Here is a 57620-nt window from a genome sequence, read left to right on the forward strand (position 1 = left end):
CCCCGCGGGACCCTTACTGCGGTGTGGCAGAAGAAAACTCCGTCTCAGCGCCGGCACGCAGGCGGTGACCGCGCCAGTCCCGCGGGGACAGTCCGTATGCGGCGCGGAAGGCGCGGCTGAAACTCGACATGTCGGAGAATCCGTGCCGGCGCTGAGACGGAGTTTTCTTCTGCCACACCGCAGTAAGGGTCCCGCGGGGCACAGCTGCACCACGCCAGCTGCGACGTCGGTCTGCGCGGCAACCGCCTCGCCCCTCCGGGCGGCGTGAGTTGGAGCGCTCTGCGCGGCGCACCACTGCTGCCCCGGGTTCGGCGCCATCACCCTTCGGCAAGGTCCGCCCCGGCCGTCTGCAGCGGAGGCACAACGTCGTGCAGCCCCGGCACACACTGAGACGGTTTCGCGCGCAAACATAAGCCATCAGAGCCTCCGCGTTGCAGGGCCGCGACGACGTGACCGGGTGGGCGGGGAGCGCGATCGGTGAAGGTACGAGGGACACAGCTGGGCCTGGGGAGGAACCACGGGGACCACGGTGAGACGCAACTCGAACGCGGGATACATCACCACCCACGACTTGCCGGCGAGACCAACAAACCGGCCGCACTCAAACACGTTGCAGCGCAACCAAAGTGACCGGACACATGCTATGGAATTCACTCTAGACCGAATCGAGCGGAGTTCCCCGCCCACCGCCCCGCCGCGGCCGGGCAATCGCAGTCGACATCCGGCTGCGCTGACCTCCGCGCATCCGACGTCACGGCCACTATTCACCACACCGGTAACGCATCAACTCCCGACGCGGCGTGAGGACAGCGTTGGGATCGCGCGCGATGCGGGCGGCATTAATTCGACCGGTGCTCGCCGCGTGGGCGGAGGCCGAAGCCTGCGCACCATCGCCGTGCTGATGTTCAACGGGGCGTCGATGTTCGAGACATCGGTGCCGATGAGCGTGTTCGGCATGAATCCTGCCGGGGCTCCCGCATTCACCGTGCTACCGGTTGCCGGCGAAACCGGTCGGATGCGCACCAGCGACGGTGTTGGATTCGATCCACCGCATGGGCTAGAGGCCCTGGACCGCGCCGGGATTGTGGTCTTACCCGGCTGGCGCAGTCCTCATGACGCCCCACCCCCAGGGTCACTGGAAGCAGTCCGCACAGCACACGCCGACGGCGCCTTGATCGTGAGCCTGTGTATGGGCGCGTTCGTCCTCGCAGCCACCGGTCTGCTCGACGGCCGGCGGGCCGCCGCACACTGGTTCCATGCACCCACGCTGGCAGCGCGGTATCCATCGGTGCGCGTTGACCCCTCGGTCCTCTTCATCGACGACGGCGACATTGTCACCAGCGCCGGGACGGCAGCTGGTCTGGATGCCTGCCTTCATGTCGTGCGACGCCACTGGGGCGCCGCCGCGGCCACGGCGATAGCCCGTCATCTCGTCCTGTCGCCCGCACGATGCGGCAGCCAAGCACAGTTTGTCGATCGCCCGGTCCCCCTCCGGTCCGAAGACGTCGAATTGGGAAGGGTGATGGAATACGCCATCGCTCATCTGCAGCATGTGGACATTGACGCGCTCGCCGCACGAGCCGGCCTGAGTCGGCGGACCTTCGATCGCCGCTTCCGGGTCCAAACAGGGGTCTCGCCGCTGCAATGGCTACTGCACCAACGGATCCTGCGCGCCCAGAATCTTTTGGAGCGCACCGAGCTGACCGTCGACGCCATTGCGCGACAGGTAGGTCTGGCCACCGCGGTGTCGCTCCGTCCCGCATTCCGGCGCATCGTCGGCGTCAGCCCCCAGGCGTACCGGCAAGCTTTCCGGACCGTCGACACACATGCCGGTACTGACCGACAATGCGGGCTGACCAACTAGGTGGCGTCTCGCTGCGACTGCGAGCAGGCACCGCGGACCGCGTCCCTTCCGGCGGCTGACGAGCGTCCCGGCGGGCAAAATGAGTCAGAAGGCGATCGATTCCAGCCAGCTGGCGATCTGACCTCGGGCCAGCTTTTACGATCACTACGGAGAGCCCCGAACCGGCTCCGGGTAAACCCTTTTCGGAGCAGCACCGTCGCGGATCGCGAGGCGCTGGTGCGCCGACAGGAAGGATTGGTTCCGTGCCCTACTCGAGCGAACACGACGGTTTCAAGCTCTACTACGAGCGCTCCGGGCAAGGTGTCCCGGTCGTCCTGATTCACGGCAACCCCGGCGACCACCGGGAGTACTCCAGGGTCATGCCGCAACTGGTGGAGCACGCCGATGTCACCGTGATCGACTTGCGCGGTTACGGCAAGTCGGACAAACACCTGAGCGATCCAACGGCCTACGCACTCAGTCGCCAGGTGGGCAGCGTCATTGCCCTGCTCGAAGAATTGGGTATCAGCAATGCCGTGCTGGGCGGATACGACATCGGCAGCTTCACCGCCCAGACGGTCGCATCGACCCGGCCCGATCTGGTGCGATCGCTGGTAGTCGCACCGCCCACCCTGGGCGTCGGGCGGCGGATTCTCGAAGAGGACGCGGTGAACGCGTTCGTGCACGCCATCTTCTACAAGTCGGAACTCGTCGAAGAAATCATCGACGGCAAGCCCGGCGCCGTCCGCGCTGCACTCAAGGAAAACCTGGTGAACTGGTCGGCGCCCGGATCGACCGTTGTCGACGACCTCCTTGACCACCTAACCGAGAACCACTGCGCACCAGGGGCATTCCTGGCCGGCGTCCTGTGGTTCCGCAACCCTGAGGGCAATCCGATCACCTTCTACGCAAACGAGACGACGCCGGCACGGGAAGACAGGTTCGCCAAGCCCATCACCATCTTGTGGCCGGACCAGGACCCCCTGTTCCCACAGGCATGGAGCGACACCCTGGATGACTTCTACGAAGACTTCACCCTCGAGTACCTTGACAACTGCGGCCATTTCAGCCCACTGGAGTCACCTGACATGTGGTCCAAGCACCTCCTGGAACACATCAGCCGGTGACCATCGGCCACACCGGAGTTCCGGTTTCGCACCTCGCATCACTCACGAAAGGGCCATTGTCATGAGATCGTCGGGTGCACCCGCCGAGCCGCACTGAACATGATCGACAACGCCCAACCCGGCGACCGCCCAAACCCAAAACAGACTGTCGCACAAGCGGACTCGCGCTGGTTCCCCGGATTCGACGCCGGTACCTTCGATATCGACGGAACGGCTATCTACGCCCGGTGGGGCGGCAACCCTGGCGGACCCGCACTACTGCTCGTGCACGGCTACCCCGAGACCCACTTGATGTGGCGCCACATCGCCGGCCGGCTGCGGGACCGCTACTTCCTGGTCATACCCGACCTCCGCGGCTACGGGGCCTCCGCCAAACCGGTCGGGTTACCCGATCACAGCAATTACAGCAAGCGGACCATGGCCAACGACCTCGTCGCGGTCGTGGATCAGCTCGGACGAGACTCGTTCTACCTCTGTGGGCACGACCGCGGGGCGCGCGTTGCGGCCCGCCTGGCGCTGGATCACCCACACCGAGTCAGGAAGCTGTCTCTGATCGACATAGCCCCCACCCTCGACATGTACAGGGCCACCAACCAAGAGTTCGCGACCGCCTACTTTCACTGGTTCCTGCTCATTCAGGCCGCCCCACTGCCCGAACTTCTCATCGGAGGCAACCCGGCCGCTTACCTGGCCATCGTGCTACGACAACTATCAGGCGGGAACGACGACTACCTTGAACGCGAGGTGATTGCCGAGTACGAACGCGCTTTCTGCACTCCCGAGACGCTGCACAGCACCGCCGAGGACTACCGGGCCAGCGCCGGCATCGACCTCGAACACGATCAACACAGTCGCGATCGCGGACATCGGATCGCCTGCGACACACAGGTTCTGACCGCCGAGAACGGAGCAGTGCATCGCCTGTTCGACGCTCACGCCCTCTGGCAAGCCCAATGTGCTGCAACTGTCACCGCGACGACGCTGCCATCGGGGCACTTCATCCCCGAAACGCTGCCCGACGAGACCGCCGCCGCGCTATCGAGCTTCTTTCCCACCTGACGCGGTTCTGCCGCTCCGAATCGGTTGAATCAAAGAAAAGCGAGGGTCGTAGTGAGTGCGGTCGCCTTCATCGGTCTCGGAATCATGGGCAGTCCCATGGCGGTCAACCTCGTCCGCGCGGGTCATCAGGTGACCGGATACAACCGATCGCGTCACCGAGTTTCCGACCTCGTCGCCGCCGGCGGTGTTGCCGCCGACTCCATCGCCGACGCGGTCCAGCACGCCGACATCGTCGCCCTCATGCTGCCCGACTCCCCCGACGCCGAAGCCGTGCTAACCGCCGACGGTGGAGTTTTCGAGACGGCCCAACCGGGTGCGCTGATCATCGACTTCTCCAGCATCCGGCCCGAGGTCACACGCACGCTGTCCAGCCGGGCGCGCCAGCGCGGTCTCCGGATGATCGACGCCCCCGTTTCGGGCGGCCAGGTTGGCGCCATCAACGCCGAACTCTCGGTCATGGTGGGCGGCAGCCCTGAGGACTTCGCGGCGGCGCAACCAGTGCTGCAAGCGGTCAGCGCCCACGCCGCACTCGTCGGACCCTGCGGCTCAGGGCAGACGTTGAAGGCCGCCAACCAGCTCATCGTCGCGGGCAACATACAACTCCTTGCCGAGGCGCTCGTCTTCCTCGAAGCGCATGGTGTGGACACTCACGCGGCGATCAGTGTCCTCAGCGCGGGCCTCGCCGGATCAGCGGTACTTGATCAGAAAGCCCACAACATGCTGAGCAGGTCTTTCACGCCCGGCTTCCGCATCGACCTGCACCACAAAGACCTCGGCATCTTCGCCGAAGCAGCCCGCAAGGTCGGCGCCATCAGCCCTGTCGGTTCCCTCGTCGCGCAACTCATGGCCGCCGCCCGGGCCAACGGCGACGGAAGCCTCGACCACTCCGCACTCCTGCGGGGAGTTGAACGGCTCTGCGGTCGCGAAGTAAGGGATAGCGCCTGAGTTCGCAATCCACGGGCATCTCGGCAGTCGCCGCTGACTCGCCCGACCCGGGCAGCCCCGCCCATATTGTCTACTGTAAGAATTACAGTACGATCTTACGCGAGGCCTGCCCCGTTTCTGCTGGAGATGCTGGAGTGCTACGTGACGACCGACGTTCGCAGCAGTGACGAGACCGTCAGCCTGCGCGATCCCTACCCGTTCTTCGCCCGCAAGCGTCTCGAGTCCGGGGTGTTCCGCGGGACGGTGATGGACTATTCCAAGACGCCCGAGTCGCTGATGCCCAAGCGGGAGTACTCCGCGGTGTCCTTCGATGCGGTGAACACGGTGTTCCGCGACGGCCGGACTTTCAGCTCCGCGCCATACGACAAGACGATCGGGCTCTTCATGGGGCCGACCATCCTGGCGATGGAAGGCAAGAAGCATCGCGACCATCGCAACCTCGTCTCCGCCGCTTTCAAATCCAAGGCGCTGGCCCGCTGGGAGAACACCATCGTCCGGCCCATCTGCAACGCGCTGATCGACGAGTTCATCCACACCGGCAAAGCCGACTTGGTCCGGAACTTCACCTTCGAATTTCCCACTCGCGTCATCGCCCGATTGCTCGGGTTGCCCGCCGACGATCTGCCGACCTTCCGCAAGCGCGCCGTGCAATTGATCAGCTACCACGTCGACTACGAACGCGCCTTCGAGGCGTCGGCGGCGCTCAAGGACTACTTCGTCGAGCAGATCGAACGGCGCAAGTCCGAACCCACCGAGGACATCATCGGCGACCTGGTGACGGCGGAGATCGACGGCGAAAGGCTAAGCGACGAAAGCATTTACTCCTTCCTGCGGCTGCTGTTGCCGGCCGGGTTGGAGACCACGTACCGCTCGTCGGGCAACCTGCTCTACCTGCTGCTCGCCCATCCGGACCAGTTCGCCGCGGTGCGGGACCACCCCGGGCTGCTGCCGCAGGCGATCGAGGAGGGGTTGCGTTACGAGACACCGCTCACCACCGTGCAGCGCTTCACCACCGAAGACACCGAGCTGGAGGGGGTCGAGATCCCGGCGCGGTCTGTGATCGGCGTGTGCATCGGGTCCGCGAACCGCGACGAGCGGCGCTGGGAGCGTGCGGAGGAATTCGACATCTTCCGCAAGCCCCTGCCGCACATCTCGTTCGCCGCCGGTGAGCACACCTGTCTGGGCCTGCACCTCGCGCGGTTGGAAACCCGCGTCGCGGTCGAGTGCCTGCTGGATCGAGTGACCAACGTCAGCCTGCTGACCGAGGACGACCCCCACATCCACGGCCAGCCGTTCCGTTCGCCGACTTCGCTTCCCGTGACGTTCGACGCAAAGTAGGGTCTGAGAAAATGGTCAAAGTTATGTCGGGCTTCCGGGTCCTGGAACTCGCGCAATTCACGTTCGTCCCGGCGGCGGGGGCGATCCTCGCGGACTGGGGCGCGGACGTCATCAAGGTCGAACACCCGCTGCGCGGCGACACCCAACGCGGCTTCATCAACATGGGTGGCATCCAACTCGATCCGGAGCGGCATCCGCTGATGGAACATCCCAACCGGGGCAAGCGCAGTGTCGGGATCGACGTCTCGACGCCGGGCGGCCAGGAGGTGATCTACGAGCTGGCCAAGACCGCTGACGTGTTCCTCACCAACTACATGCCGGCGCAGCGGCAGAAGCACAAGTTCGACGTGGAGCACATTCGCGCGGTGAACCCGAACATCATATACGCGCGAGGTTCGGCGTACGGCGACAAGGGCGCCGAGCGTGACGTGGGTGGTTACGACGGGACGGCGTTCTGGACGCGCAGCGGCATCGGGTACGCACTAACCCCCGAGGAGCTGGGCGGCGCACTGGGGCAGGGTATTCCAGCGTTCGGTGACTCCATCGGCGGCATGTTCATCGCCGGTGGCATCTCCGCGGCGCTGCTGCATCGCGAGCGCACCGGCGAAGCCGTCGAGCTCGACGTGTCATTGCTGAGCACCGCCTGGTGGGCGGCGGGAGCGAGCGTGACGCAGGGCATGGAGACCGGACAGGTGATGCGCACCCCGATGCCGGGCGCCGCGGGCGCGATGTCGGTGAACCCCTTCATGGGCAACTACGCAACCTCCGACGGCGGCACCATCAACCTGTGCATCATCAGTCCGACCGGCTTGATCCGAGACACATTCGAGCATCTCGGCATCCCCGAGGCGGCCGACGATCCCCGCTTCTCCGATGTGCTGCCGCTGATTCAGAATGCCGGCGCGGCGGCCGAGCTGATCGCAAAGGCCTTCGCCGGCAAGCCCTTCGACTATTGGCGGCAACACCTGAAGACGATGAAGGGCCAGTGGGCGCCGTTCCAGAGCCTGCTCGACCTGGTCGAAGACGAGCAGGCCCTGGCCAACGACATGGTCAGCGAGGTCGAGCTCGCCAGCGGCGGAAAGCCTTTCCGCGTCGTGCGCGGTCCGGTGCAGTTCAACCACGAGCCGCTGGTGACCACGCGCGCGCCACAGGCGTCCGAGCACACCGAGCTGGTGTTGATGGAGCTCGGCATGGATTGGGACCGCATCGAGGAACTGAAGGACTCGGGTGCTATCGCATGAAGAACGCCGGCGACCGCCGCGGTGACGACCTGAAACTTCGCCGAACGTGCACTCAGGGCGAAGAATTGGCCGATTTCTCGCCCTGAGTGCACGTTCGGCGCGCTATCAACCGACCTTCTTGGCCGGCGGCCCGTACGCCGGCTTACCCAGACCCAGCATGTACTGCGCGATCATGTTGCGGAACACCTCCAGCGTGCCGCCGTAGATGCCGACCAGCGGGGCGAATCGGTAGGCGTATTCGGCGCTGCCGTCGTCGGCGGCCCCTTGCGTCCCGAAGGGCAGCGCCGAGGACGCGCCGAGGAGGTCCATGAGTTCCGGGGAGATGTCGCGCATGGTTTGCGCGATGGCGACCCGGCCGAAGATGCTCGGGGTGGCTAGCGCCGTCTCCAGTCGGGCGACGCACCGGCCCAGGCGGTACGCGACCGACTTGTCGTCGACGAGCCGGCGCCCGTCGTCGTCGGGCCGCGTGACGCTCGCCGCCGCCTTGTCCACCGCCTGAGACAGAAATCCGGCCTGGTGCATCATGATTGACGTGTCCTGCAGCCCGTCGGGGGCGGCGGCGACTGCGCCGTGCTCGACGTTGAGCGGTTCTCGCAGCACCGTCCAGCCGCCGTTCACCTCACCCAGCCGGTACTTGTCGTCCACGCGGACATCGCTGTAGTAAACGATGTTGGTCCGGTCGCCGTCCACGGTGCGGATGCCCTGGATGTCGATGCCCGGCGACTTCAGCGGCACCAGGAACATGGTCAGGCTCTTGTGCTTCGGCGCCTCCGGGGCGGTGTTGGTGATCAGGAAGACGTACTGGCAGTTATGGGCCCCGGTCGTGAACATCTTGGAGCCGTTGATGATCCACCCGTCGCCGTCGCGGACCGCGCGGGTCTTGCAGGTCGCGATGTCGGAGCCGCCCTCGGGCTCGGTGTAGCCGAGGCACAGCCTCACCTCGCCGCTGAAGACCTTCGGTAACACCTCGTCGCGCAGCTGCGCCGACCCGAACTTGTCCACCGAACGAGCCACCATCGCGGTGGTCCCCCAGGTCACCCAGGGAACGTGTGCGCGCCGCTTCTCCAACTCCCAGATGCGGCGCCGCACCCGGCTGAAACCGCCGTCGGATTCCGGTTTCCACTCCGCCGCCAAATAGCCTGCGGCGCCGAACTTCAGGTGCAGGCCCTCGTCGAAATTGTCGCCCGTTTCCCGGTCCCGGCGCCTGATCTCTTCGGTCATGTGCGTGCCCAGAAAGTTCCGCGCTTCGTCGCGGAACGCCTCGTCCTCGTCGGACAGTTCGACGCGCGAGAAATCCACAGTGCCGCTCCTTCCTATGCCGGCTGCGCCGCGCCCTCGCGGGCGGCCACGATCTGCGCCACCCGTTGTGCCGTCGCGCCCGGATCGCCGCCGGCCAGCGGCCAGCCCCGGGCCCGCACCAGATACGCCGTCGCCGCGGCTTCGGCGGAAACGCCCAGCCCGCCTTGAATGTGGACCGCCATCGTCGCCGCCCTGGCGGCCTCCTCTGCCATGAATACGAATGCGGAAGGCGCCAATTCGGGCCGTTCGTCGGGTTCGTTGTCCAGGAACCAGGCGGCGCGTCGGGCCAGATTCCGGCCGCCTTGCACGGTGATGGCCATGTTCGCGAGCGGGTGCGAAATCCCCTGCAGCGTGGAGATGGGCACCCCCAACGTGTACCGGGTCTTGGCGAATTCGGCCGCGATGGTCATGGTCTCCTCCACCAGCCCGACGAGCGCCGCCGCGGTCAGCAGCCGCCACTCGTCCAGGGCCAGCCGGTAAGCGGCTAGTGCCTCGGGCCCCTCGGCGACGACCTCACGGGCGTCCGCCGCAGCTGGGTCCACCCAGGCCATCGGCAGCCGGCCGATGTTGTCTACCTTCGCCGGACGGGTGCCAAAGGTCAGGCGCACGACTTGGTCGCCGTCGCGGACGACGATGTGATCGGCGATCGACCCCGAGGGGATCAACCGCGGACCGCGCCCATCGTCGATCCGCGGGTCCAGGGCGGCCAGCTGTTCGCCCTCGGCTATCCCGGCGGCGCCCTCCCCCAGCGCGCCGAGGCGCCCCAGCAGCCGCGCGGTGCAGACGTGGTCGATCCACGGAACCGGCGCGAGGGACCGGCCGATCTCCTCGGCCACCAGGGTGAGATCGACCAGGGTGGCGCCGTCACCGCCACACGACTCCGACAGCGCCATCGTGGTGGCGCCCATCCCGCACAACCTCTCCCAGAGACTCTTGTCGAAACCGGATTGCTCTGCGGCACGCACCGTTTCGATCGGACAGTGGGTCTTGAAGAACTGCTTGTACGCCGCCTGCAGGGCGACGTGATCGTCGGACAAGCTGTAATCCAGCCTGCGTAGTTCGAAGCGGTCCATCGTTACTCGTCCTTCCCGAAGAAGAAGTCTCGCGCGTTGTTGTAAAGGTAGTTGTCCAGTACCTCGGCGGGAAGATCCAGCGCGCGGGCTTCGGGGATAACCCGGCGCATGGGCAACACCGGCCAGTCGGACGCGTAGATCACCTTGTTGGGGCCACGAGTGCGCATGTAGTGCAGCAGGCTCTCCGGCAGCCGTTTGGGCGACCACGCCGACGTCATCAGGCGCAGGTTGGCGTACTTGAGCAGCAATCGGATGGCGACGTCCCACCACGGGTCGGCACCGTGAATCATGCACAGCCGCAGCTCGGGAAAGCGCACGCACACCCGGTCCAGGTGCATCGGGTGCTGGACCTCGCCGGGTATGGGCGGTCCCGGAATTCCGGTGTTCACACACAGCGGAAGGTCCAGTTCCGCGCACTTTGCGTAGAGCGGGTAGTACACGGCGTCGCTGGGCGGGTACTGGCCGTCACCCCAAAAGCTTGGCCCCACTACGGCATACGCGACGGGGAGGTCCGCCGCGACCGCGGTCAGCTCGCGCAGCGACCGCACGGGGCGCAGCAGGTTGACACCGCCCATGGCCAGCGCGAAGCGCTCGGGCCTGGCCTCGACGAACTTGCGCGCGGTCGTGGACGGGTTGGCGAGCGAGTCCATCAGGATCGCCTGCTGTACGCCCTGTTCGTCCATCTCGGCGAGCAGCTCGGAGAGGTCGACCGGGGCGAACATCGACTCGGGACCCTTGAAGTAGTCGTCCCTGACCTTGAGCATCCAAGTCGGCTGAGATTCGGCTTCCCCGAAGTGGACGTTCACCAGGCAATCAATCGCTTTGGTGTTCATGACTTCCTTCGGGATCGGATGGGACGAGCGCGATCACCGGATCTCGTTGACTGGCTCGCTCTTTGGCCCATCGATAGTTGGGCTTGCCGTTGCCGAGGCGTTCGATCCGTTCGACGAAGATGAAGGCCTTGGGCGCCTTGAAGTGCGCCAGCTGCGTCGTGCACGCGCCGTGCAGGGCGTCCCGGCTCAGGTGGGCATCGGGGTGGGTCGCGACGAGCGCGACGACCTCCTCCCCCCACCGCTCGCTTGGCCGGCCCACCACCAGGGCGTCGAGGATGCCGGGAAGCGCGCGCAGCACCTCCTCGACCTCTTCGACGAAAACCTTTTCACCCCCGGTGTTCACGACCAGCGAATCGCGACCGAACAGGCGGATGGTGCCGTCGGCTTCCAAAGATGCGCGGTCGCCCGGTACCACCACCCGCCGGCCATCGATCTCCGGGAAGGTCCGCTGCGTGGCTTCGGGGTCGCCGAAGTAACCGAGCGGGATGCGGCCGGTCCTGGCGGCCCAGCCGACCTCCTGCTCACCCGGCCGCAGGAACCGGCTGCGGTCGGCCGACACGACGGTAGCGCCCTCCCTGGGCTGGAACGTCTCGCTGGCGTTCCCTTCGCGGCTGTGACCGAACGCCATGTTCCCGCTCTCCGAAGACCCGTAGCCCTCGATGATCGTGATGTGTGGCAGGCATTCCATCAGCGCGCGTTTGTGTTTCGCGTTGGTGGCGGCCCCTCCGGTGCCGATCGCCTGCAACGAGGACAGGTCGTAGGCACGCGTGCGCAGCTCCTCGATCAGCGGCCCGGCGTACGCATCGCCCACCATGGTCATCATGCCCACCTTCTCCCGCTCGGCGGTTTCCCACACCGACCGCACGTCGAGCTTGTTGCGGTCGTCGTAGAGCACCACCGGCAAGCCCGCACAGAGCGCGGCGAAGGCGGTCCACATGCCGGCCGCGTGCATCAGCGGAGAAACGGCGAACCACGGCTGCCCGCCCCCGGCGACCTTGTCGTAAATCTCGGTGACGCTGGCATGGTCGGCGCCCACCATCGACGACACGTACATGTCGCTCTGGCGCCACAGCACACCCTTCGGGCGTCCGGTCGTTCCGCCGGTGCACATCATGATGAGGTCATCCGGGGATCCCGCATCTTCGCGGTCGGGACTGGCGGCGGCCAGGACGTCGTCGAGTGAGATCGCCTTCGGCAGTTGGGGAACGGCGCTGCCATCGTCGATGGATATCAGCAACTCCGTGCCGATCGGGGGCAGCACGTCGGCGAACCGCGCGCCGAGCGAGCGATGGTAGATGATGCCCCGTGGGCGCACGTAGTCGAGCAGCTCGCGAATCTCCCGGGGCGAGTAGTGGTGATTCACGTTGACCGGGACGGTGCGCGCCTTGAGGCATCCGATCACCATGTCGGGGTAAAGGTCGTTGTACATGATGAGCGCGATCCGGTCCTGACCGCATTCCCAGCGCTGCAGCTCATCACGCGGGGCGTATACACCGAACCCTTTGTCCTCGAGGTAGTTCGCCAATCGATTGGTGCGGCGCGCCGATTCGGCGAACGTGCTCTTGCGTTCTCCGCATACGGTCATCAGGCGGTCGGGCACGACGTCGGCGATGGCGTCCAGAACGGCGCCCACGGTCCATTCGCTCATAGCGGGAAGCGGCTAGACGGCCGAGGCGACCGGGACGCCGAGCAGGTCAAGGGCGTTGTCGCGCATCACTTTACGGATTTCGGCAGGGCTGAAGTCGGTGAGCTCCTCGGTGAACGAAACCGGCGTCTCGAGGCCCTCGCCGTGCGGCCAGTCGGAACCGAACAAGATCTTGTCGATGCCGATCACCTTGGCCAGTTCGCGCAGGTCGTCCTCGTAGTAGGGGGCGATCCATACGTTGTTGCGCAACTGCTCGACCGGGTCCTCGGGAAAGTCACGGGGCTGAGTGTTGGCCGCCTTCTTCAACCGCTTGATCAGCCGGTGGACGAAGTAGGATCCGTTCTCGATGCTGACCGCCTTGAGTTTCGGATGGCGGGTGAACACGCCGTGCACGATCATCGAGGCCATCGTGTCGTGGATGGCGCGGTCGTCGAGGAGCACGTTGTCCAGTGGATCCTTCGCGCCGAAACCCTCGAACGTCGCTTTGCCGCCCCACGCCGCCGCGATGTGCAGATAGCCGCTGTCGCTGAGATGGAATCCGACCGGGACTCCCGCCTCGGCCAGCCGGGCCCACACCGGGTCATGGCTGGGATGCCCCAACGACCGCGGCTTGACCAAGCCGGGCACCGGCGCCGGCCGCACCAGCACCAGCTTGGCGCCGCGCCCCAACACGAATTCCACCTCTTCCAGCGCCTTCGCCGGATCGGCCAGCGAGATGATCGGCGCGGCGATGATGCGATGATCGGGTCGGTCGAAGCCCCAGTCCTCGTCGAGCCACAGGTTGAACGCGTGCACCGACGCCATCGTCGCCTCGATGTCGCCCTTGAGCGCCTCCTCGACCCCGCACGCGAAAGTCGGCAGCATGAACACGGTTTCGATGTCCTGAGTGTCCATCACCGCGACCCGGGCGTCACGATTCTGGTACTCCGGGTGGTCGGCGAGCCGCTCGACCTTCATCAGGGATGCCGGGTCCACGCCTTCGGGAATCTCCCCGCGGAACAACAGATCCAGACAACCCGGCACGATGATCGGGTCGAACGTGGGGTTCGGCACGAAGTGGTTGACTCGACCGCCGATAACGGCCAGAGTGCGCTTGCCCTGAGTGACCATCTGGACGCCGCGGCTCTTGAACGCCCTGTCGAGGTGGCGGGTGAAAGCGTCCAGAGGCTCGTAGTAGTGGTTGTCGACGTCGATCGCCTGGTAACCCAAACTGGCCATGATCTTCCTTTCCGGCATCCCCGGCGAACGCTAGGCGTCGGTCGAGTTGAGCGAGGGAAACTGCGGGGGCCGCTTCTCGAGGAAGCTGGTGATGCCTTCGATGACGTCCGGCCGCGGCATCGCCTCGTGCAGCAACACCTCGGCGCGCGAGGTGGCATCGACCACGTCGCGAGTGGCGTCGCCGTACACCTGTCGCTTGATCACTTCCATGGAAGCGGGCGAGCAGTTGCGGGCGATGTCCTCCGCATAGTCCAGCGCACGCTTCATCAGATCTTCGGGCGCGACGACTTCCTTGACCAGGCCGAGCTCGGCCGCCTCTTCGGCGAGGAAGGTGCGGCCACTCAGCAGCAGATCCAGCGCGGCGCCCCACGTGGTGAGACGCGGGAGGATCCAGGAAATGCCGAACTCGGCGATCAGTCCGCGGCGGGCGAAGACCGCGGCGAACTTGGCGCCGGCGGATGCGAACCGGACGTCGCACATGAGCGCCTGGGTCAGGCCGATGCCGACGCAGGCGCCGTTGATGGCCGCGATCACGGGCTTGCGCAGCGTGGTCACAAAATGCGGTGGCCGTTCGCCCACGAGGTCGGCGAGGTTGGTCTGGCTCGCCTTCTCCATCGTGTCGCCGTAGCTCGGTGCGGAACTCGGCGTGCCCAGATATGCGCCGGCGCAGAAACCCTTGCCCCGCCCGGTCAGCACGATCACCCGGACGGCCGGGTCCTGTTCGGCCCGGTCGATCGCGGCGTAGAACCCAGCGGCGATGTCCGGGCCCCATGCGTTGAGGCGGTCCGGGCGGTTGAACGTCAAAATCGCGACGCCGCTTGCGGTCGCCTCGTAGAGCACCGCGTCCTCGGAAGCGTCGTCGCTGCCGGACATCTACCCCCGTACCTCCTCACGGTCGCCCACGAATTCCGCGGCATTTGTACGCATACTGTATACCTATCGGTACTGTTTTCCACAACCGCCGCCCAGCCCCCCGAACCCCGGCCGAACAGCGCGTTTCGGCTTGCTGAGCCGAGCGGTCGACCGCGGTATACGGACCGGCGGACCGGTGCCTGTATCCGCCCATTGTGGCGAGCACCACGTCCCCACCACGTTTTCTTCGACCGCCGATGTGGGAAAGCGACTAAGGACACCCACTAGCAGGGAGGGGAAACGCCATGGTGGACATCAAGAGCGGTCCGATCGAGGCCATCCAGGGCATCGTCGAGGCTGTCTTCGGAAAGGCCAAGGAGATCGTCGGCACGATCATCGGCCGCAACGACCTGGTCAACGAGGGTCAGGCTCAGCAGGACAAGGCCGACGCGCAGCGCAGTGCGGCGAAGAAGGAAGCCGCGGCCGAGAAGGCGCGCGGTAAGGCCAAGGCCGCGGAGGCACGCGAGAAGGCCGAACAGCAGTAAGAACAAGGGGTTGACAAGGGTCCGGTCACCGGTGGTGACCGGGCCCTTGCTCGTCAGTCGACTTGTGGCGCAACCCTTTTGCCGAGTCACTACGTTCCGATGAGCCCGAGGCGGCGATAAGCCTCCTCGATCTGCGACTTGGCCTCGGGCGGCAACTCCGCTTGCGGCGGGCGCGAATGCGGGTAGGCGCCGATCGGCAGGCCCAGTAGCGAAGCGGCGTATTTGAATGCGCCGCCCCAGTGGGTGAAGTAGTCGGGCCGTCCGGGGTAACAGGTCCACCAGGATCCGACGTCGAGGTCGAACTGGTCCAGGCCCGACTCGCGGCCGAAGTCCATCGCCTCCAGCAGCTTGTCGCTTTGCACCAAATCCCAGTACTGAGAGAACAATCGCCGCTGCGGCGTGTCGAACAGATAGCCGGTGGTGCCCAGTTGCGCGGGGCAGACGGTCCCGTCACGCAGCCATCCCGCGCGATACACCGTCTTGTCGCACTCCCACAGCACCAGGCCGGGCGCCAACTCGTGCAGTAGGCGGCTGTTCGCCGGCCTGAAGGCACCCTCCTTGGTGGCGCACACCGCAGGCACCTCGTCGTAGATCCGCGCGCTTTCGGCCGCGGTCAGGACGTAGCCGGACGACGGCGAGTTGAACATGCCCAGTGCGATGTCGGTGCGCGAGGCGATGTATTCGAAGAATCGCAACACGCCCTCGCCGCCATGCACCTCCATCATCGGCGTTTGGATGTAGACGATGTCGGCGCCGACCTCCTGGGCGTGCAGCGTCAGGTTCAGACAGTCCTTCGCCGAGAGGGCCGCCGTGCACGCCTGCACGACGACGTCGGGGTTGGCGGCGCGTCCCTCCTCGATTGCGACCTCCAGCAAGCGCTTTCGCTCATCGAGGGTCAACGACCAGAATTCGGAGAGCCCGCTGGTGCACCACAACATCGGGTGTCCGAGGTCGCCGACGCAGTAGCGGACCAGCGTCCGGTACGCCTCCCAGTCGATGTCGTCGCCGTCCGGGCCGCAGAACGGGGTGTAGAGGGAGTCGCCGATTCCCCGCAATGCCCCGCGCGCCCAGGCGCGCGCCTCACGTGCCGTCGCCACAGTCGACCCCTATCTCCTCAGCCGATCGCGACCGCCGCGTCGAACGCCTCCCGGCTGCGGCCCACCAACGCCACCCGGCCGCCCTCGTCGGCGAGACAGCGCGCCGCCGCCAAACCCATCCCGCGGCTATCACCGACGACCACCGTGGCGGCATTCGCCAGGCCTAGATCCATGGCAATTCCCGTGGCTCATCTGGTGACTCGTTCAATGGCTTGTGCCCGGTCACCTTCGCCCGTCCAGCCTTCGTTACCAAAAAGCCTACGATAGGTATTACAGTAGCAGATGGAAAAGCGCACGGAAGCCCGGTTGACGGCCATCGTCGAGCGGCGACACGCCTACGTATGCGCAGGTGAGTTGGCACGGCTCTCCGACCGCATGCACAGGATACATCGTGATGGAGGTGCCCGTAGTGGCAAAGCAGGCTATCGCCGACAAGCGTCAACGACGCGAACGCGGATCCATCAATCCCGATGACATCATCAGTGGCGCATTCGAACTCGCGGAGCAAGTGTCCATCGACAACTTGAGCATGCCGCTGCTGGGCAAACACCTCGGCGTCGGCGTTACGAGCATCTACTGGTACTTCCGCAAGAAGGACGACCTGCTCAACGCGATGACCGATCGCGCGCTGAGCAAGTACGTGTTCGCCACCCCCTACGTCGAGGCCAGCGACTGGCGCGAGACGTTGCGCAACCATGCGCGCCTGATGCGGAAAACGTTCATGGGCAACCCAATTCTGTGCGACCTGATCCTGATTCGGGCCGCGCTCAGCCCGAAGGCGGCGCGATTGGGCGCCGAGGAGATGGAGAAGGCGATCGCCAACCTGGTCGAGGCCGGCCTGTCGCCGGAGGATGCCTTCGACACCTACTCGGCGGTCTCGGTGCACGTCCGTGGATCGGTGGTGCTGCAGCGGCTGTACGAAAAGAACCAATCCTCCGGCGAGGGCGCGCGCGCGATCGAGGACGCCGTCGCCATCGACCCCGAGAAGACCCCGCTGCTGGCTCAGGTCAGCCGGATCGGTCACCGGATCGGCGCCCCCGACGAGACCAATTTCGAGTACGGCCTCGGCTGCATCCTCGATCACGCCGGCCGGTTGATCGAGGAGGGCAAGGGGGCGAAAGGCGGCAAGGCGGCGCCGTCACGGGCGCGCAAGGCGGCCAAGGCGCCCGGGTCGCGGGCGCGCCCCAAGGCCCCGGCGCGCTAGCCCGACACCGAATCGGCTTATCACACCTCGGGTTCCGGCACGTCGAAGTATTCGTCACGGAGCCGGAACGCTTCCTTGGTCCCGTGCTGGGCGCGGGTCTTGACGAAGTTGAACTCGCCCGGCCCGAATTGCAGGTTGGTGCCGAAGGCGTGAAAGAGATAGCTGGCCACTTCCTCGCCCTGGTATGCCTGACTCTGTTCGACGAGACGGAACGCCTCCTTGGCGATGACGACCCCGTCGGCGGGCATCTTCGCCGCCTTCTCGGCCCAGTACCGCGCCCGGGCGGGCACCGCGGCGGGATCGCATGTGTCGGTGAAGATTCCGAGATGCTCGAGCTCACTCGCCTCGATGACGTCGCCGGTGAGCAGCAGGCGCCGGGCCAGCACCGGTCCGAGCCGGTGGAAGAACATGTGCAGGCTCCCGAGCGCGGGGCCGAGGAAGCGGGTCGCCGGCATGCCGATCTTCGTGTCGCGCGCTATCACGGAGATGTCGGTCATCAGCGCCATCTCGAAACCGCCGCCCAGCGCATACCCGGCGATCTCGCCCACCGTGACCTTCGGGAAACCCATGAAGTTGTGGTAGAAGCCAAAAGACTTGCGGTCCACGGTGAGTCGCCGACGCTGGCTGGGGCGGCGCTTGGCTGACGCGTCATCGCCGTCCGGTTGGCTCGGCTTGCCGTACCAGCCGTACGCGTTGTTCATGTCGGCCCCGGCGGAGAAGACGCCCCCGGCCCCGCGCAGTAGCACCACCGTCAGGTCGTCGTCTTCGGCCACCCGGTCCAGGCATCGGGCGACCGCCTCGCGCATCGCGGCGTCATAGGAATTGCGTTGGGCCGGATTGTTCAGCGTGATCGTCGCGATGCGGCGGTCGCGGTCGACCTCGAACAGTACGCGATCGTCCGGGGCGCTGGGGGCGGTCATCTATCGGACTCCTTTCGCCGCCTGCCGAATTGAAACCCGGCGAGCTTTTCCGGCGGTGAGGCCAACGTGTTCACCTCGCCGCTGCAGAGCACTTCGCCGTCGAGCAGCAACCGCGCCGTCGACGCGATCCCGCGTTCGATCTGCGAGCGAGCGATGTCGAACCGTAGCTCGGTCGATATGGGGGTCGGCCGGCGAAACGTCACCGTCAGCGACCGCGTCTTACCGGACAGACCCGTGACGCAATTGTGGTGCTGAATGACGCAGTCGAAGAAAACGCCGAGAAAGCCTCCGTGCACCAATCCCGGCGGGCCCTCGTACACCAGGGGAAAGTTGACCCGCCCGGTCGCCTTGTCGGCATCGAGGTCGTCGAACCGGTACTCCGGAAAGCACGGGTTGTAGGCGCCGATGTCGGTGGCGTGGTTGAGATAGACGCGCCGGGGATCGTCGGCGACGTCCCCCATCCTTGGCGCGTTGTCCCGCGGCGCCACCGCGGACAGCTCGCGCTCCCACTCCGCGAACTTCGCCAGCATGGTGTCGACCGCGGGATGGGGATGCTCGAGTGAGACCAGCAGTGAGCTCAGGCGCCGCATGGCGCCGGCGGCGGCCACGGTCTGCGGCAGCGGCGCTTCGCCGAACCTGGCATCGCCGGTCCGCGCCGACTCGGGTGCGACCCGCCGCTGGGCTCCGCCCTCCTGCAAGGCCATGCTTCATCTCTTTTCGGTCGGGTTTCCGGCCCGGCTATTTCCGGCGGCAGCGTACCCTGCTAACTTATACAGCGTATCAATCGTATTGCCTACTGTATGGGTAACCGTATCGGCAGAAAGGCCGGATTCGACGGTGAGTCATGGGGCCGACGCGGCCGGCGCCGACGGTTCGGTGACAGTGCACCGAGACGGCGCCGTGCTGCGGCTAACGCTTGATCGTCCGTCCCGACGTAACTCGTTGAATGAAGCCATGATTGGCTCTTTGGTGGAGGCGCTGACGGCTGCCGCCACCGACGATTCGCTCAGGGCGATCCACATCCGTGGCGGTGACGACTTCTGCGCCGGCGTCGACTGGGTCGCCACCAACGACCGGCCGCGGCCCCGCACGGGCGATCTGGTGCGGCGGATACCCCAGGGCGCCCACCGCGTGATCGAGCTCGTCGCGAGCATCCAGCTGCCGGTGCTGTGCAGCGTGCGAGGCTGGGCCGCGGGATTCGGCTGCAACCTCGCGCTGGCCGCCGACTTCGCCGTTGCCGCCACCGACGCGGTGTTCTGGCAGCCCTTCGCCGACCGTGGCTTCAGCCCGGATTCGGGTGCCACCTGGCTGCTGCCCCGCCTGGTCGGCCTCACGCGGGCGAAGCGAATGCTGTTGCTGGGCGAGCAGGTCGGCGCCGTCGACGCGGCCGACTGGGGACTGATTCACCAGGCGGTGAGCCCCGGCGGGCTGGACGACGCCGCCGGCGAGCTGCTCGAGCGGCTGGCCTCCGGGCCGACGGTGGCAATGGGACTGGCCAAGCAGGCGCTGAGCTTCGGCCAGCATGCGACGCTCAGCCAATCGATGACCCAGGAATTGTTCAACCTCGAACTATCTTGCCGGACAGTCGATTTCAGGGAAGGCCTGGAAGCCTTTCGGCAGCGGCGCGCACCGAGATTCCAGGGCAGATGAGGGAGCAGGATGCCTACTGACTCGTTCGACACCATCACATACGACGTCGACGGGCACACCGCCACCATCACGCTGAACCGTCCGGATGCCCTCAACGCCCTGAGCCCGCACATGATCACCGAACTGCGAGCCGCCTACGACGAGGCCGAGAACGACGACAAGGTATGGCTGACCATCGTGACCGGCACGGGCCGCGCGTTCTGCACGGGCGCTGACGTCACGGCCATTCCCGAAGACGGCAAGGTGATCTACGAGCGCCCGTACCTGTCCACCTACGACCAATGGGAGGCGCCGCAGGAAGGCACCCCACCGTTTCGCACGGCGGCCAAGCCGGTGATCACCGCGGTCAACGGGTTGTGCTGCGGCGCCGGCATGGACTGGGTCACCACGTCGGACATCGTGATCGCGTCGGAACAGGCCACATTCTTCGATCCGCACGTCAGCATCGGGCTGGTCGCCGGACGCGAGATGGTGCGGGTGGCGCGCGTGCTGCCCCGCTCGATCGCCCTGCGCATGGCGCTGATGGGCAAGCACGAGCGGATGAGCGCACAACGCGCCTACGAGCTCGGGTTGATCAGCGAGATCGTCGGGCACGACCGGCTTCTCGAGCGGGCCCGAGAGATCGCCGACGTCGTCAACTCCAATGCGCCGCTGGCGGTTCGGGGTACCCGGCTGGCCATCGTCAAGGGCCTCAATGTTCCGCTGCACGAGGCGGAGATCATGGCCGAAACGTTCCGCGAGCGCGTGTTGCGCACCGAGGACGCGGCCGAAGGGCCCAGAGCCTTCGTGGAGAAGCGCAAGCCGGATTGGCAGTGCCGATGACGTTCGAGACCATCCTCCTCGAGGTCGACGAGATCGACCGGGTAGCGACGATCACGCTGAACCGGCCGGGGCAGCTGAACGCGTTCAACCGCACCATGTGTGCGGAGATGGCCCACGCCTGGCGCACGGTCAAACTCGACGACTCGGTGAACGCCGTGGTCCTCAGGGCAGCCGGTGACCGTGCGTTCAGCGCCGGGCTGGATATCAAGACTCCCTACGGCCAGCCCGAAAACATATGGAATCACGAGGATCCCGGCGAATCGCTCAGCCCGAAGTGGCAGAAGATGTGGAAGCCCGTCGTGTGCGCGGTTCAGGGCATGTGCACCGCGGGCGCGTTCTACTTCATCAACGAATCGGACGTGGTCATCTGCGCGGAGGATGCCACGTTCTTCGACTCGCATGTATCGGCCGGCCTGGTCTGCGCCCTGGAGCCAATCGGCTTGATGAGGCGCATCGGCTTGGGCGAGACGCTGCGCATCGCGCTGATGGGCAACGACGAGCGGGTCGGCGCCGACACCGCGCTGCGGATCGGATTGGTCTCGGAAGTGGTCCCCGCCGACCGGCTCTGGGACCGCGCCCACGAGATCGCCGCGACCATCGCCGCGAACCCTCCGACCGCGACTCAGGGCACGGTGAAGGCGATTTGGGAATCGCTCGACAAGCCGTATCGGGCGGCCCTGGAGCAGGGGCTGATCTACACCCGGCTGGGCAATCCGCTCGGCACCGCCGAACTCGCCGCCCAGAAGGCCGGCGGCGAAGCTGCCACGCGCACACCGAAGACCCGCTGATGCCCGCGCACGCACTCAGTCAACGCATCGCGGATGTCCTCGGCCTGCGGCCCGACGCGCACGCCATCGAGTATGACGCCCAATGGATCTCCTGGGCCGCCGTCGGCGCCAGGGCACAGCGCATCGCCTGCCTGGTCGCCGATCGCGGACCCGGCGTCGGGATGCTGCTGCGCAACCGGCCCGGTCACGTGGCGGCCTTTCTCGGGGCGCTGCTGGGCGGCGGGACGGTCGTCGTCGTCAACCCGGCTCGCGGCGACGAGCGCACCAAGGCCGACCTCGCCGGGCTGCGACTGCCGCTGATCATCGGGGAAGACGACGACCTGACGACACTGCTGCCCCCGGCGACCGACGCCACGACGGTGGCGATTGCGGGCCTATTGGACGACCCCCCGACCGGCCGCCCGACGATTCATCCGGCGCCCGAGGCCCACCCGCGGACCGGGGTGGCGGTACGGATGTTGACCAGCGGTACGACGGGCCCGCCCAAGAGGATCGACCTCGGCTACGACGTGCTGGCGCGCAGCGTGATGGGCGCCGAACCCGAGCGCGCCCCGGCGCCCACCGGGCTCCGCCGCGGGGTCGCGATCGTCAACTCGCCGCTGGTGCACATCGGCGGGGTGTTCCGGGTGCTGCAATGCATCGCCGACGCACGACCATTCGCGCTCCTCGAACGTTTCGAGCTGAACGCGTGGGCCGACGCGGTGCGAAGACACCGACCGCGCACGGTATCGCTGGTTCCCGCGGCGCTGCGCACGGTGTTGCACTCGGATGTGCCGCGCGCCGATCTGGAGAGCATCCGCGCCGTCACCTGCGGCACGGCCCCCCTGACGGCCGAGGATGCCGACGCCTTCACCGCCAAATACGGCATTCCCGTGCTCACCTCTTACGCGGCAACGGAATTCGGTGGCGGTGTCGCGGGCTGGACGTTGCCGGATTACCAACGGTATTGGGCCGCCAAACGGGGCAGCGTCGGCCGCGCCAACCCGGGTGCGCAGCTGCGGGTGGTCGCGGACGATGGCAGGCCGCTGGGGGCCGACCAGGTCGGTCTGCTCGAGGTCAAGCCAGGCCAGCTGGGGCCGTCGGCCCAGTGGATGCGGACCACGGACATGGCGCGCATCGACGCGGACGGGTTCGTCTGGATTGTCGGGCGTGCCGACCAGGCGATCATCCGCGGGGGATTCAAGGTGATGCCCGACGACGTCCGCACCGCCCTGGAGAGCCACCCCGCAGTGGCGGGTGCGGCGGTGGTCGGCCGGTCCGACGAACGCCTCGGGGCGACGCCGGTCGCGGTGGTGGAGCTGCGCAGGCCCGCCTCCGTCGACGCCGACGCGCTCGTGGAGTACCTCGGAACACGGCTGGCGCGCTACGAGATTCCCACCGAGATAGCGATCGTCGACACCATCCCGCGGACGCCGTCGGGCAAAGCTGACCTGGGTGCGGTCCGGCGTTTCTTCGGTGCCGCCGCCGCACACGGTGACCATGCCCGGTGACGGCCCGACGGTCGCCGAGGTCCTGACACAACGGGCCCGTGCGCGCGCAGAACATCCCCTACTGATCTGCGACGGCGACCGCATCAGCTATGGCCAAGCCGAGGCGCGTTCGGCGAACCTCGCTCGCGGGCTGATCGCGGCCGGCGCGGGCAAGGGCACCCATGTCGGCCTGCTCTACCCCAACGGCGTGGAGTTCGTCATCGCGATGCTGGCGGCGGCGCGCATCGGCGCCGTGGTGATTCCCTTCTCCACCTTCGTCACCGCCCGTGAGATGCACCAACAACTGCTCGACAGCGACGTCGAAATACTCCTGAGCGCCGCAACTTTCCGCGGCCACGACTACGTGCAACGGCTCGGGCAGGTGCTGGCGGACCCCGATCTCGAATCCGACTGCCGGCTCATGGTCCCGGCCGCCCCGCAACTGCGGCAGGTCGGCATCAGCCACCACCGCGGTGCGGGGCGGCGAGTCCGCGACATCGACCGGTTCTACCGGCTGGCCGATACCGTGGCCCCCGAGCTGCTGGCGGCGACGCAAGCCGATGTGCGGGGCTGCGATCCCCTGGCCATCGTGTACACGTCGGGCTCCAGCAGCGCCCCCAAGGGTGTCGTGCACACGCACGGCGCGCTGCTGGCACACCAGCGCAACCTCAACGACATTCGCGGTCTGACGGCCGACGACAGGCTGTTCTGCAATTCGCCGTTCTTCTGGATCGGCGGTCTCGCCTTCGGACTGCTTGCCACCCTGGTCGCCGGCTCGACGCTGGTGTGCTCCAACGCGGAGGATCCCGGTAAGACGCTGGACCTACTGGAAGCCGAAAAACCCACCTTGACAAACGGTTTCATCGCTGGGATCGCGCACCTGGCGAACCATCCGAGCTTCCCGCGCCGGGATCTGTCATCGATGCGGCGAGGCAACCTGTACCCCATCATGGCGCCCGAGGTTCGACCGGCCGACCCGGAGCTGCGGCACAATATGCTGGGCATGACCGAAGCCGGCAGCGTCGTGCTGATCAGTGACGACGAGACCGATCAACCCGAGACCAGGCGCGGATCGTTCGGCAAGCCGGCGCCCGGCTTCGACACCAAGATCGTCGACACCGAAACCGGATCAGCGGTCGGTGCCGGCGAGGTCGGGGAACTCTGCATCCGAGGACCGTACGTGATGCAGCACTACTACCGGCGAAGCCGAGAGGACTGCTTCGACGCCGACGGTTGGTTCCGCACCGGGGATTTGGTCCGAACCGACGCCGATGGCTTCTTCTACTACGTCGGCCGGCTCAGCACGATGATCAAGACGGCGGGCGCCAATGTCTCGGCCGACGAGGTGGAAAGGGCAATCGCCAAGGTCACCGGCGGGCTGACCGCCCATGTCGTGGGCGTCCCGGATGCGCAGCGCGGACAACTGGTGGGGGCGGTCGTGGTCGTGCCCGACGGCGTCGCCTTCGACGCGGCGGCGCTGCGCGACCGGCTGAAGGCGGAGTTGTCGGCATACAAGATCCCCCGCCGGTTCCTGGCCGTGTCACGCGACCAGGTGCCGCTGCTCTCCAGTGGCAAAGTCGACCGGCGGCACCTGAAAAAGCTGCTCGATGCCTGACGAGGCAACCATCGACGAGTTGGTGCGTTCGCGCGCCGCGCTTTACGGCGACAAGCCCATGGTGATCGATCCGACGTCGCGAACTAGCTACCGTCAACTTGACTCGGCGACAAGGGATCTCGCCGCGGTGTTCGTCGATGCCGGCGTTACCAAGGGCACCCGGGTCGGGCTGCTCATGCCCAACGGCGCCCGCTGGGTGGAGGTTGCCCTCGCACTGACCCGTATCGGCGCCGTGCTGGTTCCGCTGAGTACCCTGCTGGCCGCGGGCGAACTAGCCACCCAACTGCGGGCCGCCGCGGTGCAATTCCTGATCGGCGTCGAGCAGTTCCGTGGGCGCCGCTACCTCGACGACCTGCCCCGGCGGACCGAGCTTCCCGCTCTGCGCCACGTCTGGACGGCCGACGGGCTCGCCGAGGTCACCGCCGGCGACCGGGCCCGCCGACTCGTCGACGCCATGACGCTGACGGTCACGGCGGCCGACCTTTTGGCCATTATGTTCACCTCCGGCAGCAGCGGGGCGCCCAAGGGCGTCATGCATTCTCACGGCAGCGCGCTGGGCGCCGTACGGGCGGGTCTGGCCGCGCGGCGCATCACCGCAGACACCCGGCTGTATCTACCGATGCCGTTCTTCTGGGTAGGCGGCTTCGGCAGCGGAATCCTGTCGACGCTGCTGTCCGGCGCCACCCTGGTCACCGAGGAGATACCGCGGCCGGAGACCACATTGCGGCTGCTGGAGGCCGAGCGCGTGACGCTGTTCCGCGGCTGGCCCGACCAGGCCGAGACGCTCGCGCGGCACGCGGCCAACCTCGACGCCGACCTGTCGGCCCTGCGGCCGGGCAGCCTGCAGGCGCTGCTCCCGCCCGAACAGCGGGCGCAGCCCGGCGCACGGGCCGTCTTGTTCGGCATGACCGAGGCGTTCGGCCCGTACTGCGGCTATGCCGCCGACACCGACATGCCCACGCCGGCCTGGGGCAGTTGCGGAAAGCCGTTCGCGGGCATGGAGGTTCGCATCGTCGGCGCCGACAGCGGAGAGCCCGTAGCCGCGGGCACGGTGGGCGTGATCCAGATTCGGGGACCGCACACACTGCGGGGCATCTGCGGTCGCAGCCGAGAGGACGTGTTCACCGTCGACGGCTTCTATCCCACCGGCGACCTGGGCCGCCTGGACGACGAGGGATTTCTGTTCTACCACGGGCGCTCCGACGACATGTTCAAGGTCAGCGGCGCCACCGTCTACCCGAGCGAGGTGGAACGGGCGCTGCGCAGCATCGAGGGTGTCCACAGCGCCTTTGTCACCAGCGTGCCCGGAACGGCGGGCCAGCGGGTGGGCGCGGCCGTGGTGTGCGACGGGGCCGTGTCCGCCGATCACCTGAGTCGCTGTGCGCGAAAGCTGCTGAGCGCGTTCAAGGTCCCGACGGCGTGGCTGTTGTTGGAATCTGACGGCGACGTCCCGCGCGGGGGCACCGGCAAGGTCGACACCGGTCGGCTGCGAGCGATGCTGATCGAGGCGTCCGGATCAGCGGCGGATACCGGAGACCGCCGACCGCGGTAACCGGCCCGCGCGGGAATGCCCGGCCATCCGATCCCCGTCGACCACGACCTCGAAGGCCAGGTTGAGCCGCATCGGTTTGGTGACCGATTGCCGCCAGGTCAATCGCGTGCCCTCGGCGGCCGCGCCACTCGTCAAGTCCTGCAAGGGAACCGTCTCGCCCTTGTACGTCGCCGTACCCGTCAGTCCGCCCGGCGACTCGGCGAATGCATACCGCACCGCGAGAGTCCCGATCGGGGTCTTGATCGTTACGTCCCAGTCGCCGTCCATGCCCATCTATGCCTCCGCCGGTTCTCGTCCCGTCGGGCGCCACACCGTGCCCCGACGCTCGTACTCGAAAAGCTCCTCGACGGCGTGCGCGACCCGCGGGCCGTACCACCGGTCCAGCAGGTGTAAGGCCAGATCCAGCCCCGAGGTGACACCGCCCGCGGTGATCAGGTCGCCGTCGTCGACCACGCGAGCAGCCACCGCATGCACACCCGCGGCTTCGAGCAGCCCCAGGCCCAGCTGATGAGTCACCGCATGGCGCCCCTCGATCAGGCCGGACATCGCCATCACGACGGATCCGCCACAGACACCGGCCACCGTCACCTGCGGGTTGTCAAACGCCTTCCGCAACAACGGTGTCAGCTCGGTCTGCGCGGCTCGGGCCAGCAGCACCGGGATGGTCTCGACCCCGTCGTCCGGATCACCGGCGATGGGGCCGCTGGCGCCGGGCACGATCACGCAGCCGCTTTCCGACGGATCGAGCGCGGCGGTGGCCGCCAGCGCCAAACCGCGAGTGCCGCCGATGACGCTGCGCGGCCCCTCCGCCGACACCAGCGTCACCGTCAAGTCACCTCCCACACGGTCGCTGCCCGCCGACAGGACTTCGAAGGGCCCGATGACGTCAAGCGGGTCGAACCCGTCGTACAAGACGATCTGTGCGTGCATCCCGTCATGGTCATCGGCCGCACCCGGCAAAACCAGTGGCTGGATTGACACTATCGACCGGTATATTGCCAACCCATGCACTCCGTCGCGATCCTGGCCGAGCCGGACGTCATCGCGTTCGATCTGGCGATCGCGATCGAGGTATTCGGTCGTGTCTGCCTCCCGACCGGCGCGCCGGGGTACCGCGTTCGGGTTTGCGGCGCGGACCCCGTCGTTCCGGCCGGACCGGTGCGGATCGCCACCGATTGCGGTCTGGGGGAACTCGCGAACGCCGATACCATCGTGGTGCCCGGGCGCAACGACGTCACAGTGCCGACGAGGGAGGACGTCATCGCGGCACTGAAGTCGGCGTACGGCAAGGGGATTCGCATCGCCTCCATCTGCAGCGGCACCTTCACCGTCGCGGCCGCCGGGATTTTGGATGGAAAACGCGCCACCACGCATTGGTCGGCCGCCGACCTGTTTTCCGCCGTGCATCCCGCCGTCAGACTCGATGCCGCCGCGCTCTACGTCGACGAAGGCCAGGTTCTCACCTCTGCCGGGGCGTCCGCGGGACTCGACTTGTGTCTGCACATGGTTGCGCGCGACTACGGCTCGGCGGCGGCCGCCGACGCCGCCCGGTTGGCGGTCACGCCCCTTCACCGCACCGGCGACCAGGCTCAGTTTGTCATCCGCCACCGGGCAAGGTCCGACACCGAACTCGATGGCCTGCTGGTCTGGCTGGAGGGCAACGCGCACCTGCCACTGACGCTGCGCGACATCGCCCGGCAGGCCGCCACCAGCGAGCGAACCCTCAACCGGCGGTTCAAGACGGAAACGGGACAAACGCCGATGCAGTGGGTGAACAGCGTCCGGATCAAGCACGCCGGGGAGCTGCTAGAGCGCAGCTCCGACAGCGTCGAATCCATCTCGCACCGAGTCGGTTTCGCATCAGTGACCAATTTCCGCGAACAATTCCGCCGGCTGGTGGGGGTGGCGCCGCAGAGCTATCGCAACGCCTTTCGCGCCAAGAACCACGGCACCCGTGCGTGCTCCGGCGAGACGCCCTAGGAGACCCGCGTCCAGGGCTGACAGTTCTGCGACTCGAAAGCCTTGACCGCCGTGTTGATGTTCGCGTACATCGGGCCGATCGAGGTGTTCGTCTGGAGTACATGCTCTTTGTTCGCGTCCGGCGTGCTGTAGGTGAACCACGAGCACATCGAGTCCTGGGTCGGCACGTTGTTGATCCAGACGCCGAAGGCCGACCCCGAGCCGCCCGTGTGATAGAGGCCCGGCGCGATGTCGGGGCCCACGACAAAGACACCGTTGCCGGGTATCGGGTCCAGTGGGTCGGCGACGGCCGGCGGCGCGAGAGCTATCACGACCACGGCTACACCGAAGAGAGCCGACGTACGGATCGTTCGGGGCACTTTTCCTCGCTTTATGTTGTCGCCCCCTCTCAGGGAGAATATGCCGAGGCGGGCGCGGGAAACAACACTTATCCCGAGGCCGGAGGGCTCCCGTCGACGACCACGCCACGCGCGGTCAGGTGGTCGATCAGCGGGACCGCGCCCGCGGCGAGATGCTGTGACATCGCCGCGCGGGCGAGTTCTTCGTCGCGTTTCTTCAGCGCGGACAGGATCCGGCGATGGTCCCTCATCGACTGTTCCGGCCAGCCCTCGATGGCGGGGAACACCGATTCGGGCGCATAGCGGGTGATTTGGGACATCAGCTGGGCAAGTTTCGGCGAATCGGCGGCGACGTTGATGGCCCGGTGGAACTGATGATTCAGCCGCACCGTCCGTTCGTCATCGTCACCGGCGTAGGCGTCTTCGAGCTCCGCTTGGATCTGTTTGAGTTCGCGCAGTTGGTCGTCGGTGATGTTGATCGCGGCACGGGCAGCCAGTTCGCCACCGACGTGGGCCTGCACGTTCGCGACGTCGGTGACGTCGCGACCGGTCACCGGCAGCACCATGAAGCCGCGCCGGGGCCGCTGGTCGATCAAACCTTCCGCGCGCAGAGCGAACAGCGCTTCCCGCACCGGAGTGACACTGATGCCCAACTCGGCGGCAAGTTGATCCAGGCGGACGTAGGACCCGGCGACGTAGGTGCCATCGAAGATCCGCTGGCGGATCAAGCGCGCGACATCGTCCGAAAGCTGCGGCCGCGCGGCGAAATCCGGAACCGTCATCACTACACCTGGTACTCGGCCAGCAGCCGTTTGCTGATGATGTTCTTCTGAATCTCGCTGGTGCCCTCCCCGATCAGCAGGAAGGGCGCATCCCGCATCAGCCGCTCGATCTCGTACTCCTTGGAATAGCCGTAGCCGCCGTGGATCCGGAAGCTCTGCTGGGTGACCTCGGTGCAATACTCGCTGCACAGGTATTTGGCCATCCCGGCGGCGACGTCGTTGCGCTCCCCCGAATCCTTCAGCCGCGCCGCGTTGACCATCATCAGGTGCGCCGCTTCGACTTTGGTGGCCATCTCGGCCAGCTGGAACGCGATGGCCTGATGCTCGGCGATGGGCTTGCCGAAGGTGTGGCGCTGTTGGGCGTAGCGGACCGCGAGCTCGAAGGCGCGGATGCCGACGCCACAGGCGCGCGCCGACACGTTGACCCGGCCGACCTCGATGCCGTCCATCATCTGGAAGAAACCCTGCCCGGTGATGCCGCCGAGGATGTCATCGGCACCGGCCTGGTAGCCGTCGAAGATCATCTCCGTCGTTTCGATGCCCTTGTAGCCCAGCTTGTCGATCTTGCCCGGAATCTGCAGCCCGGGAACGACTTCACCGAAGCCGACCGGCTTCTCGACGAGGAACGCGGTCAGATTGCGGTGCGGCTTGTCCGAGCCTTCGTCCGTGCGCACCAGGACGGCCACCAGCGTGGCCGTGGCGCCGTTGGTCAGCCACATCTTCTGCCCGTTGATCGTGTAGTTGCCATCCGGATTGCGCTGGGCCCGAGTCCGGATCGCGGCCACGTCGGAACCCAGCTCCGGCTCCGACATCGAGAAGGCGCCACGCGTCTCACCGGTCGCCATGCGTGGCAGGAACCGCTGTTGCTGCGCGTCGGTTCCGTGCTGGCGCAGCATGTAGGCCACGATGAAGTGGGTGTTGAGGACGCCGGACACGCTCATCCACCCGCGGGCCAGCTCTTCGACGCACAGCGCGTAGGTCAGCAGTGACTCTCCCAGGCCGCCGTACTCCTGGGGAATCATCAAGCCGAACAAACCCATGTCGCGCATCTGGTCGACGATGTGCTGCGGGTAGGTGTCGCCGCGTTCGAGCTCCGCGGCGTTGGGGATGACTTCCTTTTCGACGAATTGCCGCACGGCGGCGACGATTTCGGTCTGGAATTCCGTCAGTCCGAGGGTCTGGGCGAGTCTGGTCATGCGTCGTCTTTCCGTTTCGGGCTTCTGCGCCGGTCGATCGTGTTCGCGTCCGTCAGCCGTTCGATGTCGGCCGATGTCAATCCCAGGCGCCGCTGGAGAACCTCGGCGGTGTCTTGCCCCAGGGCGGGCGCGGCCGCGCCGGCGGGGTGCTCGCCGTCGAATGCGAGCGGCAGCCCGGCGGCGAAATAGTCGCCCAGACCGGGTTGGTGCAACCGGGAAAACATGGGGTTGGCGGTCACCTTGGGGCCCGCGGCGACCTCCGCGAAGGTTCGGTAGCGCTCGAAGAGCACCGTGGTCTTTGACAGCGTGGCCGTGATCTCGTCGGCCGCATGACTGCTGAACCAGGTGGCGAACAGACCGGACAGGACGGCACGGTACCGGTAGCGGTCGCCCTCGGAGTCGAAGTCGACGCCCAGCGCATCGGCGAGCGCCGACACCGCGGCGCCGGTGCCCGTGACGTCGACCAGATCGCGAAAATGCCTGCGGGTCAAGGTGACCACCATGAACCTTGCGCCGTCACCACTGGCGAAGTCCTGCCCGTACTGGCCGTAGATGGCGTTGCCCAGCCGTTGCCGTTGGGTCCCGGTGACCTGCGGCTCGGTCAGGAGTCCGAGGGTTCCGGCAATGGATAGCGCGACGTCCTCCAGCGCCAGGGTGATCCGCGCGCCCAGCCCGGATTCGTCCCGCCGGCGGACGGCGGTGACCACGGCGAGCGCGGCGTACAGGCCGCAGCACACGTCCCAGGCCGGCAACACGTGGTTGATCGGCCCGGCGTGCTCGGCCGGACCGGTGACGAGCGGGAATCCGATGCCGGCGTTGACCGTGTAATCCACGCCGGTAGAACCGTCACCGCGTCCGAGCAGCTGGACGTGGATGACGTCGGAACGCTTGGCGGCCAACGCGTCGTGACCGAGCCAGGACAGCCCGGCGGCGTTGGTCACCACCACGCCGTCTCCCTCGACGATGAGCCGCTGAACCAGGTCCTGCCCATCCGGGGAACGCAGATCGATGGCGGCAGAGCGCTTTCCCTTGTTCAGGCCGGTCCAGTAGATCGATGTACCGTCGGCCGCCAAGGGCCAGCGCTGGACGTCGGAGGCACCGCCGATGGGATCGACCCGAATCACCTCGGCGCCAAGCTGACTCAGCGTCATGCCGCACAGCGGGGCGGCGACGAAGCTGGACACCTCCACGACCGTGAGACCGCTCAGCGGGCCGGTCACGTCGGGGCGACCCGCTCGAACACCGCGGCGAGGCCCTGGCCGCCGCCGATGCACATGGTCTCCAACCCGTAGCGCGCCTCGCGGCGGTTGAGCTCGCGCGCCAGCGTGGCCAGCATCCGGCCACCCGTCGCACCGACCGGATGGCCCAGCGAGATGCCCGATCCGTGCACGTTGGTCCGCTCGTGGTCGGCGGCACCGAAATTCCATTCGCGCATCACCGCGAGCGCTTGCGCGGCAAAGGCTTCGTTGAGTTCGATGACGTCGATGTCGGACAGCCGCAGGCCGGCCTTGCCGAGCGCCGCCTCGGTGGCCGGCACCGGACCGATGCCCATGATGTGGGGAGCGACGCCGGCCAGCCCCCACGACACCAGGCGGACCAGCGGCGTCAGACCGCATTCGCGCGCCTTTTCGGGCGTGGTCACCACGCACATCGACGCCGCGTCGTTCTGCCCGCTGGCGTTGCCGGCGGTGACCGTCGCCTCCGAATCCTCGCTCGCCAGCACGGGTTTGAGCTTGCCCAACGACTCGACCGAGGTGTCGGCGCGCGGATGTTCGTCGGTATCGATCAGCTCCTCGCCATGGCGGGTAGGCACCGCAACGGGAATGATCTCCTCTGCCAGCACGCCGTCCTTCTGCGCGGCAACCGCGCGCTGGTGCGACCGCACCGCCAGCTCGTCTTGCTCCAGCCGGGCGATGCCGTACTGGCGGCGCAGATTCTCGGCCGTCTCCAGCATGCCGCCCGGCACCGGGTGATGCCGACCGCCGGCGGTGGTGCGGCCACGCGCCAGCCCGTCGTGCACCCGGACACCGGTACGCGCTCCGCCCCAGCGCATGTCGGTGGAATAGAACGCGACGTTGCTCATGCTTTCGCAGCCGCCGGCGACGACGAGATCGTGGTCGCCATTGCCCACTTGCAGGCACGCCTGGATCACCGCCTGCAGGCCCGACCCGCAGCGGCGGTCGACTTGCATGCCGGGCACCGTGACCGGCAGCCCGGCATCCAGCGCCACCACCCGTCCGATCGCCGGCGCCTCACTGCTCGGATAGCAGTGGCCGAGGATGACGTCCTGCACCGCGTCGGGCGAGATCCCGGTTCGTTCGAGGAGGCCCTTCAGCGCGGCGACCCCCAGGTCCACGGCGGTCAGCGACTTGAACACCCCGCCGTAGCGGCCGATCGGGGTCCGGACGGGTTCACAGATGACCGTCTCGCGCATCGCGCTCATAGATGCCGGCCGCCGGTGATCTCCATGACGGTCCCGGTCATGTACGAGGACAGGTCGGAAGCCAGGAACAGCGCCACGCTGGCGACTTCACTCGGTTCGCCGGCCCGACCCATCGGCACCTCGGCGACCTTGGAATCCCAAATGCGCTGCGGCATAGCCTCGGTCATCGCGGAGCGGATCAAACCGGGGGCGATCGCGTTCACCCGGACGCCCAGGTAGGCCAACTCTTTGGCGGCCGCCTTGGTCATTCCGACGATGCCCGCCTTGGCGGCCGAGTAGTTGGTCTGGCCGACCATGCCGACCTTCCCCGACACCGAGGACATGTTGATGATGACGCCCCGCTTGTTCTCCCGCATGACGGCGGCGGCCAACCGGGTACCGTTCCAGGTTCCCTTCAGATGCACGGCGATGACCTGATCGAACTGCTCCTCGGTCATCTTGCGCATCGTCGCGTCCCGGGTGATCCCGGCGTTGTTCACCATGATGTCCAGGCCGCCGAAACGCTCGACGGCGGTCTGGATCAGGGTCTCGACGTCGGACGCCTGCGTCACATCGCATCGGACCGCCACCGCGACGTCGTCGCCGCCCAACTGCTTCGCCACGACCTGGGTTTCTTCGAGATTCACGTCGCCCAGCACAACTCGTGCCCCCTCGGCGACAAAGCGTTCCGCGATGGCCAGACCCAGGCCCTGCGCGCCGCCGGTGATTACCGCGGTCTGACCTGTCAGCATCGACACCTGATTCCCGCCTCCCTCTGCTTTGGTCCCCGGGACGCCCCGGCAGTCGAATATCATATTTCATATAGGATCTGCTCCGGTGCCGGGTTCCCTATCCGGGCCGTCACACTCGCCGGCCGCTCGCGGCTGAGTTGTCCGCCACCAACGAGGTGCCAAAGTAGGAGCATCCGACCATGACCACCGCCGAACAACCCGAGGTCTCCGACGACGATTTTCGGGAGATCCTCGCCCAGACCCGTCACTTCGTCTGCACGGCCGTGGTCCCACGCGAACAGGAGATCCTCACCGAGGATCGGGTGCCCGACGACCTACGTGACCAGGCCAAGAAGATGGGGCTATTCGGGTACGCGATCCCGCAGCGGTGGGGCGGCCTCGGCCTGAACCTGATGCAAGACGTCGAGTTGGCGATGGAATTGGGTTACACCTCGCTGGCACTGCGCTCGATGTTCGGCACCAACAACGGCATCGCCGGCCAGGTCCTGGTCGGCTTCGGCACGGACGAGCAGAAATCCCGCTGGCTGGAATCGATGGCGTCGGGCGACGTCGTCGCATCCTTTGCGTTGACCGAGCCGGGGGCCGGATCGAACCCGGCCGGACTGCGAACCAAAGCCGTTCGCGAGCAAGGTGATTGGATTATCTCCGGGCAGAAGCGCTTCATCACCAATGCGCCCGTGGCCGACCTGTTCGTGGTGTTCGCGCGCACCCGGCCGGCCGACGACCAGGGTCCCGGGATCGCCGTATTCCTGGTCCCCGCGGACGCGCCGGGCGTCGAAGTCGGCAGCAAGGACGCCAAGATGGGTCAGGAAGGCGCGTGGACCGCGGACGTCGGCTTCAACGACGTCCGGGTCGAGGGCGGCGCACTGATCGGCGGCAGCGAAGACATCGGCTATCGGGCCGCGATGACCTCGCTGGCGCGGGGCCGGGTCCACATCGCCGCCCTCGCGGTGGGCGCCGCGCAACGCGCGCTCGACGAATCCGTCTCCTACGCCGCCACCGCGACACAGGGCGGCACGCCGATCGGACAGTTCCAGTTGGTCCAGGCGATGATCGCCGACCAACAGACCGGGGTGCTCGCCGGCCGCGCGCTGGTGCGCGAGGCCGCGCGACTCTGGGTCTCCGGGGAAGACCGCAGGGTCGCGCCGTCGGCGGCCAAGCTGTTCTGCACCGAAATGGCGGGTAACGTGGCCGATCTCGCGGTGCAGGTGCACGGCGGCAGCGGTTACATGCATGGCGTCCCGGTCGAGCGCATCTACCGTGATGTGCGGTTGCTGCGGCTCTACGAGGGCACCAGCGAGATTCAGCGGCTGATCATCGGATCCAATCTCGTCAAAGCGGCGCAGCGCACGACCACAACGAAGGAGCGTTAATGGCAGGCAAGCTCGAAGGCAGGGTCGCGTTCATCACCGGGGCCGCCCGCGGCCAGGGGCGGGCGCACGCCGTCCGGCTGGCGCGGGAGGGCGCCGACATCATCGGCGTCGACATCGCCGGCAAGCTGCCGTCCTGCGTGCCCTACGACCCCGCGACTCCCGACGACCTTGACGAGACCGTTCGCCTGGTCGAAGAGACCAACCGGCGGATCATCGCGTCGATCGTGGACATCCGCGACTTCGAGGCGCTCCGCAAGGCGGTCGACGACGGCGTCGCCGCGCTCGGGCGGTTGGACATCATCGTCGCCAACGCCGGCGTCGCGGCGCCGCAGGCCTGGAACGAGATCACACCCGAGGACTTCCGCGCCGTCATGGACATCAACGTGACCGGCACCTGGAACACCGTGATGGCCGGCGCGGACAAGATCATCGAAGGCGGTCGCGGCGGCTCGATCATCCTGATCAGTTCCGCGGCCGGCATGAAGATGCAGCCGTTCATGGTGCACTACACCGCCAGCAAGCACGCCGTCACCGGGATGGCCCGGGCCTTCGCCGCCGAACTGGGCAAGCATTCGATCCGGGTCAACAGCGTGCATCCCGGGCCGGTGAACACGCCGATGGGCTCGGTCGACATGGCCGTCGCGGTGGGCAAAGCCATGGAGACCAACCCGCAGTTGTCCAACGTGCTCACGCCGTTCCTGCCCGACTGGATGGCCGAGCCCGAGGAGATCGCCGACACCGTGTGCTGGCTCGCCAGCGACGAGTCGCGCAAGATCACCGCCGCCCGGATTCCGGTCGATCAGGGCTCGACGCAATACTGAGCGGTTCCGGGGGGAATACATTCGGCCTGATCGGCGCTTGGAGGCGACATGAGGCACTTCACCGAGAGCGAACGTCAGGAATTTTTGGCCGGCTTGCATGTCGCGGTCCTGTCCGTCGACGCCGCCGACGGCCGGCCGCCGGCCAGCGTTCCCATCTGGTACGACTACACCCCGGGCGGGAACATCCGCATCATGACCGGGGCGTCCAGCCGCAAGGCGGGGCTCATCGAGCGGGCGGGCAAGGTGACGCTGGTGGTCCAGCGCGAGGAACCGCCGTATCAGTACGTGGTGGTCGAGGGCTCCATTGTCGACACCGCCAAGCCCGCACCCACCGACGTGCAGGAGTCAGTCGCCATCCGCTACCTCGGCGAGGAGGGCGGCCGCGCCTTCGTCCGAAGCATGGAGGGCGTGGAAGAGGTGATGTTCACCATTCGCCCCGACCGCTGGCTCAGCGCGGACTTCACCGGCGACCTGTAGAGGTCTCAGCCGATCAGGTCCAGCGTTCCCAGCTCGCGGATCGCTTGACACCCTCGGGCGAGCATGGCCAGCACCATGTCGTCGCCCCGCTCGGTGGCGGCGGCGAAGGCAAAACCCAGCGCCGAGATCAGCGGCGCCTGCAGGACCCCGAGCCGGTAGTCGCGCCAACATGTTTCGCGGTCGTAGCCGGTGACGCCGCCGGCCGCCAGCGCGCGATGATAGTCACCCACGAGCTGTTCTTCGATGGTCGCGCGCAGCTGCGGATTGAGGCTGGTCGCGGTGAAGTAGGCCAGATCCCGGGCCGGCAGCCCGACGCCGAGCGTCTGCCAATCGACCACGCTGACCCGGGTCCGGTCCGGGTCGAACAGCAGGTTGTCCAGGCGGTAGTCGCCGTGCAGCAGGGCGAACCGGTCGTACTCGGACAGTAACCACGGCGTCACCAGACCCATTGCCGCGCTGAAGGTCTCGCGGTCGTCGGCGCTCATCCGGTCGCCGAGCTTGTCGAGCGTGATGTCGGCGCTCATCTTCGCCACCTCGCCCATGCCGCCGGCGCCGGCCTCGTCCGGCCTGCCGAAGGCGATGCCCGGGAAATCGAGCCAGAATGGATCGCACCAGCTGGGCGCGTGCAGGCCGGCCAGGGCGGTGACCGCGAGTCGCGCTTCGGCTTCACCGCAGCCGGCGAGCTGATCGCCCTGCACGGCCGGCGCCTGATCGGCGAGCAGCAACGCGAAGTCCATTGCGTCGTCGGTGATCTCGGAATAGAAGCACTGCGGCGTCGGCACCTGCACCCGCTCCGCCACGGACGAATAGAACGCGCACTCGCTGCGATATCCGAGGACGACCCGGTCACGCACGGTGTCGTCCTGCGACGGCAGCTTGATCACGAACGTTTGCGGAAGGTCGACAGCCTCGGTCGCGTAGCGGGCGGTCACCCGATAGGTCGCGCCGGTCTGCCCCGTGCCGATCGGGGTCACGTCCACGTCGGTGACCTCGACGGGGGTGCCGCGTCCGCTCAGCGCGGCCGATAACCATTGCGGGGTTACGTCGGCGGGATACCGCGGAATCGACACCACAGCACTCATGAACAGCGCGCCTCCTGTACCCGGACGGCCCCGTCCGACTGACAAACTGTAAGGCATACCGCAAGAGTTGCGGTCAACTGCTTCACATTAGTCGGCGAGAATGCGCCATTCGGCGGCCTCGTGCTGCTGGCGCCAGAACTCGTCGAAACGTCCACCCGCCGCGAGCAATTCGCCGACAGTTCCGTCCTCGACCACTCGACCGTCGTCCAGGAACAGGACACGGTCGGCGTGACTGATGCTGGCCAGCCGGTGCGCGACGATCACCTGGGTGCGCGCCCGCGGATCGAGTGTCAGCGCGTCGACCACCGCGGCCTCGTTCTCGGTGTCCAAAGCGCTGGTCGCCTCGTCGACCAGCAATATCGGGGCCGGCTTGAGCAGCGCCCTCGCGATGCTGACCCGCTGGCGTTCGCCCCCGGACAGCGCCGAGCCGGCTTCGCCGACGATCGTGTCGGCGCCCTCGGGCAACCGGCCGATGAGTTCGTCGACGCGGGCGAGGGTCACGGCCCGCTTGAAGCGGTCATCGCCGGCGCCGGGGTCGCCGGCGGACACGTTGTCCCGGATCGACCCGTGGAACAGGTAGGGATGCTGGAACACGACGCTGCTCGCCGCCCGGCGGGTCTCGGCGTCCAGCGTCGCCGCGTCGACGCCGTCGATCAGGACCCGGCCGCGGGTCGGTTCGTGCAGTCCAGCGATCAGCGCCAGGATGGTGCTCTTCCCCGATCCGGACGGGCCGACGATCGCCGTCGTGCTGCCCGGCGCCAGGGTGAAGCTCACCCCGTCGAGCACCGGCGCGGTCGCATCGCCATACCGGAACTCGACGTCGTCGAACTCGATGCGGGGCGCCGCCGCGGTGACGGGCAGCGTGGCGGGCCCGGAGCTCATCAGTGGCGCCGTGAGCACCGACCGGATGCGGTCGAGCGTCGCGCGGGTGCTCTCCAGGGCCGGCGCCAATTCGCTGATCGTGGTGAACGGTTCGAGGTAGCGCACGATGACGACGATCAAGGCGATGGCCTCGGGCATCGAGAGGGTCCTGTCAACCGTCAGCGCCGCGGTCGCCCCCGCCAGCAGGATGAGCGACAGCTGGCTGGCCAGGCTGAACAGCAGCTGACCCGGGACCTGCATGGACAGCAAGCGCATGGTCGCCCCGTGTTGCGCGGCGAGCGCGTCGCCGACCAGGCTGCGCGCCGGTTCGACCCGCCGTGCGGCCCGCAGCGCCTGCTGGGTGCGGGCGAATTCGATGATCCGCTCGGTGAGCCCGCCGTTGGCCTCGTCGGCTGCGGCGTCGGCGCGCCGCGTCAGTCGCGCTGAGGCCCACAGCGCACCCAAGAGCAGCGGCACGCCGCCGAGTGCGGCCGCGCCGAGCTGCCACGAGATCGGGAGTAGGGCGACCGCGATGGCGGCGGGCAGCAGGATGGCGGAGATCAGCGGCGTCAGCAGGTTGACGACCAGGCCGACCAGTTCCGGCCCGGTGGCGGCGATGGCCTGGCGCGCCGTCGCGGTGTGCTCGGCGGTGAACCAGTCCAGCCGCACGCCGGGCAGCCGGTCCGCGACGTCGTGCTGGCTGTGGTCGAGGACGGCGAACCCGAGATCGAAGCCGATGCGCGCGGTCGCGGTGTCGATCACCCATCCGACGACGGTGGCGGCCGTGAGCCAGGCGAGCCACCCGAGCGCGCGGTGCGGGTTGTCGAACAGGGCGCCCACCAACGGCACCAGCAGCACGGTGGCCGCCGCCCGCACCACTACGGACAGCAACGCGAGCGCGGCGTAGGCGATGAGCCCGGCCCGGCGATCCGCGGGCACCAGCCCCAACCAGGTGCGGATCATCGCGTCCCCTCCCGAGCGGTGGTGGCGGCAACCGGGTCACGCCGGCCGCCTTCCCACAGCCGCCGGTATCGGCCGTCGGCGGCCAGCAACTCGTCGTGCGTGCCGCCTTCGGCGATCCGGCCGTGGTCGAGCACGACGATCTGGTCGGCTCCGGTGACCGTGTGCAGCCGATGGGCGATCACCAGGACGGTGCGATGCCGGGTCAGCCGGTTAAGCGCTTGCTGCACAAGGTATTCCGATTCGGGGTCGGCGAACGCGGTGGCCTCGTCGAGGATCAGGACCGGGGTGTCCGCCAGGATTGCCCGCGCGATCGTCAACCGCTGCCGTTCCCCGCCCGACAACCCCGTTCCCGCGCCGAGCACCGTGTCGTAGCGGTCAGGCAATCGCATGATGCGGTCGTGGATCTGGGCCTGGCGCGCCGCCTCCTGAATCTGCGCCGCGGCGGCATCCGGGACGGCCAGCGCGATGTTCTCGGCGACGGTGCCGTGCACCAGCTGCGTCTCCTGCAGGACGAAGCCGACCTTCGCGTAGAGCTCATCGGCGGTCATCGACCGGATGTCTTGCCCCCCAACGCGTATCGCGCCCTCTTCGACGTCGTGGAACCGGGCCAGCAGGGCGGCCAGCGTGGACTTGCCGGACCCGGACGGGCCGACGAGGGCGGTGACGGTGCCGGGCCGCAGCGTCAGCGACACGTCGCGGATCACCGGGACGCCCGGGCGATAGCCGAAGCTGACGTCGTCGAACACCACCGTCGCCGACGGATCCCCGGACCCGTCTTGCGGCCGCACGGCGAGTTCGGGCTCGTCGAGTGTGTTCTGCAGGCGCCGGGCGGCCAGCATGCCGGCGCTGATGCCGCCCACTCCGTACGCGATACCCAGCAGGCGTGCCCCGAATGTGGTGCCCAGCAACAGGAACGGCACGAGATTCACCGGATCCATCCGCCCGGTGACGGTGAGCAGGGTGCCCGTGAGCACGATGAGCCACAAGAAGGTGGAGGGCCGGGTGACCAGGTCCATCAGCGTCTTCTTGCCGGCGAGCGGCCGCTGCCAGGAGACCAGGAATTCGACGTATTCGTCCAGGCGGCGGCGGAAACTGGAGGCGGCCGCGCCGCCGAAGACGCGGATCACCGGCTGGCCCTCCAGGTAGGCGCCGGCCTCGCCGCTCATCTTCTCGGCCCAGCGCTGCGATTGCGGAATGCGCGGGCCCGACTGAATCGTGAGCGACGACGTCAACACCAGGTACACCAGCACGGGCAGGAACAGCACGAGCGCCACCCGCCAGTCGACGGCGAAGAGGTAGACCAGCACGGCCACCGGTGCGATGATCGCCGCGACCGCGTCCGGGATGGCGTGGGTGACCAGATAGTGCAGCGACAGCGTGTCGTCCTGCAGCAGCTGCTTGATCGAGCCCGATCCACGCGTGGTGAACCAGCCCAGTGGCAATCGGGATAGCTTGCGCAACAACCGCGACCGCAGGTCGGCGGCGAACCGGGCGTCGACGACGTGCAGCCACAGCGTGAGCGCCGCGCCGAGGACGGCGCCCGTTCCCAGCAGCGCAACGGCCGCGATCCCGACGTTCCAGAGTCGGGATGCGGGCGCCCCGGTGACCAGCAGGCGGGCCAGCTCGACCAGCAGGACGAACGGCGCCAGCTGCACCATGGTGATGACGGCCTGCAGCACCCCGGAAAGAATCAGCGCCGAGCGCAACGGCGCGAGCAACCGGCCGGCCCCCTGAGCGCGCCAGTGGCCGCGCGCTGCGGGGGCGGGCGTCTGCGAGGTCGGTCCTGGCGGCGAAACCTGCTCGTGTGCGGGCTCATTCACGGATGCGGGCTCGTCGCCGCGCTGGATGCCCATCGCCCGGCCGGCGCTCCAGTAGGCCTGGGCGTGAATCTCCGACTTGGGAAAACCGAAGTCGTCGCGCAGTCGCGTGCGGACGTGCTTGAGGACCGTGGCCTCGGGTGTGGCCCACGCGTACCAGTTGGACCAGTCGCGGTTATGGATCGCCGCCGCAAGGGACTTCTCGTCGCGGCGGGCCACCCAGTGCACTCTCAGACGGGGGTGCGGCGCGATCGGGATCAGGACGTCATGGTCGTCGTGTTGCTCGAGATACATCTCGATCGGCACTTCATTGGGGACGACTCCGATGATCCCGTTCATGCCGGGGATCGACGCCGAGTCACCGATCAGCAGGTAGCCGGCCGGCTGCTCGGGTGGCACGTCGAAGCGCGACGAGCCCATCAGCGCCATGACGGCGATCGTCGCGCCGGGTTCCACGGTGCGCGCCCACTTCGACGCCGGGCCTGCGGGCTCGTGCAGCACGACGTCGACCGCGAATCGGCCGTTCGGGGCGTCGGCCTCGGAGATGGTGTAGGCGCGCTGGAACTCGGTGTTGGATCCGTCGGGGTCGGGAAACCAGAACCGCAGCCACGCGGCGGGTTCGGCATCCACGTCCTCGAACAGTGTCGGCGACGCCATCCGCACCCGCACGAAATGCGGTGCAATCTGGACGGTTTCGAGCACCGTCGCGGTGTGGTCGCGAGCGCCGAAGCTGCGCAACATCACGCCCTGGAACCCGCGTGCCATCGGCGGTCCTTTCCCGCGGCGCTGAGGCTTCGCGACGGACTTCAGGAGCGGCCGGCCGGACGGAACCTCCGCTGAATACGTTACCGCCACAAACTAAGGGTTGCCTTACCAAAGGTCAAACTCGGGCTGCCGGGGGTCGATCGGTAGCCTGGACGTGTGAGCGGTGAATCGGTTCCGCCGGTGTTGCTCTACGACGGGGTCTGCGGCGTCTGCAACTCAGCGGTGCGGACGATACTTCGGTTCGATCCCCACGGCACGCTGCGCTTCGCGCCCCTGGACAGCGATTTCGCCCAGGAGGTCTTTGCCCGGCACCCGGCCGTCAAAGACGTGGACTCGGTGGTGTTCGTCGACGAACCCGAACAGCCGGGAGAACGCGTCGCCGTCCGGTCCGCGGCCGCCCTGCGCGTGGTGGATTACCTTGGCGGTCCGTGGAAGCTGCTCGGGGCCGCCCGCATCATCCCGGCTCCCCTGCGCGACTGGCTCTACGACCGGATCGCGGACGTCCGCTATCGCATCTTCGGCAAATACGACACGTGTCCGCTGCCGCCGCCGGAGGTTCGTGCCCGCTTTCTGCAGGCCTAGTAGTCCGCGTCGAGGGCCAGGTCGGCCTCGGACTCACTCCTTTTCAGCTCGGCCAGCTTGCGGTCCTCGGCCGCGAACTCGCGATGGTGAACCGCCGATTTCTGGTGTGCACCCACGTCAGACACGCGTTGTTCGACGCTGCGGTCTTGGACCCGCGCGATTCGTTCGTGCTGCAGGGCCGATTCCTCCAAGCTGCGAGCGGCCGAGAGCCCGGCATGCGCGGCGCGTTCCCGCGCTTCCGCGGCCCGTCGTTCGGCTCGCTCGACATCTTTGGCGGTAACTGTTTCGTCGTTTCCGATGGCCATGGCGTCTCCCTGGTGTCCCGTGCATTGCACGTACCCCGCAGGGAGGGTTTAACGCCCGCCGAAGGCGAACAGATGGTGCGGGCGGAGGGACTCGAACCCCCACGCTCTTTCGAGCACCGGCACCTAAAGCCGGGGTGTCTGCCAATTCCACCACGCCCGCAGCGTGCCGATCGTACCGCTCAGTGCGGGGACCGGCCCGGTGGTGGCGCGCCTCGACGTATTCGTCGGAGCCAAGTCGTGAGCGGTACCGTCAAGGGGTGTCCACTACGCGTCGTCGCAGGCCCGCCCTGATCGCCTTGGTGATCGTCGCGGCGTGTGGTTGCCTGGCGCTGGGCTGGTGGCAATGGACCAGGTTCCAGTCGGTCTCCGGCACGTTCCAGAACCTCGGCTATGCGCTGCAGTGGCCGTTGTTCGCCTGGTTCTGCGTGTACGCATACCGCAAATACGTGCGCTACGAAGAGATGCCGCCCGAGCCTCGGCGCGATACCGAACTCACCGAGATACCCTCCGGCTTGCTGCCCGAACGCCCCAAGCCGATGCAACAGCCGTCCGACGATCCCGCGCTGGCGGAGTACAACGCCTACCTGGCCGAGCTTGCCAAACAAGACACCCAAAAGCAGAACAGGACCACCGCATGACCACACCGGAGACACCTGGACCTCAGGCGTCGGCATTCCCCGTGGAGAAGATCCGCAGCGCGTTGCTCGGCTACCGGGTCATGGCGTGGGCGACGGGGCTCTGGCTGATCGCACTGTGCTACGAGATCGTCTCGCACCTTGTCCTGCACCACGAGATCCGCTGGATCGAAGTGGTGCACGGTTGGGTGTACTTCATCTATGTCCTGACCGCCTTCAATCTGGCCGTCAAGGTCCGCTGGCCAATACCCAAGACGATCGGTGTCCTCCTTGCCGGCACCATCCCGCTGCTGGGGATCATCGTCGAGCAAGTCCAGACCAGGGACGTGAAGGCCCGCTTCGACTTGTAGACCTCATCCGCGACGGAAGCCGCTCGACCGCGCGACACACGATGCGGGCGGACGCCTAGGCCAACTCGCGCAGCGCCGGCACCAGCAACGCCAGCGCGCGGCCGCGATGCGAGACCGCGTCCTTCTCCTCGGGACTGAGCTCCGCCGCGGTGCGGTCGGACCCGGCCGGAAGGAAAACCGGGTCATAGCCGAAACCGCCGCCGCCCCGCGGTTCCCGCGCGATGGTCCCGGACCACTCGCCGCGGACGACGACCTCCCCGGACGGCCCGGCCAGGGCGCAGGCGGAGACGAAGGCCGCGCCGCGCCGGTCGTCGGGCACGTCGCTCAACTGCGCCAGCAGCAGCCCGGTGTTGGCGGCGTCGTCGCCGTGGTTACCCGACCAGCGCGCCGAGAGCACGCCGGGCATCCCGTTCAACGCGGCCACCTCCAGACCGGAGTCGTCGGCCACCGCGGGTAAGCCCGTCGCGGCGAACGCATCGCGAGCCTTGGCCAACGCGTTGTCCTCAAAAGTGGCGCCCGTCTCGGGCGCCTCCGCGAAGGCGGGCACGTCGTCCAAAGACACCAACGTCAACCCCGTCAGCCCGGCCGCGTCGAGCACCCGGCGCAGTTCGGCGAGCTTTTTGCGGTTGCGGCTGGCGACCAGCAGCCGCGATGATCGCAACCGTGGCGAAGCCGGGCGCCGCGGGTCAGCACCATCTGACCCGGTCAGCTGCCGAACGCCTTCGGCGGCGGAGCCCCCTCGGGGAGCTCGCCCGGGTACGGCAGGGCCAGCGCCTCGCGCTGGGCGGCGAACAGCTTGTCACAGGCAGCCAGCGCCACGTCGAGCAGCTTGTCCAACGTCGAGCGCGGGAACGTCGCCCCCTCGCCGGTCCCCTGCACCTCCACGAGGGTTCCGGTGTCGGTGGCGACGACGTTCATGTCGACCTCGGCCCGCGCATCTTCCTCGTAGGGCAGGTCCACCCGGATCCGGCCGTCGACCACCCCGACGCTGACCGCCGCGATGGCGCACGACAGCGGCCGGGGGTCGGAGAGCTTGCCGGCCGCGGCAAGGTAGGTCACGGCGTCGGCCAGCGCGACGAAGGCGCCCGTGATGGCGGCGGTGCGGGTGCCGCCGTCGGCCTGCAGCACGTCGCAGTCGACGGCGATGGTGTTCTCCCCCAACGCCGCCAGGTCGATGCAGGCCCGCAGCGAGCGCCCGACCAGCCGGCTGATCTCCTGGGTGCGCCCGGACAGGCGCCCCTTCACGGCTTCGCGGTCGGAGCGCGTGTGGGTGGCCGACGGCAGCATCGCGTACTCCGCGGTCAGCCACCCCAGACCCGACCCCTTGCGCCAGCGCGGCACCCCCTCGGTGACGCTGGCGGTGCACATGACCTTGGTGTGGCCGAATTCGATCAGCACCGACCCAGCCGGGTGGTCGGTGAATCCGCGGGTGATGACTACGGGTCGAAGCTCGTCGTCGAGGCGGCCGTCTTCTCTTCTGGTCACGACGCCAACCCTAACGCGGGGCGCTCAGACCCTTTCAGAGCGGCGGATGTCGAACGTTTCGCCGCACACCACCGCGTGGACGGGGCCGTCGAACTCGGCCTTGGCCTCGCTGATCACGTCCTCACGCGACGTCCACGGCGGGATGTGGGTGAGCAACAGCTCGCGAACGCCGGCCTGCGCCGCGGTCCTGCCCGCCTCGGTGCCCGACAGGTGCAGGGCGGGCGGCCGGTCCGGCGAGTGCGTCCAGGAGGCTTCGCAGAGGAAGACGTCGGCGTCGCGAGCCAACTCGACCAACTGGTCACACACGCCGGTGTCGCCGCTGTAGACGAACGAAGCGCCTGTGGAATCGGTGATCCTCATGCCGTAGGACTCCGTCGGGTGGGCCACCACCCGCGGCGTCACCGTGAGCGACCCGAAGGTCACCGGTTCGCCGTCGACCCAGTGCCGAACGTCGAAAATGTCTGAGCAGTCGTCGATTTCGCCACCATACGGTGACGAGGCGGCGCCCAGTCGAGACCAGGTGTCACCGGGGCCGTACAACAACGCCTTGCCGCCGGGGCGGGACGGGTGGTAGCGCCGCCATACGAACAGGCCGGGCAGATCGAGGCAGTGGTCGGCGTGTAGGTGTGACAGGAGCACGTGCACGGAGGCGGGATCGGCGTAGCGCTGCAGCGCGCCCAATACACCGCCGCCGAAGTCGATGACCATCGGCGGAGTGTCCGGTGCCCGGAGCAGATATCCCGACGCGGGCGAATCCGGCCCCACCACGCTGCCCGAGCAGCCGAGCACGGTTATTCGCACGGACACTACTGTGCCATGCCCGATGCGACCGTGACGAAAACATCGCCGCATTCATGTGATGAGAATCTCGTCATCCGCACATGGCGATCACGAGCGCGGCGAAGCCGGGCTAAGTGGGTCGCCAACAATCGCACATGGCGATCACGAGCGCGGCGAAGCCGGGCGAAGTGGGTCGCCATCAACCGCACATGGCGATCACGAGCGCGGCGAAGCCGGGCGAAGTGGGTCGCCATCAACTGCATTAGTCGATCCGCACGTGGTGAACGGGTTGCACACCGGTGACCGCGGGACCCAGGAACCGGGCCGCCAACTTGGTGAAGGCCTCGGGGTCGCCGGTGGCTTCGAAGACCCGGGTCGCGGGTGGCGCGTCATGCGGGCGCAGCAGGTCGCGCTCGGTGAGCACCCGCAGCACCTCCTTGGCGGTTTCCTCGGCGCTGGACACCAGCGTCACGTGCTCGCCCATCGCCAGCTGGATCAACCCGGACAGCAGCGGGTAATGCGTGCAGCCGAGCACCAGGGTGTCGACCTGGGCGCGCTGCAACGGCTCCAGATAGCCCTCCGCCAGCCCGAGCACCTGGCGGCCACTGGTGACACCGCGCTCGACGAAGTCGACGAAGCGCGGACAGGCCACCGCGGTGATCTCGGTGTCGCGGGCGGCGGCGAACGCGTCCTGGTAGGCGTGCGAGTTGATGGTCGCCCGTGTGCCGATGACACCGATGCGACCGTTGCGCGTCGTGGCGACCGCGCGGCGCACCGCCGGCAGGATCACCTCGACGACCGGCACGTCGTAGCGCTCGCGGGCGTCCCGCAGGCACGCCGCCGACGCCGTGTTGCAGGCGATCACCAACGCCTTGACGCCGCGGCCCACCAGGTCGTCGCCGATCGCCAGCGCGTGCGCGCGGACCTCGGGAATGGTGAGCGGACCGTACGGCCCGTGGCCGGTGTCGCCGACGTAGACGATGTCCTCGTCGGGCAATTGGTCGATGATGGCCCGCGCGACGGTCAGTCCCCCGACGCCGGAATCGAAGATCCCGACGGGCGCCAACGGCGAGCTCATGTCTGGGGGCGCGGCGTCATGGCGCCGGCTTTCCTCTTCGCGCGGGCCTTGCGTTCCGGTGCGGACAACCAATACGCGGCGATGACACCGGCGATGGCGCCGCAGAGGTGACCCTGCCACGACACGCCCCCACACCTGCCCAGCACCGGCATGGCGCCCAGCAGCACGCCGCCGTACGCGAACAGCACCACCAATCCGATCGCGATGTCGGCGAACCTGCGCACGAAGATCCCGAACACGAGCAAAAAGGCCAGCCAGCCGAAGATCAGGCCGGAGGCCCCGATGTGATCGGTCGGCCCGCAGGAGCTGCCCACGTTGCCGATCAGCCAGGTGCCGAAACCGCCGAGGATCCACACGATCGCCGTGGCCCAGACGAACCGGCTCAGCCCGGCCAGCGTCATCAGGAAGCCCAGCACCAGAAGCGGGATCGTGTTGGCCATCAGATGCTGCCAGTTGGCGTGCAGGACCGGGGCGAAGACGATCCCCCACAGCCCGTCGGCCTCGAGCGGCCTGATGCCGTTTTCGTCCAGGGAATGCCGAGTCAGCTGATCGATGAGCTCGATGAGGTAGAGCAGCGCGACGAAGGTCAGGATCGTGGCCCCGCCCACCATCCACGTGGGCCGCTTCGCCTGGCCCGCCGGTGTGCCGGGACGTCCCTTCGGGGTCGTCTTACCCATAGCTGCAGGTTACCGGCGCCGACGGCGCGAGTCCGTCATGGGGCGAACGCACCCGACAACACGCCCCGGTAGGTCGGTATCCCCGCCACCGAATCCGCCGCGAAAACGCCGGCCAGCACCGCCCGCGCCACGCAGTCGGCCGCCGCGGCACCCACCTCCGCGGCCAGCCGCATCTCCGGCGAAAACGAGGCGGGCGAGTCTGCCGTCGGCGGCACCTCGACCGCCCCGGTCGCCAGCGCGAAGACCGTGTCGCCGTCATACGGGGTGTGTGCCGGGCGGATGGCGCGGGCCAGTCCGTCCTGGGCGGCGACGGCGACGCGGCGACACGCGGCCGGGCTGAGCGCCGCGTCGGTCGCCACCACCCCGATGACGGTGTTGAGCGGGTTCTGCAGCGGGCTCGCCGCGGTGGGCAACTGCGCGAAGGCGTCGATCTGCTCCGCCGGCGGTGGCCGCAGCCCGAACTCCCTTACCAAGTCCGCCATCCACGGCAGGCCGGTAGCCCGGTCGGCGACGTCGCCGGCGGAGTTCACCACGACCACCGCGCCGACGGTCACCCCGCACGGCAGCGCCGTCGAGGCGGTCCCGACGCCGCCCTTGAGCACCCCGGCCCGCGCCCCGACGCCCGCGCCGACGCTCCCGACGGCCGGCGCCCCCGCAACGTCGGCGGCTTCGCAGGCCAGGTAGCCGAACTCCGGCGTCGGGCGACAGTCCCAGCCGCCGACCGGCAGATCGAATATCACCGCGCCGGGCACGATGGGCACCACACCGCCGCCCATCGCCACGCCGCGCTCGCGCTCCTCCAGCCAGCGCATGACGCCGTCGGCGGCCGCCAAACCGTAGGCACTGCCGCCGGCGAGCAAGACCGCGTCGACGTACCGGACGGTGTTGGCGGGATCGAGCAGGTCGGTCTCCCGCGTGCCGGGCGCACCGCCGCGGCAATCGACCGCGCCCACGGTCCCCGGCGGTGTCAGCACCACGGTGACGCCGGAGGCCCATCCGGCGCCCATGGTCGCGTCGGGGTCGAGTCGTTGGTGGTGCCCGACGCGGATGCCCCCGACGTCGGTGATGGCGTCCGTCCGGCCGCCATCGGGGCTCATCGGGGCCCCATGAGCACCAGAACGAGGTATTCCTGCAGGACGGTCAGCCACTGGTAGACGTCGAAGTGCACGGCCAGCGGGTGGTCGGCGGGCAGGCGCTCCGGTCCTTGCGGCCCGACCTCGAGCATGACCCCCAACGTCAGCCGGATGTCGTTGACCGCCGCGACCCAGGCGTTCGCGTCCTCCTCGCTCAGGTTGAACCGGCCGCCGCCATCGGGAACCGTATCCAACAACCGCTGCGCGGCAAGACGTTTGGCGTCGATGATCTCGGGCTCGTGCAGGCTGCGCAGCGCGGCGTTCAGGCTCTCCGCGGCGTCGGGGCCGGACGGATCAGCGTCGTCCGGATGGAAGAAATCGGGCAGCAGCCGGCGCAGGGTCGGATCCTTCGGCGGTTCGCTGTTTCCCGTCTTGATGCCGGTGATCTCCTCGAGTTCGTCTGCGGGAGTGGAGGACTCACGCTCGTCGAGCAACCCGACCATGGCCGTTGCCAGGTTCTTCAGCAGGGCGGCTTCGTGAGCCGCCAGCGCGGACCGAAAACTGGGACCGTCCGCGGTCTCGACGCGCTTCCATTTGCGCACAGGTAATCGCCGGGGCCCTCGCCGATTACCGGTCCTGCTGCAGCGTCGCCCACAACCCGGCGGCATGCAGCTTGGAGACGTCGACTTCCATGGATTCCCGGCTACCGGCCGACACCACCGCCCTGCCCTCGTTGTGTACCTGCAACATGAGCTTGGTGGCGTGCGGCTCGCTATAGCCGAACAACTTCTGGAACACATACGTCACGTAGGTCATCAGATTGACCGGGTCATCCCACACGATCGTGACCCACGGACTCGCCGTGACGTCTAACGGGGCGGACTCACGTTGTCCTGTAGTGCCCGGCTTAGCGGGCGCTGACATTACAACCATGGCCTACACGATACCGAGGGTGACGTGAGGTTTCCGAGCCCCCGACGGCAGCCGATACCGTTATGGAATGAATGACCCGGTCGTAACTGGGCTGCTAACCGACAAGTACGAGTTGACGATGCTGGCGGCGGCGCTGCGAGACGGCACCGCCGACCGCGCGACGACCTTCGAACTGTTCGCACGCCGGCTGCCCGACGGCCGCCGTTACGGCGTGGTGTGCGGCACGGGGCGGCTGCTCGAGGCGTTGCCCCAATTCGGCTTTGGCGACGAGGCGTGCCAGTTGCTGGGCCAATTCCTCGATCCGGATACGTTGCGCTACTTGCGGGATTTCCGTTTCGGGGGTGACATCGACGGCTACGCCGAAGGCGAGCTGTACTTCCCCGGTTCGCCCGTGTTGTCGGTGACCGGCACGTTCGCCGAGTGCGTCGTGCTGGAGACATTGGCGCTGTCGATCTTCAATCACGACACGGCGGTCGCGTCGGCGGCGGCGCGGATGGTCAGCGCGGCCAGGGACCGCCCGCTGATCGAGATGGGTTCACGGCGAACCCACGAGCACGCCGCGGTCGCCGCGGCGCGCGCCGCCTACATCGCCGGCTTCGCCGCGTCCTCCAACCTCGAGGCCCAGCGCCGATACGGCATCCCCGCGGAGGGCACCTCCGCGCACGCGTTCACGATGCTGCACGCGAGCGGCGAACCCGCCGAGGTGACCGAACTGGCCGCGTTCCGCGCTCAGGTCGACGCGCTGGGCGTCGGCACCACCCTGCTGGTGGACACCTATGACGTGACCGCCGGCGTGGCCAACGCCGTGGCCGCCGCCGGGGAGGCGCTCGGGGCGGTGCGCATCGACTCCGGCGAGCTGGGCGTGCTGACCCGCCAGGTCCGCGACCAGCTCGACCGGCTGGGCGCCACCGGGACCCGGATCGTGGTCTCCGGCGACCTCGACGAGTTCTCCATCGCCGCGTTGGGTGCCGAACCGGTCGACAGCTACGGCGTCGGCACGTCGCTCGTGACGGGTTCGGGCGCACCGACGGCGAACATGGTCTACAAGCTGGTCGAAGTGGACGGCATGCCGGTGCAGAAGCGCAGCAGCCACAAGGAATCCCGTGGCGGTCGCAAGGAGGCGCTGCGCCTGACCCGCTCGTCGGGCACCGTCACCGAAGAAGTGGTGTATCCCGCCGGCCGCCCGCCCTCGGTCACCGAACCGTATCGGGCGTTGACGGTCCCGCTGGTGCGCGGCGGCGACGTGGTGGCCAAACCGAATGTGGCCGCGGCGCGCGAGCTGGTAGCTTCCGGGCTGCGCAGTCTGCCGTGGGAGGGTTTGAATCTGTCGCAGGGCGAGCCCGCGATCCCGACGACGCAGATCCCCGCCGCCCGCCCGTAGCACCGAAGAGCAAAGAGGATAGCCACGTCCGAAGTGTCCGTGCCCGAGTTGCTGGCCCTCGCCGTGGCCGCGCTCGGCGGCAGTGAGCGCAGCGGCCAGCTCGAGATGGCCGACGCCGTCACGCGGGCGTTCGCCACCGGTGAGCATCTGGTCGTGCAGGCCGGCACCGGCACCGGAAAGTCGCTGGCCTACCTGGTGCCGGCGATCGTCCGTGCCATCGACGACGACTCGCCCGTCGTCGTGTCCACGGCGACCATCGCGCTGCAGCGCCAGCTCGTCGATCGCGATCTGCCCAGGCTCATCGATTCGCTCGCCGATGCGCTCCCCCGCCGCCCGCAATTCGCGCTGCTCAAGGGTCGCCGAAATTATCTGTGCCTGAACAAGATTCACAACGGCGGCGCCGAGGCCGAGGATGACACCGGCGACCGGCCGCAGGAGGAGCTCTTCGATCCCATGGCGGCCACCGCCCTGGGCCGCGACGTCCAACGCCTCACCGCCTGGGCGTCGACCACGGACTCCGGCGACCGCGACGACCTGAAACCCGGTGTGCCAGAACGATCCTGGTCCCAGGTCAGCGTTTCGGCGCGCGAATGCCTGGGCGTGGCACGCTGCCCGTTCGGCGCCGAGTGCTTCTCCGAGCGGGCGCGCGGCCGGGCCGGCGCCGCCGACATCGTGGTGACCAACCACGCGCTGCTTGCCATCGACGCCGTCGCCGAATCGGCCGTGCTGCCCGAGCACGAGTTGCTGGTGGTGGACGAGGCCCACGAGCTGGTCGACCGGGTGACCTCGGTGGCAACCGCCGAGCTGACGCCGGCCGCCCTGGGTGTCGCGGCGCGCCGAATCGCCCGGCTGGTGAATCCAGAACTCACACAACGCCTGGAGGCGGCGACGGCCAACTTCGCCGCGGCGATCCACGAGGCCACACCGGGCCGCATCGACCGCCTCGACGACGAGCTGGCCACCTACCTGACCACGCTGCGCGACGCGGCCGGCGCGGCACGCTCGGCGATCGATGGCACGAGCGACGCGAAAGCCGCCGCGGCCCGCGCCGAAGCGGTGGCGGCGCTGAGCGAGATCTCCGACACCGCCTCGCGCGTCCTCACGTCCTTCGCCCCGGCGATCCCCGATCGCACCGACGTGGTGTGGCTGGATCACGAGGACAACAGGGGCGCCACGCGCCCGGTGTTGCGGGTGGCCCCGCTGTCGGTCGCCGGCCTGCTGCGCGACCGGGTGTTCTCCCGTTCCACCACAGTGTTGACGTCGGCGACCCTGGCCATCGGCGGGTCGTTCGACGCCATGGCGGCGGCGTGGGGGCTGACCGCCGCGGACACCGGGGACGCGCGCTGGCGCGGCATCGACGTCGGCTCGCCGTTCCACCACGCCAAGGCGGGGATCCTTTACGTCGCCGCCCACCTGCCGCCACCGGGCCGCGACGGCACGGGTTCCGCCGAACAGCTGACCGAGATCGAGGAGCTGATCACCGCGGCGGGTGGGCGGACCCTGGGATTGTTCTCGTCGATGCGCGCCGCGCGGGCCGCCGCGGAGGCCATGCGCCAGCGGTTGTCGACGCCGGTGCTCTGTCAGGGCGACGACAGCACCTCGGCGCTGGTCGAGCAGTTCAGCGCCGACCCGCAGACGTCGCTGTTCGGCACCCTGTCGCTGTGGCAGGGCGTCGACGTGCCGGGTCCGTCGCTCTCGCTGGTGCTCATCGATCGCATCCCCTTTCCCCGGCCGGACGACCCGCTACTGGGGGCGCGGCAGCGCGCGGTGGCCGCGCGCGGCGGCAACGGCTTCATGGCCGTCGCCGCCAGCCACGCCGCGCTGCTGCTGGCCCAGGGCTCGGGACGGCTCTTGCGGCGCGTCACTGACCGCGGAGTGGTCGCAGTGCTGGACTCGCGGATGGTCACCGCCGGCTACGGCGGCTACCTGTGCGCCTCGCTGCCGCCGTTCTGGCAGACCACCGACCCGGCCCAGGTCCGCGCCGCGCTGGAGCGGCTGCGCACCACCTCGGAAAGCCAGCCCGCCTGAGCTCAGCGGGCCAGGGTGACCAGGCCGAGTTCGGCGCTGGAAGCGAGCATCGGGTGGTGGGGCAGCACGCGGACCGTGTACCCGACCGCCCCCGCCAGCGGTAGCGACAGCGTCGTCGAGAACACCTGGTTGCCGCCTTCGGCGGTCCCGGTGTACGACATCTCGACCGTGACCGGATCCAGCAGCGCGTCGCTGGCGTCCACCCTGCCCACCACCCCTTGAACGGTGACCTCGTCGGGCGCGAGGCCGTCCAGGGCCACGGTGGCGGTCAGCGTCAGCTTGGCGCCGAGCACCGGCGTGTCCGGCAGCCCGGTGCTGTCGACATCGGTGATGGTGATCTTCGGCCACGCCTCTTCGGCGCGCCGCCGGTAACCGGCCACCTCGCGCGCGGCGCCGAACTCACCGCCGTCCTCGCCGTCCTCGGCGGGCCCGACGGTCCTGCGCAGCGACTGCGCCGCGTGCGTGTAATACCGCTCGACGTAGTCGCGCACCATGCGCGAGGCCAGTACCTTGGGGCCGAGCGTCTGCAACGTGTGCCGCACCATCTCGATCCACCGTGGTGGCACCCCGTGCTCGTCGCGCTCGTAGAACTTGGGCGCGACGGCCTGCTCGAGCAGGTCGTAGAGCGCGCTGGCCTCCAGGTCGTCGCGGCGGGCCTCGTCGGCCACACCGTCGGCGGACGGTATCTCCCAACCGTTTTCGCCGTCGTAGCATTCGTCCCACCAGCCATCGCGGATGGACAGGTTCAGGCCGCCGTTGAGCGCGCTCTTCATCCCGGACGTGCCGCACGCCTCCAGCGGCCGCAGCGGGTTGTTCAGCCAGACGTCGCATCCCCAGTACAAGTGCCGGGCCATGGACATGTCGTAGTCGGGCAGGAACGCGATGCGGTGGCGCACCTCCGGGCGGTCGGCGAAGCGAACCACCTGTTGGATCAACGCCTTGCCGCCATCGTCGGCGGGGTGCGACTTACCGGCGACGATGAGCTGGATGGGCCGGTCCTCGTCGAGCAGCAGGCGTTCGAGCCGCTCCGGATCGCGCAGCATCAGCGTCAGCCGCTTGTAGGTCGGCACCCGTCGGGCGAACCCGATGGTGAGCACATCGGGGTCGAATGCCGTTGCAATCCAACCCAATTCGGCGTCCGATGCGCCACGTTCGAGCCAGGACTTGCGCAGCCGCCGCCGGACGTCCTCGACCAGCAACGACCGCAATTGCGAGCGGATCCACCAGAGGTGGCCCGCATCAACCTGATTCAGCCGCAGCCAGACGCCCGGATCACCGAACGAATCGGAACCGGCCAGCTCACGCCCCAACTGCAGCCATTGCGGCGCCGCCCAGGTGCGCGCGTGTACCCCGTTGGTGATGGACCCGATCGGCACCTCGTCCGAGTCGAACCCGGGCCACAGCTCGTTGAACATGGCGCGGCTGACCTCACCGTGCAGCAACGAGACGCCGTTGGCCCGTTGCGCCAGCCGCAAACCCATGTGCGCCATGTTGAATTTGGTCGGGTCGTCCTCGGCGCCGAGCGCGAGGATGCGGGCAGTCGGCACGCCCGGCAACAACGCGGGGGCGTTCTTGCCACCGGCTTTCTCGGTCTTCTTCCCGGGGTCCTCCTCGACATGCCCGTCGAAGTAGAGCCGCACCATGTCGATCGGGAACCGGTCGATGCCCGCGGGAACCGGGGTGTGGGTGGTGAACACCGTGCTGGACCGCACGACGGCCAGCGCGGTGTCGAAGTCGAGTCCGGCATCGGTCATCAACTCGCGGATGCGTTCGGCGCCCAGGAACCCGGCGTGCCCCTCGTTCATGTGGAACACCTCGGGCGCCGGCAGGCCTTCGATGGCGGTGAACGCGCGGATCGCCCGCACGCCCCCGATGCCGGCCAGCAGCTCCTGGCGCATCCGATGTTCCTGGTCGCCGCCGTAGAGCCGGTCGGTGATGCCGCGCAGGTCGTGCTCGTTCTCGGGGACGTCGGAGTCCAGAAGGAGCAGCGGAACCCGCCCCACCTGCGCGACCCAGATCCGCGCGTGCAGCTGGGCGGAGTCGGGAAGCGTCAGCTCGACCAGGACGGGATCCCCGGTGGAATCGGTGAGGAGCCGCAACGGCAACCCCTGCGGATCGAGCGACGGGTAGGTCTCGTTCTGCCAGCCGTCCGCGGTCAGCGACTGGCGGAAATACCCCGACCGGTAGTACAGGCCGACCGCCACCAGCGGCACCCCCAAGTCGGAGGCCGACTTCAGGTGGTCCCCGGCGAGGATGCCCAGACCGCCCGAGTAGTTCGGCAGCACCTCCGCGACGCCGAACTCCATCGAGAAATAGGCGATGGCCGTCGGCATCGCCACGCCGTCGGCTTGTCGCTGCTGGTACCACAGCGGCCGGGACAGGTAATCGTTCAGGTCGGCGGCCAGCTCGTCGAGCCGGCCGAGGAAGTTTTCGTCCAGCGCCAGCTCGTCGAGCCGTGCCGGATTCACCGCGCCCAGCAACGCCACTGGGTCAGACCCGCACCGCTCCCACAGGTCCGTGTCCACGGTCGCGAACAGCTCCTGGGTCGGCTTGTCCCACGACCATCGCAAGTTGGTCGACAACTGGTCCAGCGCGGCCAGCCGTTCGGGGAGGTGAGCACGGACGGTAAAGCGGCGGAGGGCTTTCACGCATCCTTACCTTACTGAGGATTTCGCGCCGCGCACGTGGGCGGTAGACGGCTTTTCCCGCCGGGGGTGTGACCGGACACTAGGGTGGGTATCGGTTAGTTATTGGGGCCGCAACGGCGCTTCCCCGCAGAGGAAGTTCCCCACGACAGGAAATTTCGCCAGACGAGAGGCATTCCGCGACGAAGCACACGCGGTTTGCCCGCACACAATCGGAACCAGCCGACGACGACGCGGTCCGAGTCCGAGGAAGCGGACCGAGATGAAGTCGGCTAGTCGGAACTCTGCCGGCGACTCCGCGGCCCGAGAGATCGGGCCGGGGAGGAACGGGCAAATCGGAACGGAGTGTTGTGCCTGGTCGTGTCGAGATCGATAACGTCCAACCCGTCGTCTCATGCGGCGCGTACCCCGCCAAGGCCGTGGTCGGTGAGATCGTCCCGGTCAGCGCGGCGGTGTGGCGGGAGGGCCACGAGGCCGTCGCCGCGACGCTGGTCGTGCGCTACCTGGGGCCGCGCTATCCGCAAGTAACCGAAACGCGCCGAATCAAAGCGGTTCAAGCCCCCGTCAAGGCCGCGCCCGAAGTCGACGGCATTGTGGACCAGCAACGAGTCAAGCCGCTGCTGCTGCCGATGACGTTGGGCCTCGAGCCGTACGTCTTCCACGGGCAATTCATGCCCGACCGGGTCGGCCTGTGGACCTTCCGCGTGGACGGCTGGGGCGACCCGATCCACTCCTGGCGGCATAGCCTGGTCGCGAAGCTCGAGGCCGGCCAGGGCGAGACGGAACTGTCCAACGACCTCCTGGTCGGGGCCGGGCTGTTCGAGCGCGCGGCCACGGGGGTACCGCGCACGAAGCGTGAGCCGCTGCTGGCGGCCGCGGCGGCATTGCGCGCTCCCGGTGACCCCGTCACCCGGACCGCGTTGGCCCTGGCGCCCGAAATCGACGAGATCCTGGCCGAGTACCCCTTGCGCGATCTCGTCACCCGCGGCGAGCAGTACGGAGTGTGGGTGGACCGGCCGATGGCCCGCTTCGGTTCCTGGTACGAGATGTTCCCCCGCTCGACCGGCGCTTGGGACGCCGACGGCAAGCCCGTACACGGCACGTTCGCCACGGCGGCCGCCCAGCTTCCGCGGATCGCGGCGATGGGGTTCGACGTCGTTTACCTGCCGCCGATCCACCCCATCGGCAAGGTACATCGCAAGGGGCGCAACAACTCTCCGACCGCCGCCCCTTCAGATGTGGGTTCGCCGTGGGCGATCGGCAGTGACGAGGGCGGCCACGACGCCATCCATCCGCAACTGGGCACCCTCGAGGACTTCGACGCCTTCGTCGCCGCGGCGCGCGAACTCGGCATGGAGGTGGCGTTGGACCTGGCGCTGCAGTGCGCGCCGGACCACCCCTGGGCGCGCGACCACCGCGAGTGGTTCACCGAATTGCCCGACGGCACGATCGCCTACGCGGAAAACCCGCCGAAGAAGTATCAGGACATTTATCCACTGAACTTCGACAACGACCCGGCGGGCCTCTACGACGAGGTGCTGCGTGTCGTGCGGCACTGGATGGACCACGGCGTCAAGTTCTTTCGGGTGGACAATCCGCACACGAAGCCGCCGAACTTCTGGGCGTGGCTGATCGCCCAGGCGAAGGGCATCGACCCCGACGTGCTCTTCCTCTCGGAGGCGTTCACGCCGCCGGCCCGCCAGTACGGTCTGGCCAAGCTCGGATTCACCCAGTCCTACAGCTACTTCACGTGGCGCACATCCAAGCAGGAGCTCACCGAGTTCGGCGAAGCGATCGCCGCCGCGGCGGACTTCCGGCGGCCGAACCTGTTCGTCAACACACCCGACATCCTGCATGCGAGCCTGCAGCACAACGGCCCCGGCATGTTCGCGATCCGCGCGGTG

General features: G+C 67.9%; 54 protein-coding genes, 1 tRNA gene and 1 pseudogene. 24 read left to right on the forward strand and 32 right to left on the reverse strand.

Annotated features, from left to right (window positions below; genetic code table 11):
- The first annotated feature begins 895 nt into the window (after positions 1-895).
- The 6 genes from A5701_RS19965 to A5701_RS19990 all read left to right on the forward strand — a co-directional run bounded on the left by A5701_RS19965 (position 896) and on the right by A5701_RS19990 (position 7553).
- Positions 896-1864, forward strand: a complete 969-nt coding sequence (locus A5701_RS19965; RefSeq protein WP_197498942.1) for a GlxA family transcriptional regulator — start codon at positions 896-898, stop codon at positions 1862-1864.
- A 242-nt stretch (positions 1865-2106) separates the two neighbouring features.
- Complete coding sequence (locus A5701_RS19970) at positions 2107-2970, forward strand: alpha/beta fold hydrolase (protein WP_082950241.1); 864 nt, start codon at positions 2107-2109, stop codon at positions 2968-2970.
- Between the two features lie 99 nt (positions 2971-3069).
- On the forward strand, positions 3070-4029 hold the full coding sequence (locus A5701_RS19975) for an alpha/beta fold hydrolase (RefSeq protein ID WP_082950240.1): 960 nt from the start codon (positions 3070-3072) through the stop codon (positions 4027-4029).
- 51 nt (positions 4030-4080) lie between these two features.
- A complete protein-coding gene (locus A5701_RS19980) occupies positions 4081-4974 on the forward strand; it encodes a 2-hydroxy-3-oxopropionate reductase (RefSeq protein ID WP_067757739.1) in 894 nt (297 codons plus the stop codon).
- A gap of 141 nt (positions 4975-5115) precedes the next feature.
- On the forward strand, positions 5116-6312 hold the full coding sequence (locus tag A5701_RS19985; protein ID WP_231982294.1) for a cytochrome P450: 1197 nt from the start codon (positions 5116-5118) through the stop codon (positions 6310-6312).
- A gap of 23 nt (positions 6313-6335) precedes the next feature.
- Positions 6336-7553, forward strand: coding sequence for a CaiB/BaiF CoA-transferase family protein (locus A5701_RS19990; RefSeq protein ID WP_067757745.1), 1218 nt, complete (start codon positions 6336-6338; stop codon positions 7551-7553).
- A gap of 105 nt (positions 7554-7658) precedes the next feature.
- Here the strand turns inward: A5701_RS19990 and A5701_RS19995 are convergent, their stop codons facing one another.
- From A5701_RS19995 to A5701_RS20020, 6 genes are read right to left on the reverse strand one after another with little or no spacing between them, the layout of a single operon-like run.
- Positions 7659-8852, reverse strand: coding sequence for an acyl-CoA dehydrogenase family protein (locus tag A5701_RS19995; RefSeq protein ID WP_067757748.1), 1194 nt, complete (start codon positions 8850-8852; stop codon positions 7659-7661).
- 14 nt (positions 8853-8866) lie between these two features.
- Positions 8867-9925 carry an acyl-CoA dehydrogenase family protein gene (locus A5701_RS20000; RefSeq protein ID WP_067757751.1) on the reverse strand — a complete coding sequence of 353 codons (1059 nt, stop codon included), beginning with the start codon at positions 9923-9925 and terminating at the stop codon, positions 8867-8869.
- A 2-nt stretch (positions 9926-9927) separates the two neighbouring features.
- A complete protein-coding gene (locus A5701_RS20005) occupies positions 9928-10758 on the reverse strand; it encodes an amidohydrolase family protein (RefSeq protein WP_067757754.1) in 831 nt (276 codons plus the stop codon).
- Positions 10739-12406 carry an acyl-CoA synthetase gene (locus tag A5701_RS20010; protein WP_067757757.1) on the reverse strand — a complete coding sequence of 556 codons (1668 nt, stop codon included), beginning with the start codon at positions 12404-12406 and terminating at the stop codon, positions 10739-10741. The genes A5701_RS20005 and A5701_RS20010 overlap by 20 nt, the downstream gene beginning before the upstream one ends.
- A 12-nt stretch (positions 12407-12418) precedes the next feature.
- A complete protein-coding gene (locus A5701_RS20015) occupies positions 12419-13621 on the reverse strand; it encodes an amidohydrolase family protein (RefSeq protein ID WP_067757869.1) in 1203 nt (400 codons plus the stop codon).
- Between the two features lie 30 nt (positions 13622-13651).
- A complete protein-coding gene (locus tag A5701_RS20020; RefSeq protein WP_067757760.1) occupies positions 13652-14494 on the reverse strand; it encodes an enoyl-CoA hydratase in 843 nt (280 codons plus the stop codon).
- A gap of 284 nt (positions 14495-14778) precedes the next feature.
- Here A5701_RS20020 and A5701_RS20025 point away from each other — a divergent pair, with 284 nt between their 5' ends.
- A complete protein-coding gene (locus tag A5701_RS20025; RefSeq protein WP_067281020.1) occupies positions 14779-15018 on the forward strand; it encodes a CsbD family protein in 240 nt (79 codons plus the stop codon).
- 89 nt (positions 15019-15107) lie between these two features.
- On the opposite strand, the gene A5701_RS20030 is transcribed toward A5701_RS20025, so the two are convergent.
- Positions 15108-16115: a dihydrodipicolinate synthase family protein gene (locus tag A5701_RS20030; protein ID WP_067757769.1), complete on the reverse strand. Its 1008-nt coding sequence runs from the start codon at positions 16113-16115 to the stop codon at positions 15108-15110.
- Between the two features lie 29 nt (positions 16116-16144).
- Positions 16145-16288, reverse strand: a pseudogene (locus A5701_RS27660) (short-chain dehydrogenase); the annotation flags it as partial.
- Positions 16289-16509: 221 nt separating this feature from the next.
- Between A5701_RS27660 and A5701_RS20035 the strand changes: the two are divergent.
- A complete protein-coding gene (locus A5701_RS20035; RefSeq protein ID WP_067757772.1) occupies positions 16510-17319 on the forward strand; it encodes a TetR/AcrR family transcriptional regulator in 810 nt (269 codons plus the stop codon).
- A gap of 20 nt (positions 17320-17339) precedes the next feature.
- Here the strand turns inward: A5701_RS20035 and A5701_RS20040 are convergent, their stop codons facing one another.
- On the reverse strand, positions 17340-18239 hold the full coding sequence (locus tag A5701_RS20040) for an enoyl-CoA hydratase/isomerase family protein (protein ID WP_067757775.1): 900 nt from the start codon (positions 18237-18239) through the stop codon (positions 17340-17342).
- Complete coding sequence (locus A5701_RS20045) at positions 18236-18943, reverse strand: hypothetical protein (RefSeq protein WP_067757778.1); 708 nt, start codon at positions 18941-18943, stop codon at positions 18236-18238. The genes A5701_RS20040 and A5701_RS20045 overlap by 4 nt, the downstream gene beginning before the upstream one ends.
- A gap of 133 nt (positions 18944-19076) precedes the next feature.
- Between A5701_RS20045 and A5701_RS20050 the strand changes: the two genes are divergently transcribed.
- The 6 genes from A5701_RS20050 to A5701_RS20075 are packed head-to-tail and all read left to right on the forward strand — an operon-like array spanning position 19077 to position 26135.
- Positions 19077-19889 (forward strand): enoyl-CoA hydratase/isomerase family protein, encoded by an 813-nt coding sequence (locus A5701_RS20050; protein ID WP_067757781.1) that lies wholly within the window; start codon positions 19077-19079, stop codon positions 19887-19889.
- 9 nt (positions 19890-19898) lie between these two features.
- Positions 19899-20711 carry an enoyl-CoA hydratase/isomerase family protein gene (locus tag A5701_RS20055; RefSeq protein WP_067757784.1) on the forward strand — a complete coding sequence of 271 codons (813 nt, stop codon included), beginning with the start codon at positions 19899-19901 and terminating at the stop codon, positions 20709-20711.
- Positions 20708-21499: an enoyl-CoA hydratase/isomerase family protein gene (locus tag A5701_RS20060; RefSeq protein ID WP_067757872.1), complete on the forward strand. Its 792-nt coding sequence runs from the start codon at positions 20708-20710 to the stop codon at positions 21497-21499. The genes A5701_RS20055 and A5701_RS20060 overlap by 4 nt, the downstream gene beginning before the upstream one ends.
- Positions 21499-22989 (forward strand): class I adenylate-forming enzyme family protein, encoded by a 1491-nt coding sequence (locus tag A5701_RS20065; protein WP_067757787.1) that lies wholly within the window; start codon positions 21499-21501, stop codon positions 22987-22989. The genes A5701_RS20060 and A5701_RS20065 overlap by 1 nt, the downstream gene beginning before the upstream one ends.
- Positions 22979-24583, forward strand: a complete 1605-nt coding sequence (locus tag A5701_RS20070) for a class I adenylate-forming enzyme family protein (protein ID WP_067757875.1) — start codon at positions 22979-22981, stop codon at positions 24581-24583. Before A5701_RS20065 ends, A5701_RS20070 begins: the two co-directional genes overlap by 11 nt.
- Complete coding sequence (locus tag A5701_RS20075) at positions 24576-26135, forward strand: class I adenylate-forming enzyme family protein (protein WP_067757789.1); 1560 nt, start codon at positions 24576-24578, stop codon at positions 26133-26135. Before A5701_RS20070 ends, A5701_RS20075 begins: the two co-directional genes overlap by 8 nt.
- Here A5701_RS20075 and A5701_RS20080 read toward each other — a convergent pair.
- Positions 26100-26408 (reverse strand): hypothetical protein, encoded by a 309-nt coding sequence (locus tag A5701_RS20080; RefSeq protein WP_067757792.1) that lies wholly within the window; start codon positions 26406-26408, stop codon positions 26100-26102. The genes A5701_RS20075 and A5701_RS20080 overlap by 36 nt on opposite strands.
- Positions 26409-27065: a DJ-1/PfpI family protein gene (locus tag A5701_RS20085; protein ID WP_067757879.1), complete on the reverse strand. Its 657-nt coding sequence runs from the start codon at positions 27063-27065 to the stop codon at positions 26409-26411.
- 75 nt (positions 27066-27140) lie between these two features.
- On the opposite strand from A5701_RS20085, the gene A5701_RS20090 reads away from it, so the two are divergent.
- A complete protein-coding gene (locus A5701_RS20090) occupies positions 27141-28115 on the forward strand; it encodes a GlxA family transcriptional regulator (protein WP_067757796.1) in 975 nt (324 codons plus the stop codon).
- On the opposite strand, the gene A5701_RS20095 is transcribed toward A5701_RS20090, so the two are convergent.
- The 6 genes from A5701_RS20095 to fabG all read right to left on the reverse strand — a co-directional run bounded on the left by A5701_RS20095 (position 28112) and on the right by fabG (position 33668).
- A complete protein-coding gene (locus A5701_RS20095) occupies positions 28112-28474 on the reverse strand; it encodes a hypothetical protein (protein WP_067757799.1) in 363 nt (120 codons plus the stop codon). The two genes, A5701_RS20090 and A5701_RS20095, sit on opposite strands and share 4 nt — an antisense overlap.
- Positions 28475-28542: 68 nt before the next feature.
- Positions 28543-29235: a GntR family transcriptional regulator gene (locus A5701_RS20100; RefSeq protein ID WP_067757802.1), complete on the reverse strand. Its 693-nt coding sequence runs from the start codon at positions 29233-29235 to the stop codon at positions 28543-28545.
- A 2-nt stretch (positions 29236-29237) separates the two neighbouring features.
- The gene (locus tag A5701_RS20105) at positions 29238-30431 is read right to left on the reverse strand and encodes an acyl-CoA dehydrogenase family protein (RefSeq protein ID WP_067757804.1); all 1194 of its coding nucleotides are present in this window, start codon (positions 30429-30431) and stop codon (positions 29238-29240) included.
- Complete coding sequence (locus A5701_RS20110; RefSeq protein ID WP_231968826.1) at positions 30428-31582, reverse strand: CoA transferase; 1155 nt, start codon at positions 31580-31582, stop codon at positions 30428-30430. Before A5701_RS20110 ends, A5701_RS20105 begins: the two co-directional genes overlap by 4 nt.
- Positions 31583-31647: 65 nt before the next feature.
- A complete protein-coding gene (locus tag A5701_RS20115; protein WP_067757809.1) occupies positions 31648-32874 on the reverse strand; it encodes an acetyl-CoA C-acetyltransferase in 1227 nt (408 codons plus the stop codon).
- Positions 32871-33668 carry a 3-oxoacyl-ACP reductase FabG gene (fabG, locus tag A5701_RS20120; RefSeq protein WP_082950238.1) on the reverse strand — a complete coding sequence of 266 codons (798 nt, stop codon included), beginning with the start codon at positions 33666-33668 and terminating at the stop codon, positions 32871-32873. Before fabG ends, A5701_RS20115 begins: the two co-directional genes overlap by 4 nt.
- Before the next feature lie 116 nt (positions 33669-33784).
- On the opposite strand from fabG, the gene A5701_RS20125 reads away from it, so the two are divergent.
- From A5701_RS20125 to A5701_RS20135, 3 genes are read left to right on the forward strand one after another with little or no spacing between them, the layout of a single operon-like run.
- Positions 33785-34978, forward strand: coding sequence for an acyl-CoA dehydrogenase family protein (locus tag A5701_RS20125; protein ID WP_067757812.1), 1194 nt, complete (start codon positions 33785-33787; stop codon positions 34976-34978).
- Positions 34978-35799 (forward strand): mycofactocin-coupled SDR family oxidoreductase, encoded by an 822-nt coding sequence (locus tag A5701_RS20130; protein WP_067757815.1) that lies wholly within the window; start codon positions 34978-34980, stop codon positions 35797-35799. The genes A5701_RS20125 and A5701_RS20130 overlap by 1 nt, the downstream gene beginning before the upstream one ends.
- A gap of 48 nt (positions 35800-35847) precedes the next feature.
- On the forward strand, positions 35848-36276 hold the full coding sequence (locus A5701_RS20135; RefSeq protein WP_067757818.1) for a pyridoxamine 5'-phosphate oxidase family protein: 429 nt from the start codon (positions 35848-35850) through the stop codon (positions 36274-36276).
- A gap of 5 nt (positions 36277-36281) precedes the next feature.
- Here the strand turns inward: A5701_RS20135 and A5701_RS20140 are convergent, their stop codons facing one another.
- From A5701_RS20140 to A5701_RS20150, 3 genes are all read right to left on the reverse strand, one after another.
- Entirely contained in the window at positions 36282-37358 is a 1077-nt protein-coding gene (locus A5701_RS20140) for a phosphotransferase family protein (protein WP_067757821.1), read from the reverse strand.
- Positions 37359-37445: 87 nt separating this feature from the next.
- Complete coding sequence (locus A5701_RS20145) at positions 37446-39182, reverse strand: ABC transporter ATP-binding protein (protein ID WP_067757823.1); 1737 nt, start codon at positions 39180-39182, stop codon at positions 37446-37448.
- Positions 39179-41764 carry an ABC transporter ATP-binding protein/permease gene (locus A5701_RS20150; protein ID WP_067757826.1) on the reverse strand — a complete coding sequence of 862 codons (2586 nt, stop codon included), beginning with the start codon at positions 41762-41764 and terminating at the stop codon, positions 39179-39181. The genes A5701_RS20145 and A5701_RS20150 overlap by 4 nt, the downstream gene beginning before the upstream one ends.
- 156 nt (positions 41765-41920) lie before the next feature.
- On the opposite strand from A5701_RS20150, the gene A5701_RS20155 reads away from it, so the two are divergent.
- The gene (locus A5701_RS20155) at positions 41921-42346 is read left to right on the forward strand and encodes a thiol-disulfide oxidoreductase DCC family protein (RefSeq protein ID WP_067757829.1); all 426 of its coding nucleotides are present in this window, start codon (positions 41921-41923) and stop codon (positions 42344-42346) included.
- On the opposite strand, the gene A5701_RS20160 is transcribed toward A5701_RS20155, so the two are convergent.
- Both A5701_RS20160 and A5701_RS20165 read right to left on the reverse strand, forming a co-directional pair.
- Positions 42343-42681: a hypothetical protein gene (locus A5701_RS20160; RefSeq protein WP_197499069.1), complete on the reverse strand. Its 339-nt coding sequence runs from the start codon at positions 42679-42681 to the stop codon at positions 42343-42345. The genes A5701_RS20155 and A5701_RS20160 overlap by 4 nt on opposite strands.
- A gap of 43 nt (positions 42682-42724) precedes the next feature.
- Positions 42725-42811: transfer RNA gene (locus A5701_RS20165), tRNA-Leu, on the reverse strand.
- Positions 42812-42908: 97 nt separating this feature from the next.
- Between A5701_RS20165 and A5701_RS20170 the strand changes: the two genes are divergently transcribed.
- Positions 42909-43289 (forward strand): hypothetical protein, encoded by a 381-nt coding sequence (locus A5701_RS20170; RefSeq protein ID WP_067757831.1) that lies wholly within the window; start codon positions 42909-42911, stop codon positions 43287-43289.
- Positions 43286-43636 (forward strand): DUF3817 domain-containing protein, encoded by a 351-nt coding sequence (locus tag A5701_RS20175; RefSeq protein ID WP_067757833.1) that lies wholly within the window; start codon positions 43286-43288, stop codon positions 43634-43636. The genes A5701_RS20170 and A5701_RS20175 overlap by 4 nt, the downstream gene beginning before the upstream one ends.
- 55 nt (positions 43637-43691) lie before the next feature.
- Here the strand turns inward: A5701_RS20175 and rdgB are convergent, their stop codons facing one another.
- The 8 genes from rdgB to clpS form a co-directional block, all read right to left on the reverse strand.
- Complete coding sequence (gene rdgB, locus A5701_RS20180) at positions 43692-44297, reverse strand: RdgB/HAM1 family non-canonical purine NTP pyrophosphatase (RefSeq protein ID WP_067757836.1); 606 nt, start codon at positions 44295-44297, stop codon at positions 43692-43694.
- Between the two features lie 44 nt (positions 44298-44341).
- On the reverse strand, positions 44342-45121 hold the full coding sequence (gene rph / locus A5701_RS20185; protein WP_067757838.1) for a ribonuclease PH: 780 nt from the start codon (positions 45119-45121) through the stop codon (positions 44342-44344).
- A gap of 24 nt (positions 45122-45145) precedes the next feature.
- Positions 45146-45928 (reverse strand): cyclic nucleotide-degrading phosphodiesterase, encoded by a 783-nt coding sequence (locus A5701_RS20190; RefSeq protein ID WP_067757840.1) that lies wholly within the window; start codon positions 45926-45928, stop codon positions 45146-45148.
- 235 nt (positions 45929-46163) lie between these two features.
- Complete coding sequence (murI, locus tag A5701_RS20195) at positions 46164-46979, reverse strand: glutamate racemase (protein ID WP_067281152.1); 816 nt, start codon at positions 46977-46979, stop codon at positions 46164-46166.
- Positions 46976-47656 (reverse strand): rhomboid family intramembrane serine protease, encoded by a 681-nt coding sequence (locus tag A5701_RS20200; protein ID WP_082954776.1) that lies wholly within the window; start codon positions 47654-47656, stop codon positions 46976-46978. The genes murI and A5701_RS20200 overlap by 4 nt, the downstream gene beginning before the upstream one ends.
- Before the next feature lie 35 nt (positions 47657-47691).
- Positions 47692-48753 (reverse strand): P1 family peptidase, encoded by a 1062-nt coding sequence (locus tag A5701_RS20205; protein ID WP_067757845.1) that lies wholly within the window; start codon positions 48751-48753, stop codon positions 47692-47694.
- Positions 48750-49331, reverse strand: coding sequence for a DUF2017 domain-containing protein (locus A5701_RS20210; protein ID WP_067757849.1), 582 nt, complete (start codon positions 49329-49331; stop codon positions 48750-48752). Before A5701_RS20210 ends, A5701_RS20205 begins: the two co-directional genes overlap by 4 nt.
- 25 nt (positions 49332-49356) lie before the next feature.
- On the reverse strand, positions 49357-49662 hold the full coding sequence (gene clpS, locus A5701_RS20215; RefSeq protein WP_067757852.1) for an ATP-dependent Clp protease adapter ClpS: 306 nt from the start codon (positions 49660-49662) through the stop codon (positions 49357-49359).
- A gap of 67 nt (positions 49663-49729) precedes the next feature.
- On the opposite strand from clpS, the gene A5701_RS20220 reads away from it, so the two are divergent.
- Both A5701_RS20220 and A5701_RS20225 read left to right on the forward strand, forming a co-directional pair.
- Positions 49730-51043, forward strand: a complete 1314-nt coding sequence (locus A5701_RS20220) for a nicotinate phosphoribosyltransferase (protein ID WP_067757855.1) — start codon at positions 49730-49732, stop codon at positions 51041-51043.
- A gap of 18 nt (positions 51044-51061) precedes the next feature.
- A complete protein-coding gene (locus tag A5701_RS20225; RefSeq protein ID WP_067757858.1) occupies positions 51062-53071 on the forward strand; it encodes an ATP-dependent DNA helicase in 2010 nt (669 codons plus the stop codon).
- A 2-nt stretch (positions 53072-53073) separates the two neighbouring features.
- Here the strand turns inward: A5701_RS20225 and glgP are convergent, their stop codons facing one another.
- A complete protein-coding gene (gene glgP, locus A5701_RS20230) occupies positions 53074-55719 on the reverse strand; it encodes an alpha-glucan family phosphorylase (protein WP_067757861.1) in 2646 nt (881 codons plus the stop codon).
- A 347-nt stretch (positions 55720-56066) separates the two neighbouring features.
- On the opposite strand from glgP, the gene A5701_RS20235 reads away from it, so the two are divergent.
- On the forward strand, positions 56067-57620 hold a 1554-nt coding region (locus A5701_RS20235), incomplete at its 3' end, for a maltotransferase domain-containing protein (protein WP_067757864.1).

The organism is Mycobacterium sp. E3305 (assembly GCF_001666785.1).
Lineage (GTDB): Bacteria > Actinomycetota > Actinomycetes > Mycobacteriales > Mycobacteriaceae > Mycobacterium.

Bases quoted from the DNA above. Each gene is read 5' to 3' on its own strand.
- clpS (WP_067757852.1), bottom strand. From the start codon at position 49,662: ATGGTTGTAATGTCAGCGCCCGCTAAGCCGGGCACTACAGGACAACGT.
- A5701_RS20040 (WP_067757775.1), bottom strand. From the start codon at position 18,239: ATGACCGCCCCCAGCGCCCCGGACGATCGCGTACTGTTCGAGGTCGAC.
- A5701_RS20105 (WP_067757804.1), bottom strand. From the start codon at position 30,431: ATGACCAGACTCGCCCAGACCCTCGGACTGACGGAATTCCAGACCGAA.
- A5701_RS20150 (WP_067757826.1), bottom strand. From the start codon at position 41,764: ATGGCACGCGGGTTCCAGGGCGTGATGTTGCGCAGCTTCGGCGCTCGC.
- A5701_RS19975 (WP_082950240.1), top strand. From the start codon at position 3,070: ATGATCGACAACGCCCAACCCGGCGACCGCCCAAACCCAAAACAGACT.
- A5701_RS20000 (WP_067757751.1), bottom strand. From the start codon at position 9,925: ATGGACCGCTTCGAACTACGCAGGCTGGATTACAGCTTGTCCGACGAT.
- A5701_RS19990 (WP_067757745.1), top strand. From the start codon at position 6,336: ATGTCGGGCTTCCGGGTCCTGGAACTCGCGCAATTCACGTTCGTCCCG.
- A5701_RS20035 (WP_067757772.1), top strand. From the start codon at position 16,510: ATGGAGGTGCCCGTAGTGGCAAAGCAGGCTATCGCCGACAAGCGTCAA.
- A5701_RS20070 (WP_067757875.1), top strand. From the start codon at position 22,979: ATGCCCGGTGACGGCCCGACGGTCGCCGAGGTCCTGACACAACGGGCC.
- A5701_RS20090 (WP_067757796.1), top strand. From the start codon at position 27,141: ATGCACTCCGTCGCGATCCTGGCCGAGCCGGACGTCATCGCGTTCGAT.
- A5701_RS20065 (WP_067757787.1), top strand. From the start codon at position 21,499: ATGCCCGCGCACGCACTCAGTCAACGCATCGCGGATGTCCTCGGCCTG.
- A5701_RS20110 (WP_231968826.1), bottom strand. From the start codon at position 31,582: ATGACGCTGAGTCAGCTTGGCGCCGAGGTGATTCGGGTCGATCCCATC.
- A5701_RS20115 (WP_067757809.1), bottom strand. From the start codon at position 32,874: ATGAGCGCGATGCGCGAGACGGTCATCTGTGAACCCGTCCGGACCCCG.
- A5701_RS20055 (WP_067757784.1), top strand. From the start codon at position 19,899: ATGCCTACTGACTCGTTCGACACCATCACATACGACGTCGACGGGCAC.
- A5701_RS20075 (WP_067757789.1), top strand. From the start codon at position 24,576: ATGCCTGACGAGGCAACCATCGACGAGTTGGTGCGTTCGCGCGCCGCG.
- A5701_RS20220 (WP_067757855.1), top strand. From the start codon at position 49,730: ATGAATGACCCGGTCGTAACTGGGCTGCTAACCGACAAGTACGAGTTG.
- A5701_RS20005 (WP_067757754.1), bottom strand. From the start codon at position 10,758: ATGAACACCAAAGCGATTGATTGCCTGGTGAACGTCCACTTCGGGGAA.
- fabG (WP_082950238.1), bottom strand. From the start codon at position 33,668: ATGATATTCGACTGCCGGGGCGTCCCGGGGACCAAAGCAGAGGGAGGC.
- A5701_RS20140 (WP_067757821.1), bottom strand. From the start codon at position 37,358: ATGAGTGCTGTGGTGTCGATTCCGCGGTATCCCGCCGACGTAACCCCG.
- A5701_RS20085 (WP_067757879.1), bottom strand. From the start codon at position 27,065: ATGCACGCACAGATCGTCTTGTACGACGGGTTCGACCCGCTTGACGTC.
- A5701_RS20025 (WP_067281020.1), top strand. From the start codon at position 14,779: ATGGTGGACATCAAGAGCGGTCCGATCGAGGCCATCCAGGGCATCGTC.
- A5701_RS20205 (WP_067757845.1), bottom strand. From the start codon at position 48,753: ATGAGCCCCGATGGCGGCCGGACGGACGCCATCACCGACGTCGGGGGC.
- A5701_RS20130 (WP_067757815.1), top strand. From the start codon at position 34,978: ATGGCAGGCAAGCTCGAAGGCAGGGTCGCGTTCATCACCGGGGCCGCC.
- murI (WP_067281152.1), bottom strand. From the start codon at position 46,979: ATGAGCTCGCCGTTGGCGCCCGTCGGGATCTTCGATTCCGGCGTCGGG.
- A5701_RS20080 (WP_067757792.1), bottom strand. From the start codon at position 26,408: ATGGGCATGGACGGCGACTGGGACGTAACGATCAAGACCCCGATCGGG.
- A5701_RS20135 (WP_067757818.1), top strand. From the start codon at position 35,848: ATGAGGCACTTCACCGAGAGCGAACGTCAGGAATTTTTGGCCGGCTTG.
- A5701_RS20015 (WP_067757869.1), bottom strand. From the start codon at position 13,621: ATGGCCAGTTTGGGTTACCAGGCGATCGACGTCGACAACCACTACTAC.
- A5701_RS20045 (WP_067757778.1), bottom strand. From the start codon at position 18,943: ATGGCCTTGCAGGAGGGCGGAGCCCAGCGGCGGGTCGCACCCGAGTCG.
- A5701_RS20145 (WP_067757823.1), bottom strand. From the start codon at position 39,182: ATGATCCGCACCTGGTTGGGGCTGGTGCCCGCGGATCGCCGGGCCGGG.
- A5701_RS20100 (WP_067757802.1), bottom strand. From the start codon at position 29,235: ATGACGGTTCCGGATTTCGCCGCGCGGCCGCAGCTTTCGGACGATGTC.
- A5701_RS20010 (WP_067757757.1), bottom strand. From the start codon at position 12,406: ATGAGCGAATGGACCGTGGGCGCCGTTCTGGACGCCATCGCCGACGTC.
- A5701_RS20125 (WP_067757812.1), top strand. From the start codon at position 33,785: ATGACCACCGCCGAACAACCCGAGGTCTCCGACGACGATTTTCGGGAG.
- A5701_RS20175 (WP_067757833.1), top strand. From the start codon at position 43,286: ATGACCACACCGGAGACACCTGGACCTCAGGCGTCGGCATTCCCCGTG.
- A5701_RS20060 (WP_067757872.1), top strand. From the start codon at position 20,708: ATGACGTTCGAGACCATCCTCCTCGAGGTCGACGAGATCGACCGGGTA.
- A5701_RS20200 (WP_082954776.1), bottom strand. From the start codon at position 47,656: ATGGGTAAGACGACCCCGAAGGGACGTCCCGGCACACCGGCGGGCCAG.
- A5701_RS20020 (WP_067757760.1), bottom strand. From the start codon at position 14,494: ATGTCCGGCAGCGACGACGCTTCCGAGGACGCGGTGCTCTACGAGGCG.